The 57,671-nt window shown below is 42.9% G+C and carries 46 protein-coding genes and 4 tRNA genes (2 of these 50 running past the window's edge); 31 read left to right on the forward strand and 19 right to left on the reverse strand.

The genetic code is table 11. The features are described from left to right. A protein-coding gene (locus ALKIM_RS0105205) for a sigma-54-dependent transcriptional regulator (RefSeq protein WP_026473713.1) crosses the window boundary here: on the reverse strand, positions 1–156 show its beginning. The gene continues 1,221 nt to the left of window position 1, outside the view; 156 of the gene's 1,377 nt are visible here — the first part of the coding sequence; it begins with the start codon at positions 154–156; the stop codon falls past the left edge of the window. 424 nt (positions 157–580) lie between these two features. Between ALKIM_RS0105205 and ALKIM_RS0105210 the strand changes: the two genes are divergently transcribed. The 8 genes from ALKIM_RS0105210 (at position 581) to ALKIM_RS0105250 (ending at position 10,828) form a co-directional block, all read left to right on the forward strand. Next, positions 581–1,264 (forward strand): ABC transporter ATP-binding protein, encoded by a 684-nt coding sequence (locus tag ALKIM_RS0105210; protein ID WP_044117763.1) that lies wholly within the window; start codon positions 581–583, stop codon positions 1,262–1,264. A gap of 42 nt (positions 1,265–1,306) precedes the next feature. Further along, positions 1,307–3,727 (forward strand): ABC transporter permease, encoded by a 2,421-nt coding sequence (locus ALKIM_RS0105215; RefSeq protein ID WP_026473715.1) that lies wholly within the window; start codon positions 1,307–1,309, stop codon positions 3,725–3,727. 241 nt (positions 3,728–3,968) lie between these two features. After that, positions 3,969–6,977: a protein translocase subunit SecDF gene (gene secDF, locus ALKIM_RS0105220; protein WP_026473716.1), complete on the forward strand. Its 3,009-nt coding sequence runs from the start codon at positions 3,969–3,971 to the stop codon at positions 6,975–6,977. A 267-nt stretch (positions 6,978–7,244) separates the two neighbouring features. Further along, entirely contained in the window at positions 7,245–7,673 is a 429-nt protein-coding gene (gene tatA / locus ALKIM_RS19555) for a twin-arginine translocase TatA/TatE family subunit (protein ID WP_044117764.1), read from the forward strand. Between the two features lie 41 nt (positions 7,674–7,714). Next, on the forward strand, positions 7,715–8,650 hold the full coding sequence (locus ALKIM_RS0105235; protein ID WP_026473717.1) for a calcium/sodium antiporter: 936 nt from the start codon (positions 7,715–7,717) through the stop codon (positions 8,648–8,650). Positions 8,651–8,661: 11 nt separating this feature from the next. After that, positions 8,662–9,312, forward strand: coding sequence for an ABC transporter ATP-binding protein (locus ALKIM_RS0105240; protein ID WP_026473718.1), 651 nt, complete (start codon positions 8,662–8,664; stop codon positions 9,310–9,312). A 13-nt stretch (positions 9,313–9,325) separates the two neighbouring features. Further along, entirely contained in the window at positions 9,326–10,096 is a 771-nt protein-coding gene (locus ALKIM_RS0105245; RefSeq protein WP_026473719.1) for a TIGR02757 family protein, read from the forward strand. Positions 10,097–10,102: 6 nt separating this feature from the next. Next, positions 10,103–10,828 (forward strand): tRNA1(Val) (adenine(37)-N6)-methyltransferase, encoded by a 726-nt coding sequence (locus ALKIM_RS0105250; RefSeq protein ID WP_026473720.1) that lies wholly within the window; start codon positions 10,103–10,105, stop codon positions 10,826–10,828. Between the two features lie 96 nt (positions 10,829–10,924). Here ALKIM_RS0105250 and ALKIM_RS19820 read toward each other — a convergent pair whose 3' ends face one another. After that, complete coding sequence (locus ALKIM_RS19820; protein ID WP_157363793.1) at positions 10,925–11,095, reverse strand: hypothetical protein; 171 nt, start codon at positions 11,093–11,095, stop codon at positions 10,925–10,927. 258 nt (positions 11,096–11,353) lie between these two features. Between ALKIM_RS19820 and mutS the strand changes: the two genes are divergently transcribed. Continuing rightward, positions 11,354–13,933: a DNA mismatch repair protein MutS gene (mutS, locus tag ALKIM_RS0105260; RefSeq protein WP_044117765.1), complete on the forward strand. Its 2,580-nt coding sequence runs from the start codon at positions 11,354–11,356 to the stop codon at positions 13,931–13,933. Positions 13,934–13,942: 9 nt separating this feature from the next. Here the strand turns inward: mutS and ALKIM_RS0105265 are convergent, their stop codons facing one another. The 3 genes from ALKIM_RS0105265 to ALKIM_RS0105275 form a co-directional block, all read right to left on the reverse strand. Further along, a complete protein-coding gene (locus ALKIM_RS0105265; protein ID WP_026473722.1) occupies positions 13,943–14,692 on the reverse strand; it encodes a LytR/AlgR family response regulator transcription factor in 750 nt (249 codons plus the stop codon). A 25-nt stretch (positions 14,693–14,717) separates the two neighbouring features. Then, positions 14,718–15,752, reverse strand: coding sequence for a sensor histidine kinase (locus ALKIM_RS19170; RefSeq protein WP_052345419.1), 1,035 nt, complete (start codon positions 15,750–15,752; stop codon positions 14,718–14,720). Between the two features lie 368 nt (positions 15,753–16,120). Continuing rightward, entirely contained in the window at positions 16,121–16,954 is an 834-nt protein-coding gene (locus ALKIM_RS0105275; protein WP_026473723.1) for a hypothetical protein, read from the reverse strand. Positions 16,955–17,269: 315 nt separating this feature from the next. Between ALKIM_RS0105275 and ALKIM_RS0105285 the strand changes: the two genes are divergently transcribed. After that, positions 17,270–17,342: transfer RNA gene (locus ALKIM_RS0105285), tRNA-Gly, on the forward strand. A 52-nt stretch (positions 17,343–17,394) separates the two neighbouring features. Then, a tRNA-Leu gene (locus ALKIM_RS0105290) sits at positions 17,395–17,482 on the forward strand. Between the two features lie 102 nt (positions 17,483–17,584). Here ALKIM_RS0105290 and ALKIM_RS0105295 read toward each other — a convergent pair. Continuing rightward, entirely contained in the window at positions 17,585–18,781 is a 1,197-nt protein-coding gene (locus ALKIM_RS0105295) for an IPT/TIG domain-containing protein (RefSeq protein ID WP_026473724.1), read from the reverse strand. 5 nt (positions 18,782–18,786) lie between these two features. Beyond that, positions 18,787–20,055, reverse strand: a complete 1,269-nt coding sequence (locus tag ALKIM_RS0105300; RefSeq protein WP_157363795.1) for a hypothetical protein — start codon at positions 20,053–20,055, stop codon at positions 18,787–18,789. A 268-nt stretch (positions 20,056–20,323) separates the two neighbouring features. Between ALKIM_RS0105300 and ALKIM_RS0105305 the strand changes: the two genes are divergently transcribed. Beyond that, entirely contained in the window at positions 20,324–20,596 is a 273-nt protein-coding gene (locus tag ALKIM_RS0105305) for a hypothetical protein (protein ID WP_026473726.1), read from the forward strand. Position 20,597: 1 nt separating this feature from the next. Here the strand turns inward: ALKIM_RS0105305 and ALKIM_RS0105310 are convergent, their stop codons facing one another. The 3 genes from ALKIM_RS0105310 to ALKIM_RS0105320 all read right to left on the reverse strand — a co-directional run bounded on the left by ALKIM_RS0105310 (position 20,598) and on the right by ALKIM_RS0105320 (position 23,077). Continuing rightward, positions 20,598–21,098 carry a flavodoxin gene (locus tag ALKIM_RS0105310; protein ID WP_026473727.1) on the reverse strand — a complete coding sequence of 167 codons (501 nt, stop codon included), beginning with the start codon at positions 21,096–21,098 and terminating at the stop codon, positions 20,598–20,600. Positions 21,099–21,162: 64 nt separating this feature from the next. Then, positions 21,163–21,795, reverse strand: coding sequence for an O-methyltransferase (locus ALKIM_RS0105315; protein WP_026473728.1), 633 nt, complete (start codon positions 21,793–21,795; stop codon positions 21,163–21,165). Between the two features lie 55 nt (positions 21,796–21,850). Next, the gene (locus ALKIM_RS0105320) at positions 21,851–23,077 is read right to left on the reverse strand and encodes a M16 family metallopeptidase (RefSeq protein ID WP_026473729.1); all 1,227 of its coding nucleotides are present in this window, start codon (positions 23,075–23,077) and stop codon (positions 21,851–21,853) included. A 311-nt stretch (positions 23,078–23,388) separates the two neighbouring features. Here ALKIM_RS0105320 and ALKIM_RS0105330 point away from each other — a divergent pair. The 7 genes from ALKIM_RS0105330 (at position 23,389) to ALKIM_RS0105360 (ending at position 29,115) form a co-directional block, all read left to right on the forward strand. Beyond that, positions 23,389–23,461, forward strand: a tRNA-Phe gene (locus tag ALKIM_RS0105330). Between the two features lie 136 nt (positions 23,462–23,597). Continuing rightward, positions 23,598–23,670, forward strand: a tRNA-Phe gene (locus tag ALKIM_RS0105335). Between the two features lie 235 nt (positions 23,671–23,905). Then, the gene (gpmI, locus tag ALKIM_RS0105340; RefSeq protein ID WP_026473730.1) at positions 23,906–25,432 is read left to right on the forward strand and encodes a 2,3-bisphosphoglycerate-independent phosphoglycerate mutase; all 1,527 of its coding nucleotides are present in this window, start codon (positions 23,906–23,908) and stop codon (positions 25,430–25,432) included. 69 nt (positions 25,433–25,501) lie between these two features. After that, positions 25,502–26,089: a DUF3109 family protein gene (locus ALKIM_RS0105345; RefSeq protein WP_026473731.1), complete on the forward strand. Its 588-nt coding sequence runs from the start codon at positions 25,502–25,504 to the stop codon at positions 26,087–26,089. Between the two features lie 92 nt (positions 26,090–26,181). Next, complete coding sequence (locus ALKIM_RS0105350) at positions 26,182–26,892, forward strand: YebC/PmpR family DNA-binding transcriptional regulator (protein ID WP_026473732.1); 711 nt, start codon at positions 26,182–26,184, stop codon at positions 26,890–26,892. Positions 26,893–27,006: 114 nt separating this feature from the next. Next, positions 27,007–27,378 (forward strand): hypothetical protein, encoded by a 372-nt coding sequence (locus ALKIM_RS0105355; protein WP_026473733.1) that lies wholly within the window; start codon positions 27,007–27,009, stop codon positions 27,376–27,378. Between the two features lie 375 nt (positions 27,379–27,753). Continuing rightward, positions 27,754–29,115, forward strand: a complete 1,362-nt coding sequence (locus ALKIM_RS0105360; protein WP_026473734.1) for a dipeptidase — start codon at positions 27,754–27,756, stop codon at positions 29,113–29,115. Between the two features lie 164 nt (positions 29,116–29,279). Here ALKIM_RS0105360 and asnB read toward each other — a convergent pair whose 3' ends face one another. Then, the gene (asnB, locus tag ALKIM_RS0105365; RefSeq protein ID WP_026473735.1) at positions 29,280–30,866 is read right to left on the reverse strand and encodes an asparagine synthase B; all 1,587 of its coding nucleotides are present in this window, start codon (positions 30,864–30,866) and stop codon (positions 29,280–29,282) included. A gap of 483 nt (positions 30,867–31,349) precedes the next feature. Here asnB and gltB point away from each other — a divergent pair, with 483 nt between their 5' ends. The 3 genes from gltB (at position 31,350) to ALKIM_RS0105380 (ending at position 39,820) form a co-directional block, all read left to right on the forward strand. Then, a complete protein-coding gene (gene gltB / locus ALKIM_RS0105370) occupies positions 31,350–35,867 on the forward strand; it encodes a glutamate synthase large subunit (RefSeq protein WP_026473736.1) in 4,518 nt (1,505 codons plus the stop codon). Positions 35,868–35,954: 87 nt separating this feature from the next. Further along, positions 35,955–37,373: a glutamate synthase subunit beta gene (locus tag ALKIM_RS0105375; protein ID WP_026473737.1), complete on the forward strand. Its 1,419-nt coding sequence runs from the start codon at positions 35,955–35,957 to the stop codon at positions 37,371–37,373. A gap of 254 nt (positions 37,374–37,627) precedes the next feature. After that, complete coding sequence (locus tag ALKIM_RS0105380) at positions 37,628–39,820, forward strand: glutamine synthetase III family protein (protein ID WP_026473738.1); 2,193 nt, start codon at positions 37,628–37,630, stop codon at positions 39,818–39,820. 118 nt (positions 39,821–39,938) lie between these two features. Here the strand turns inward: ALKIM_RS0105380 and ALKIM_RS0105385 are convergent, their stop codons facing one another. From ALKIM_RS0105385 to ALKIM_RS0105395, 3 genes are all read right to left on the reverse strand, one after another. After that, positions 39,939–40,814 (reverse strand): pirin family protein, encoded by an 876-nt coding sequence (locus tag ALKIM_RS0105385; RefSeq protein WP_026473739.1) that lies wholly within the window; start codon positions 40,812–40,814, stop codon positions 39,939–39,941. Positions 40,815–40,895: 81 nt separating this feature from the next. Beyond that, the gene (locus ALKIM_RS0105390) at positions 40,896–41,702 is read right to left on the reverse strand and encodes a helix-turn-helix domain-containing protein (protein ID WP_026473740.1); all 807 of its coding nucleotides are present in this window, start codon (positions 41,700–41,702) and stop codon (positions 40,896–40,898) included. 118 nt (positions 41,703–41,820) lie between these two features. Next, positions 41,821–42,180, reverse strand: coding sequence for a VOC family protein (locus tag ALKIM_RS0105395; protein WP_026473741.1), 360 nt, complete (start codon positions 42,178–42,180; stop codon positions 41,821–41,823). Positions 42,181–42,320: 140 nt separating this feature from the next. On the opposite strand from ALKIM_RS0105395, the gene ALKIM_RS0105400 reads away from it, so the two are divergent. Further along, positions 42,321–43,709, forward strand: a complete 1,389-nt coding sequence (locus ALKIM_RS0105400) for an APC family permease (RefSeq protein WP_026473742.1) — start codon at positions 42,321–42,323, stop codon at positions 43,707–43,709. Between the two features lie 71 nt (positions 43,710–43,780). On the opposite strand, the gene ALKIM_RS0105405 is transcribed toward ALKIM_RS0105400, so the two are convergent. Then, positions 43,781–45,232: a sodium:solute symporter gene (locus ALKIM_RS0105405; protein WP_026473743.1), complete on the reverse strand. Its 1,452-nt coding sequence runs from the start codon at positions 45,230–45,232 to the stop codon at positions 43,781–43,783. A 103-nt stretch (positions 45,233–45,335) separates the two neighbouring features. Here ALKIM_RS0105405 and recR point away from each other — a divergent pair, with 103 nt between their 5' ends. The 6 genes from recR (at position 45,336) to ALKIM_RS0105435 (ending at position 49,155) form a co-directional block, all read left to right on the forward strand. Further along, on the forward strand, positions 45,336–45,956 hold the full coding sequence (gene recR, locus ALKIM_RS0105410) for a recombination mediator RecR (RefSeq protein ID WP_026473744.1): 621 nt from the start codon (positions 45,336–45,338) through the stop codon (positions 45,954–45,956). A 151-nt stretch (positions 45,957–46,107) separates the two neighbouring features. Next, positions 46,108–46,554, forward strand: a complete 447-nt coding sequence (locus tag ALKIM_RS0105415) for a hypothetical protein (protein WP_026473745.1) — start codon at positions 46,108–46,110, stop codon at positions 46,552–46,554. 42 nt (positions 46,555–46,596) lie between these two features. Continuing rightward, entirely contained in the window at positions 46,597–47,031 is a 435-nt protein-coding gene (locus ALKIM_RS0105420) for a BT0820 family HAD-type phosphatase (RefSeq protein ID WP_026473746.1), read from the forward strand. A gap of 72 nt (positions 47,032–47,103) precedes the next feature. Next, positions 47,104–47,682 (forward strand): LemA family protein, encoded by a 579-nt coding sequence (locus ALKIM_RS0105425; protein ID WP_026473747.1) that lies wholly within the window; start codon positions 47,104–47,106, stop codon positions 47,680–47,682. Positions 47,683–47,694: 12 nt separating this feature from the next. Further along, positions 47,695–48,132, forward strand: a complete 438-nt coding sequence (locus ALKIM_RS0105430) for a TPM domain-containing protein (protein WP_026473748.1) — start codon at positions 47,695–47,697, stop codon at positions 48,130–48,132. A 213-nt stretch (positions 48,133–48,345) separates the two neighbouring features. Next, entirely contained in the window at positions 48,346–49,155 is an 810-nt protein-coding gene (locus ALKIM_RS0105435; RefSeq protein ID WP_026473749.1) for a TPM domain-containing protein, read from the forward strand. A 118-nt stretch (positions 49,156–49,273) separates the two neighbouring features. Here ALKIM_RS0105435 and ALKIM_RS0105440 read toward each other — a convergent pair whose 3' ends face one another. The 4 genes from ALKIM_RS0105440 to ALKIM_RS0105455 all read right to left on the reverse strand — a co-directional run bounded on the left by ALKIM_RS0105440 (position 49,274) and on the right by ALKIM_RS0105455 (position 52,799). Continuing rightward, positions 49,274–50,026 carry a zinc ribbon domain-containing protein gene (locus ALKIM_RS0105440; protein ID WP_026473750.1) on the reverse strand — a complete coding sequence of 251 codons (753 nt, stop codon included), beginning with the start codon at positions 50,024–50,026 and terminating at the stop codon, positions 49,274–49,276. A 1-nt stretch (position 50,027) separates the two neighbouring features. After that, positions 50,028–51,134, reverse strand: coding sequence for a Nif3-like dinuclear metal center hexameric protein (locus ALKIM_RS0105445; protein ID WP_044117766.1), 1,107 nt, complete (start codon positions 51,132–51,134; stop codon positions 50,028–50,030). Positions 51,135–51,224: 90 nt separating this feature from the next. Further along, complete coding sequence (locus ALKIM_RS0105450; protein WP_026473752.1) at positions 51,225–51,560, reverse strand: MerR family transcriptional regulator; 336 nt, start codon at positions 51,558–51,560, stop codon at positions 51,225–51,227. Positions 51,561–51,827: 267 nt separating this feature from the next. Further along, positions 51,828–52,799: a M23 family metallopeptidase gene (locus tag ALKIM_RS0105455; RefSeq protein ID WP_026473753.1), complete on the reverse strand. Its 972-nt coding sequence runs from the start codon at positions 52,797–52,799 to the stop codon at positions 51,828–51,830. 307 nt (positions 52,800–53,106) lie between these two features. Here ALKIM_RS0105455 and alaS point away from each other — a divergent pair, with 307 nt between their 5' ends. Together alaS and ALKIM_RS0105465 are read left to right on the forward strand one after the other, a co-directional pair. After that, the gene (gene alaS / locus ALKIM_RS0105460; protein ID WP_026473754.1) at positions 53,107–55,734 is read left to right on the forward strand and encodes an alanine--tRNA ligase; all 2,628 of its coding nucleotides are present in this window, start codon (positions 53,107–53,109) and stop codon (positions 55,732–55,734) included. A gap of 204 nt (positions 55,735–55,938) precedes the next feature. Then, a protein-coding gene (locus tag ALKIM_RS0105465) for an AMP-dependent synthetase/ligase (RefSeq protein ID WP_026473755.1) crosses the window boundary here: on the forward strand, positions 55,939–57,671 show its 5' portion. 85 nt of this gene lie beyond the right edge of the window; the window shows 1,733 of its 1,818 coding nt (coding positions 1–1,733); its start codon is at positions 55,939–55,941; the stop codon falls past the right edge of the window.

Genomic DNA, 57,671 nt, shown 5'->3' on the forward strand with positions numbered 1-57,671 from the left:
CACATCATAATCGTCCTCCTCCATCAACTGAGGAATATGTGAAGGGTTTGTTTCAGTCTTAATTATCTCAACATGCGGTTTTAGCAACATCTTAAGCGCAAAGAGAATGTCGGCATTGTCATCCACCGCCAATATTTTACCAATCTTATCAGCCATAATAAAATAATATTAATCTGTTTATCAGATTTCGCAGGCATACTGCAGAAACCATGCAAAAAACTTCAAAAAACAGGCAGAAGCCAATCAAATCTACAAATAAATGTTCATCTTTGGAAAAATAGCGTTCAAAAACGTACAGTTAGTTTAATTTCTAGCCACGTTTAACCGGGATATTCTTAAGTTAAAAAACTTAATGCCAACAAAATAGTTTCGATGGCATGGTTTGTGCCTTATAAAAAGCAGATGATTAGAAACGATTCAACATCTGAGAGCGAAAATGGGTGTGTCGGGTTCATATTTTATTGAAAATCAATAGTAGAATTTGACATATTATATATGTAACGAGTGTATTTATTCCGAACAGCAGAACATAAAAACGTACGGAATCGGACATATTGCGCACGAAATCGAACATAAGCAGATGATTCATACCAGAAATCTGATAAAAGTTTACCGGTCACACAATGTGGAAAACGTGGCCCTTATCAATGTCAATATCGACATTGGGGACAACGAGTTTGTATCGGTAACAGGCCCTTCCGGATGTGGCAAATCATCCCTGTTTAATATATTGGGATTAATGGAGACACCCGATAGCGGCGAAGTATTCTTCATGAACAGAGAGGTAAGCCAATTGCCCGACAGACAAAGACTCTTGCTTCGAAGAGGGCTTATCGGATTTGTATTCAAAGATTTTCAGCTTGTGGATGAACTCACTGTATTCGAAAACATAGAACTTCCGCTTATATATCTGGATTATTCGAAGAAAGAACGGCGCAAAATGGTACAGGACGTGCTTAACCGCTACAAAATATCACACAAATACAATGTTTATCCCTCGCACTTAACCGGATTGCAAAAGCAAATAACGGCGCTGGCAAGGGCTACGGTTTTTAAGCCAAAACTACTTCTGGCCGACGAGCCTACCGGAAGTCTGGATTCAACTGCAGGAGGTGAAATAATGGAGCTGCTTTCCGGCATCAATGAAGATGGTATCACGATAGTACTCTTCACCAACTCGATGAACATCGCACAGCGGGCTCAACGGGTGATTCAATTGTTCGATGGCCACGTGGTAAGTGAAGCCGGGCATTCCGGCTTATGATAACAAGCAAAATATTCTGTAAGTAGCAGCAGTAACCGAATCATGCGATTAACCAACTTCATAAAAACGCTCATCCGCAACATAATTCTTCACCGCGGATTCTCATTGATAAGCCTCCTGGGGTTGTCAGTGGGTATTGCCATGGGGTTACTGGTTCTGATATACGTTTACTACGAATCAAACTACGACCGCTATCTGCCAGGCTACGAACAAATACATCGCATATATAGCTACGGAAAAATTGGTGAAGACTCCATCAGTAGCGCACTCACACCACGCCCAATTATTGGGGAGCTAAAAGATTTGACTGGGGTTGAGGCATCCACCCGATTCATTATGGCCAGCAGGAAAATTGCCGAAAGCGCATATAACAAAACCATGGAAACATCGGTATACTATGCCGACCCACAGTTTTTCAAGGTTTTTCCATTTCGCTTTTTATTGGGAGATCCGCTCACTGCCATGAACGACGAAGATGCGCTGGTATTAACCCTTTCGGCATCGCAGAGGCTTTTTGGTTCACGAAACCCATTGGATGAAAAATTAACTTTCGACAATGGCTTAAACTATAGGGTTTCCGGGGTTATTGCTGATGTGCCGCCCAACAGCCATTTTTCTTTCGACATAATTGCGGCGTGGCAGGCAGCTGCCCGCATGATGGATGAGAGAGAGGCACGCGGAAGCATGGAGAAACGCTGGCTCTATCTGAATTCCATCACCTATTGCCGTTTGAGTCCGGAGGTTGATCCGCTTGAAATCGCCAAACAGATAACAGAAAGCTCAAGAGAGAAAATCAGGGAGGAACTTCTCCAATCCTTCGATGAGGAGTACGTATATCAGGACTATGTGCATCTGCAGTTCGGCATTTCGCCAATACATGAGATATACTTGCACTCCCAACTGAGCCACGAGCAGAAGAAAGGTGCCAATCCCACATATATATTTATACTGATGGGCATTGCATTCTTTATTCTTTTAGTTACAGCCATTAACTTCATGAACCTCACAACTGCAAAGCCCTCCAGAAGGTTCAAGGAAGTTGCCGCCAGAAGGTATTTCGGCGCCTCTCGGCTCGATTTGGTATATCAGTTTTTTACCGAATCCATCGCCTACTCCTTTATTGCACTCACAATGGCCTTGGTTTTGGTTGAGCTGTTGTTGCCACTGTTTATCCGGCTTTTTAACATCGAGATGGCGCTTCAGGGATTCGTAAAACGACCAGATTTACTCTGGATTCTGATTATCACCCTCATTACCGGAGTCATTGCCGGAAGCTATCCTGCTCTGTTTTTCAGCGGACAAAACGCGGTTGCCATAACAAAAGGCCCGGTACGGGTTAAAAAAGCAGGCCTTATTATTCGTGGGATACTGGTTGTGCTGCAAACCGGTATGGCCATGACATTAATTACGCTCACCATTGCCATGTATGGGCAAATACATCACCTGAAAAAACTGCCTCATGGCTGCGATCATTCAGGTGTTATTGTGCTCGAGCGAGGCACATTACAACCCGAGGAGCTGGATAAGATGAAGTTAAAACTCCGGGAACTGCCAAACATCATTCATACGGGTGAAGCTTATACGCTTCCGGGAGAAGAGCCCAATGCCTTCTCATTCCGCAGTCCACAAGACAGTTCAATTGTGATAATACTGGATGTAAATTATGTAGATGCCGGCTTCTTTCATACATTAGGTGTCAATCTCATCTCGGGCAGACTATTTACCGATGCCGACACAACCGACCGCTCACAAATCATCGTGAACGAAACCGCTGCGCGTCTGCTTGGTTATTTTGATGAAGACATAAGCCATTTGGAGTTGGTAAGAGGTCGTGCTTCGGGTGAAATTTACCGTTTTTCAAACATCGGTATCATCAACGACATACATTTCGAGAGTCGTAAATACCAGGCACGCCCTATGGTATTCATGCAAAAATCGCCTGCCGTCAGAACAGACTTCCTTTTGGTGAAAATCGACAAAAATCATCAACACGAAGCATTAAATGAGATAAAAACAGCGTGGAAAAGTGAATTCAATGAAAACCCCGTGAATCATTTCCCCCTGAGCGATCGCTTTAACGATTACTATTCCGAAGAGATTCGATTTGCACGCATTGCAACTATGTTTGCCATACTTGCCTGCATTCTTGCCCTCATTGGCACCATAGGAATGGTAACATTTGTTCTTCATTATCATCAAAAAAACATCGAAATAAAAAAAGCAATGGCTGCACCAATCGAAAAAATACTATTAGATAGTTTTGGAGGAGCCATCGGATTCATATTCATAGGTATGCTTTTAGCCATTCCATTATCCCATTTCGGCATCAGCATGTGGCTTTCAGGTTTTGAATCGGCATTTAAACCCTCCTTCCTAATCTATTTATTTGCCATGATGCTACTCACCATTGTTTCGATACTTGTAATGTACCTCACAGGCATCCGTGAAATGAAAGAAAAATAAAAAACTACCGTCGTGCAATCCTTTTTTCTTAGCCGCTGTCAGTTAGGTTTATTAAAAAAAATCAATATATTTGCGCGATTATGAAACAAACTTGTTTACCAACTCACAACACATCAGTGAAAATGGCAGGCAATTAGTTTCCCCGATAAACAGGGGCAGGTTATCCGACCTTAAAAATTAAAATGTTTACGGATAAAAACATATGTAAAAACGTTTTTAGAATAGATAAAAGAATAATCAGATGCAAAACAAAGGAGCGATCAGACTATTTGCCATTCTCTTGGCTTTAGTGAGTTTATACCAGTTAACTTTTACCTATCATTCGCGAAAGGTTGAAAAAGATGCCCTTCAATATGCCACCATGCGTGCAGGCGAAGAAGCATCACCTGAGATTATCCGCCGCTATGAGGTAAACTATCTGGATTCCATGGCCCATGAGACCGTTTACAACTTCCTGTTTGGGTTAAGAAAATACACCTACATGGAGTGTAAATCCAGAGAGATAAATTTTGGTTTGGACCTCAAGGGAGGTATGAACCTCATATTAGAGGTAAAAGTAGCTGATATTATTCAGGCGCTTTCAAACTACAACCAGGACGAGAATTTCCTAAGAGCCATTGCTCTGGCTGAAGAGCGTGAAAAAACCTCTGTTCGTGATTTCGTTTCTTTGTTTGGCGATGCCTTTCAGGATGTAGCACCCAATGGAAGTTTGGCCGCAATTTTCAACACCGTAGAGCTGCGTGACAAAGTTAAATACGACTCCTCAAATGAGGAAGTTTTGAGAGTACTTCGCGAAGAGTCTCGTGCAGCTATCGACAATGCATTCAACATCATACGTACGCGTATCGACCGTTTTGGCGTGGTACAGCCCAACGTACAGCGCTTGCAGAAAGATGGCCAGGTGCTAATTGAGTTACCGGGTGTAACAGAACCGGAGCGCGTAAGAAACCTGCTAAAAGGTTCTGCCAGTCTTGAGTTCTGGGAAACCTATGACAATCAGGAAATATTTGAATATCTGGCACAGGCTAACAATGTGATAGCCCGCATGGAGCAAAGAACTGCGCCAGCCGAGGTTGTTACTGACACTGTGGCAGTTGCCGCAGAAACTACTGAGAGTGATCTTGGACTGCTGAGAGAAATTGAATCTGACACCGTTACCACTTCCGAAGAAGGACGTTCATTGTTTACCTTGCTGCAACCCAGCGGCCGCGCCACTGGCCCGGTAGTAGGTGTAGCATCAGGCAGGAATATGGCGCAGATTGACCAATGGCTGCAAAGCGATCAGGTTAGAGCAGTTTTGCCACGCGACCTTCGTTTGATGTGGACTGTGAAACCTATTCCAGCATCTGACCTTCAATTCTGGGTTCCAGGCGTAGGCCAAACCCGTGAAAGTTTTTTCCAGTTGGTGGCCATTCGCTCAACAAGTTTTGATGGTCGTCCGCCACTCGAAGGCGATGCCATCACCAATGCCAGAGACAGAGTAAGCCCCACCGGTTCATTTGAAATTGAGATGTCGATGAACAGTGAAGGTGCCAAAACATGGGCACGCCTCACAAAAGCCAACATCGGTAAATCCATTGCCATTGTTTTAGATGGTTACGTTTACAGTTTCCCAACCGTACAAAACGAAATACGTGGCGGACAATCATCCATCACCGGAAACTTTAGCCCCGAAGAGGCCAAAGACTTGGCAAACATCCTGCGTTCAGGTAAACTGCCTGCTCCTGCCCGTATTGTTGAGGACACCGTAGTGGGTCCATCGTTGGGTAAAGAAGCTGTGGATGCCGGTTTAAAATCGTTCATCTGGGCATTCTTTGTGGTTCTGCTATACATGATTATTTACTACGGTATCAAAGCTGGTATTGTAGCCGATATCGCTCTTATTGCGAACATGTTCTTTGTAATGGGTGTGCTGGCTGCTTTTAACGCCATTCTTACACTTCCCGGTATCGCTGGTATTGTATTAACGATAGGTATGTCGGTAGATGCCAACGTACTCATCTATGAACGTATCCGTGAGGAGTTGCGGGCTGGTAAAGGATTGCGACTTGCCATCTCCGATGGTTATAAAAACGCTTTCTCTGCCATCATCGATGCCAACGTAACCACCTTCTTAACTGGTCTTATCCTCTTCCTGTTTGGTACCGGACCAATTAAAGGTTTTGCCACCACATTGATGATAGGTATCGCCACCTCATTCTTCTCAGCAATATTTATAACCAGACTTGTTTACGAATGGTTACTAAACTCTAAGGTTGATGTGAGCTTTGGTTCAAAATGGACCGAGAATCTTTTCAAAAACCTGCATATTAAATTCATGGAGAAGCGCACCACTTTCTTTATTCTTTCAGGTGCATTCATCATCATCGCAATTGGTTCTTTATCCATCCGCGGTTTAAAACAAGGCATTGACTTTACAGGTGGTCGTACCTACGTAGTTCGATTTGCTGATAACGTAAACTCTTCTGATATTTTCTCATCAGTTGCAGCTGCATTTGAAGGAGCAAATACCGAAGTAAAAACCTTTGGTACAGCTAACCAGATTCGGATTGCAACCAACTATCTGGTTTTTGACACCGATGAGAGTGCCGATGTTATGGTTGAAAACAGCCTTTTCCAAGGTATTAAACCTTTTCTGCCGGCAGGTACAACTCAGGAGGAATTTAACGCAGACTTTGTAATGAGTTCTCAGAAAGTAGGACCTACCATTGCAACTGACATAAGAAACAAAGCAGGATTGGCCATCTTCTTCTCGCTGGTGGTTATATTCCTCTACATTCTTATACGTTTCCGCACGTGGCAGTTGGGTCTTGGCGCTATTGCAGCAGTTATTCACGATGCAATGTTTGTACTGGGTATCTTCTCACTGTTCTACACAATTGTACCTTTTGCCATGGAGATTGACCAGGCGTTTATTGCCGCAATACTCACAGTTATCGGTTACTCTATCAACGATACAGTGGTTGTATTCGACCGTATCCGTGAATATCGGATATTGTATCCCAAGCGCAGTACAATGGAGGTATTCGACCTGGCCATCAACTCAACCATCAGTCGTACAATCAACACCTCTATGACTACTTTGGTAGTGCTTCTTGTGATTTTTGTGTTCGGAAGTGAGGTTATCCGCGGATTTGTTTTCGCACTTATCATTGGTGTATTTGTGGGTACCTATTCGTCCATCTTCATTGCATCACCTATTGCCTACAATTTCATCAAAAGAAATGAAAAGGCTAAGCTTGACAAGTAAGCAATTCAGACAATAACATTAAGAAGGCCTCCCGTTATAAATGGGGGGCTTTCTTTGTTTTTAGGGGTAAACGCACCAAATACTGTTGCAGAAAAAAAAATAAACAGCCCAATTACATCCATAATTTCTATAATTATTCCGATTTAACATGACCCACAACAATAAAACAGCTACCATGCCAGATATGTGCTCAATATCTCCGTTTATATTAAAACAGATACTGAATTAAGCAGGGGATTTTATACCTTTGCATAAAAACAGACCATTATGACTCTTTTTCTTTTTGGAATATCCATGGGAGAGATAGTACTTATCTTTCTGGTGGTACTCATGCTTTTTGGCTCAAAGAAGATACCTGACCTTGCAAGGTCATTTGGTAAAGGGATGAATGAGTTCAGAAAAGCAGCCGAAGATATCAAAAGGGAATTTGAAGAAAGCACCGACGAAATACGTGAAGAGATATCGGCACTTGAGGAGAACATACGCCAAAATGGGCATGAAATCCGAAATGCAGCTGAGGATGTCACACGTGAGGATTATGGAACGCATCAGCTGCCTGCGGATGACGTTTATGGTCTGGATAAGCCGGAAGTATCATCGGACGAGTTGGCCGATGAAAGTGCGAGTCCGCAAATAAGCGATGAATCCACTGCTACTGATGAGAGCACACCGGATTCTGACAAAGAATCCAAATAACGGCTATAGCTCTCAAATACTGAATTAAACCTCCGAAATATATGGCATTAATATGGCTCTTAATTGGGTTTGTTACCCTCTTTATTAGTGGCAACTGGCTGGTTAAGGGCAGTGTTGAGTTATCACGCCATTTCAAAATAAGCACGCTTGTAATTGGATTAACTGTGGTCGCTTTTGGCACTTCGGCACCAGAACTCTTTGTGAGCATAAAGGCTGCATATAACGGCGTTCCCGATTTAGCGGTGGGAAACATTGTAGGCTCCAACATTGCCAACATTGGGCTGATTTTGGGTTTAGTAGCAATGATGATGCCCATTCCAATCAGAAACAGAAATATCCGATTTGATTGGGGCGTGATGATGCTATCTACCATTCTGCTCATTCTATTTATTCAAAATGGTGTTTTAGGCCTCTGGGAAGGGCTAACCTTTCTTGTAGCACTCGGTTTATATCTCTTTTGGTCTCTATATCAGTCGAGGCGCAAACATAGCCAGTCGGGCGAAACCATCCTCAAACCCTCCTATCCCCTATATCTGGCAATTTTAGTTGTTGTGATTTCGGTAACCGGCTTATATTTTGGTGCCGAGTGGCTTGTAAAAGGAGCTGTTGAACTGGCTGAACGATGGGGTGTGAGCGACAGGGTTATTGGAATATCCATCGTGGCTTTTGGAACCAGCATTCCCGAATTGGCTACTTCTGTTATTGCCATCTTTAAAAAAGAGAATGATATTTCGGTTGGCAACATTGTTGGCTCCAATATTTTCAATATTTGGGCGGTGTTGGGAGCCACTGCTGTTATAAGGCCATTGCCTGTTACCAACGCCCATGTGTTGACAGCTGACATTCTCTGGAGTGCTGCGTTTGCAATACTGTTACTGCTGTTCATGCTCCCTTTGTCCAACGGCAATATCACCAGGACCAAAGGGGCTTTCATGTTCTTTTTGTATATTGCATACATCTATTTACTTTTCAGGTAATTTTCTAATCGATGGTAGAGGGCAAAGGCATAAAAAAATCATTTGGCGATCTGGAAGTACTTAAAGGCATCGACCTTACAATTGGTGCTGCAGAAATCGTCTCCATTCTGGGCGCCAGCGGTGCCGGCAAAACCACCCTTCTTCAAATACTGGGATCGCTCGATAGGCCTTCGGCCGGCGAAGTATATATAAATGGAACAGCCATTCATAAATTAAACGAAAGCCAACTGGCGCGTTTCCGCAACAAACACATCGGCTTTGTTTTCCAATTTCACCAGCTTTTACCCGAATTCACAGCGCTCGAGAATTGTATGTTACCCGCATTAATTGGCGGAAGTCAGCATAAAGAAGCCACCAATAAAGCTTCTGAACTACTAGCTTTTCTGGGGCTGTCACATCGCCTCGAACATAAACCCTCGGAATTGAGTGGTGGTGAAAAACAGCGTGTAGCCGTTGCCAGAGCCCTTATTAACGACCCACTGGTTATTTTTGCCGACGAGCCATCCGGTAACCTCGATTCAAAAAACCAGGAAGAGCTGATGGGGCTCTTTGTCTCTCTGCGCGACCGATTTAAGCAAACCTTTGTAATAGTAACCCACGACGAACATCTTGCCATTAAATCTGACCGAACCATCCACATGAGGGACGGGCTAATTGTTTAACATTGGTATGTGGATGACAAATGAAGAGTTAAAATCCTTTCTTGACGACAAAGCAGCATTCTACAATGAAAAATGGTTTGTTCTTGAAGACCCTGTCTCCATCCCACACCGTTTTACCAAAAAAGAAGACATCGAGATTATTGCATTTCTTACTGCGACACTCGCCTGGGGACAGCGAAAAATGATTCTTAAAAAATGTGCTGAGCTTGTCAGTCTGATGGACAATTCGCCTCATGAGTTTCTGATGCAGATTGATGACTCTCAATTGATGCGATTCAACAAATTTGTTTACCGAACTTTTAACGCGTCAGATACACTCTATTTTCTTTCTGCGTTGAAGGAGATTTATACCCATTCAGGCGGTCTTGAATCAATCTTTACTGATGGATATAAAAAACATGGCCATATTAAAGGAGCTCTGGAATATTTCAGAGATGTTTTTCTAAGTTTCCATCCCTTGCCCAGAACTGGCAAACATGTGGCCAATACAACTAAAGACGCATCGGCAAAACGACTAAACATGTTTCTGCGCTGGATGGTACGTGACGATGGAATTGTAGATTTTGGATTGTGGAAAGGCATACCCAAATCGGCACTTATGATTCCATTGGATGTGCATGTTGGCAATGTGGCAAGAGATTTAGGCATGTTGCATCGTAAGCAAAACGATTGGCAATCTGTTGAAGAACTCACGGAACAACTTCGGCAGTTTCGTCCACAGGACCCTGCATATTATGATTTTGCCCTGTTTGGGCTAGGCGTTTACGAATCACAAAAAAAATAACACCTAATGCCCAACAACTATTTCCAGTTCAAGCAATTCACTATAAGGCAGGATTTGGCAGCAATGAAAGTAGGCACCGATGGGGTGTTGCTTGGCGCATGGGCGCCTGTTGCGGATGCGAACACAATACTGGATGTGGGAACGGGTACCGGATTAATAGCCTTGATGCTGGCACAAAGAAACCCTCATGCGAAAATTACCGGAATAGAGATTGATGAAGCAGCCTTCAATCAAGCTTCTCAAAATGTGGCTGACTCACCCTGGTCCGAGAGGATAAAGATTGTTTTCGGAGCTTTTCAGACAATGATTCAATCAGCCCCACATCAATTTGATTTGATAGTCTCAAATCCGCCATTTTTTGTCAACTCCCAAAAAGCACTTTGCCCTTCGCGCACGTTGGCAAGGCATACCAGCGAACTATCACACGATGACTTACTTACGGGTGCTAAAAAACTGCTCTCCCCCTCAGGCAAACTGGCACTCATCCTACCCTACCCGGGCTATAGGATTTTTTCAGAACTGGCAGTGCGTAATGAACTATATGAAATAAAACGCCTCACAGTGTTTCCAACACCTGAGAAAGCACCATCACGCGTACTCGCGGTTTGGGGAGTTAAAAATGACCGGGAACCTGTTTTGGATGAAATGATTCTGGAGATAAATGGACGTCACAACTATTCCGATGCATACATCGAACTTACCAAAGCATTTTATCTAAAAATGAAGGACTAACAGTATAAGAAAAGAAAAAAGCAGGTGCCACCAGACAATCGAAGGGAATATACTTAAATAAACCTGATGGTCACCTGCAGGGAGGGATCTTAAATGCTATTCAAAAATGCGGTTTAGGATAACATGCATCGCTACGCCACCTATCAATAATAGTGCTGAAACAACCAATAGCGTATTGCTAACCATGTTTTGAAAGGCATAAACGCCCAACAAAACCACACCCAGAAGGACTAAAACCACACCTGCGTATTTTAAAAATTCATTCATAACCTTACGTTTTTAAGGGTTCGCATAAATTTACAAACTGAATGGCACTTTTCAAACTTTTCGTGCTCAAAAAAAACAATTGTTGCGGTTTCCTGTTAAGTGCAAATGGTTAATTCACTCCTTCAAATAGCCACTCTGATTTTTGTAATAGGTGATTTGAAGTTATCTTTGTGAATCACGAAAGTGTAACAACTGAGTACAAACCTCCAAAAACAAATTATATTGAAATCCCAGGACAACGTGGTACAAACCCCGCTCATGAAGCAATATTTCGGCATTAAGAATAAATATCCCGATGCCATTCTGCTATTCCGTGTGGGCGACTTTTATGAGACATTCTCTGAAGATGCCATTAAAGTCTCCGAAATTCTGGGCATCACCCTTACCCGAAGAGCCAATGGCTCGGCGCAACATGTGGAGCTGGCCGGCTTTCCCCATCATGCGCTTGATACTTATCTGCCAAAACTGGTGCGCGCCGGGCAACGAGTAGCCGTATGCGACCAGCTTGAAGATCCAAAAACCACAAAAAATATTGTGAAACGCGGCGTAACCGAATTGGTTACCCCCGGTGTGGCCATCAGCGACAACATACTGGAGCATCGTGAAAACAACTTTCTGGCCGCCGTTCATCTCGACACAAAATATGGAGGCATCTCGTTCCTCGACCTATCTACCGGCGAATTTCTCACAGCAGAAGGTACTTTCGAGCACATCGAGAAACTGTTGTCAGGGTTTAAACCAAAAGAAGTACTCTTTGAAAAAGCGAAACGTCAGCAATTCATTGAACTCTTTGGCAGCAAACACTACATCTATCCCCTCGAAGACTGGATTTTCACAGAAGATTCGGCACGCGACCGGTTGCTTAAACATTTCGAAACCAAATCGCTTAAGGGTTTTGGCGTTAACAACCTCAAGCTGGGCACAGTAGCCTCTGGCGCCATTCTGCATTATCTGGATCTGACGCAACACAGTCAAATAGCCCATATCACCACGCTGACAAGAATCGAAGAGGAAAAATATGTTTGGCTGGATAAATTCACCATTCGTAACCTCGAACTTTTTTATCCCGTTAACGAAGGGGGTAAATCACTGGTTGATGTGGTGGATCGCACCATTACACCAATGGGCAGCCGCTTGCTTAAACGCTGGATAGCACTCCCACTTAAAGACGTACAACCCATCCGCGACCGTCAGTCGGTGGTGGAGTATTTCTTTCGTGATCCCGAACTAAAAGAGCAGCTTCAATCCTATCTGCGCCCAATAGGTGACCTTGAACGCCTCGTTTCAAAAGTGGCATCAGGAAGAATGACACCAAGAGAGATGGTGCAACTTAAACTCGCCCTCATCAACATTGGTCCAATGCGGCAACTATGTATGGAGGCCGACAACAGCGTACTCAAACACATTGGAGAGCAACTAAATGCCTGCCCTTCGCTTCAGGATCGCATCCATCGGGAAATCGAAACAGACCCCCCGGCACAAATAAACAAAGGAGGTGTAATACGCGATGGCATTTCTTCGGAACTTGATGACTTAAGAAACATTGCTTTCAGCGGCAAAGATTATCTGGCCAATTTGCAACAACGCGAGAGTGAACGCACCGGAATCTCGAGCCTGAAAATCAGCTTTAACAATGTTTTTGGTTATTATATTGAAGTGCGAAACACCCACAAAGACAAAGTGCCTGCCGACTGGATAAGAAAACAGACACTTGTAAATGCAGAGCGCTATATAACCGAAGAACTTAAAGAATACGAATCTAAGATACTGGGAGCCGAAGAACGAATCCTATCCATCGAAACAGAGCTTTACAACCAAATACTGGCTGCGGTTGCAGAATTTATTCCTGCCATTCAGGTGAATGCGACCCTCCTTGCCAAGCTCGATTGTCTCATTGGATTTTCTCTTCTTGCCAAAGAGAATAAATACGTAAGGCCATTGGTTGATGAGAGCGACATCATCGACATAAAAGCGGGACGCCACCCCGTTATTGAAAAACAATTGCCTCCCGGGGAGCCATATATCCCAAATGACGTGTATCTTGACAACGAGAAGCAACAAATCATCATCATAACGGGGCCAAACATGGCCGGTAAATCGGCACTCTTGCGCCAAACCGCCCTCATCGTACTCTTGTCTCAAATTGGCAGTTTCGTCCCTGCCGAATCGGCTAAAATTGGTGTGGTTGATAAGATATTTACGCGTGTGGGTGCATCCGACAACATCTCGCAAGGTGAGTCAACCTTTATGGTAGAGATGAATGAAGCTGCAAGCATCCTCAACAACTTGTCTGATCGCAGCCTGATACTTTTTGACGAATTGGGTCGCGGCACCAGTACCTACGATGGCATTTCAATTGCATGGAGCATTGTGGAGTACATCCATGAAAACAAACGTGGCGCAGCAAAAACACTTTTTGCCACGCACTACCATGAACTAAACGAAATGGCCAACACCTATAAGCGTTGCAAAAACTTCAACGTATCGGTAAAAGAGGTGGATAACAAAGTCATTTTCATCCGCAAACTTGTACCGGGAGGGAGTAATCATAGTTTTGGTATTCATGTGGCACGTATGGCAGGCATGCCCAAAAGCGTTGTGAAGCGTGCCGATGACATACTCAAAGAACTGGAAGACACGCATCGCAAAGGGCAGCTAGCAAAACCTGTGGGCGACCTGGCCAAGCACCGTGAAGGTTTTCAGCTCAGTTTCTTCCAGTTGGACGATCCGGTTCTGAAACAAATTCGTGACCAGATTGCCAACCTCGACATCAACAACCTCACGCCCATGGAAGCGTTGAATAAACTCAACGACATAAAGAAGATTGCAGGGTTATGATTTAAGTGCTCACTGATCGAGCCAATGTTTAAATTCACATACTTTATCGCGACTGACAATTAGACCTTCGTCGTGGCAATTTTCGATTTTTAATTTAAGACGGTTGGTTGAGTAGCTGATTATATCCGTTATGAAGCGAATGTTAACGATATAACTCCGGTTAATACGGAAAAAGGTTTTCGGATCAATTCTTTTTTGAAGTTGGTCGAGGGAGTAATCGAGCGCATAGTTTTTATTCCCGATTGTTTTCAAAAATGTACACTTTTCTTCAACATAAAAACAGTTGATTTCTGTAACAGGAATGGATTGAAAACGGGATCCTACTTTTACAAAGAAACGTGTTTTCCAGGGTTTTGAAATCTGTTCAACTACCCTTGACAATTTCTCTTCCATGTCAATGGTTCTGAAAACCTTCCTGAATTTTTCCAAGGCTCTGTCTAAAGCTACTTTATCAACGGGCTTTAGCAGATAATCCACACTGTTTACATTAAAAGCTTTTATTGCATATTCGTTGTAAGCGGTTGTAAAAATTACCGGCACTTCAATTTTAAGTGTCTCAAGAATTTCGAATGAGATGCCATCGTCGAGCTGAATATCCATAAAAATAAGGTCGGGTAACGGATTGGCCGACAGCCAATTGATGGATTGCTCAACCGATTCAAGGCTGGTAATAATCTCTATGTCAGGTGCAGTTTGGTTTAATAACCCTACAAGTCTTTCTGCGGCCAAACGTTCATCTTCAATAATTACCGCTGTCATGTTAATTGGTTTTGTGAAATAGAAACTATAAAACAATTGGTATGGTTACCACAAATTCACTATTGGTTTGCACAATGCGAATCTCCCGGTTTAAGATTAATTTGCAACGTTCATTTAAATTCTTCAGGCCAATGCCCGAGGAATGGGTGAGATGCATTTTCTTCTGTAAATTATTAATGACGGTAAGGCCATTTTGGTTTTCTTTATTAATGGTTATGATTAACGGGTTTGAGCGAGTGGCCTGGTTGTGTTTCAGTGCATTTTCAACCAAAAGCTGTACTGAAACCGGCAGAATAAAGGCATCTTCCACACCTTCAATATCGATGTGAAGTTCAATCTTCTCTTCATCTCTGATTTTTCTCAGAAAGAAATATTCCTGAACAAAGCACATCTCTTTGGCAACTGTAACCAGCTTTTTTTCCTGATTATCGAGAATATATCTATACACAGAAGCCAATTTTTGAATAAACGCTTCAGATAAATCAGGGTTGCTTTTAACCAAAGATGATAAGGTGTTAAGATTATTGAATAAAAAATGGGGATCCAATTGATTTTTAAGTGTTTCATATTGAAAAATCAGCTTCTCTTTTTCCAATAGCTCCTGTTTTTTAAGAGCCTCAGACCATTGAACATAAAAGAAGAAAACAGATCCGATGGCAAAGCCAATCAACAACATTTTAAAGAAATTCTTCATTTCCACCGAAGTTAAAGAGGGTAGCAAATCAACCGGATTGATTCCTTGAATAAAATGTTGGAAGAGATACACTGCTACCAAAAAAATAAGCGCAATACATAATACTGTTGCATAAAAAAGAAGCAGCCGAACTATAATCGTTGCTTTAATTTTGGTCGATTTGATCTCAATAGATTTAAAGAATTGTTGACCAAGCCAAAAAAACAGTTCCAATTGAACATAGGTGATTAGTGAGATGTACCATACTTCGGTCATCAATACCAGACTAAAAAACAGTCCAAAAAGCAAGGCTCCTGCCATTACTTTAACGCGCTGTATGAGAAACCTTTTAATAGATTTTTGTTGAGATTTTATTATGTTATGCATCAGAATATGTTGGTTAATTCGATTTCAAACAATTGCAAAGAATCTATCAATTGCGTGTCAGTTTATGAATAATTGACCTGAATCCTGAAAAAAAACAGAATGCAAATGAATCAAACTATTTATCCAGCGATTAAAAGCACCATTCTGAATTCTAAATTTAGATAAAATCAACTTGACGCGCTAATTAGGTTAAAGGTATAACAATTGCTATCTGTATGTGAATGCAACTAAAACTGAATTAGCTTTTCCAAAACATGAACCATTGCACGCGTTTAATCACAAAGCCTGAGGGATACAGCTTATAGCAAATCAACCTGGCTAAAATATTCGTTGAAGTTGGTCTGACCAGGTTGATTTGCCTGACATAACTACCTGATGGTTTGAAGCTTGATAACCTCAATCTCCCTGATTGTATTTACCAATTGCTTATTGGTCTGGCCCGGCAACAGCAGTTCCATTGTTACGTTTTCAAACAGGGTGGCATACTCAATTTGTTTATCTTCAAGCGACACCCAAATATTCCCCCAGTAATTGCTAAGACCCTTAATTTCAAGCCCGTCAGCCACAACTTCGAGGGGATTGTTTAAAGTTCGGTAATCAATTACGGCGCAAAGCTCATTGTTCTGTTTAGAAATTCCTGTCCAGGTAAGCTCCATATTTTTGTTTTCAAAGAACCCTTGACCAGCCAGATCCATTTTTTGATTAAACTCAACGGCTTTATAAGGTTTGTTTAGTTCAAGTTTATCAAAGCAAAGCCAAGCCAAACCTTCTATCCCCATCATATCCCAAATCAAATTTTTGGTAAATGCACTATGGTCGGTAAATGTTTGAAATTTCTCAGGGTTGAGCATATCCCTCGAAATCACATAGGTAAAATTTTCCATGTAATCGATTGTTTGTTCATCAGTATACGCTTCATCGGGATGCATTGAGAATGCCACAGTAACATTGTTCCATTTCACAGCGCCACCTGCCAGGCCTCTTGTATACTCACCTTTGAGCCTCATTTTACTATGGAAGTTGCCAAAAATATCACCGTTGTGATGGTCGGTAATCATCAAGTAAGTTTGAACTTCGTCGTTTAATTCAAGATTATCAGGCAATCTTGAAAACAGGGAGTCATCAATCTTAAGTTGAGATTGTGCACAACTCATGACAATAATTGCCAGAATAAGCATTTGGAAAAGTTTTAGTGTTTTCATCTGAATGAGTTTTAAAAGTTAAATGACTGAATACCCACTGGGAATTGTCTTTTTGTCGTTTTTGAATGAATAACAGCTCAAAATTAAGGCGTTGAAGACTGCGACAAAAATTTAAGGTGATGAACGGGCATTATACATGGTTGTGCCGGAAACTGAGCTGACGAATGGGAGGCGAAGAAGAGTTTTAACTTTTTTGAAAAAAAATGATTTCACCATTTGTATAAAACAAAAAACTGTTATCTTTGCACTGCTTTTGCGCGAAAACGCTTCTGGAAGTTAGAATGTACGTACCAAGCAAAGGTGAATTTTAAAAATGCGAAAATAGCTCAGTTGGTAGAGCACGACCTTGCCAAGGTCGGGGTCGCGGGTTCGAGTCCCGTTTTTCGCTCTCTGAACAATCCCCTTCCTCGGGGATTTTTTTCACTTAATGATTTTGGTCTGCCCGGATGGTGGAATTGGTAGACACGCAGGACTTAAAATCCTGTGGCCATTGCGGCCGTGCCGGTTCGACCCCGGCTCCGGGTACCATTTCACAACAAAGCCTCCTGAATTTTCGGGAGGCTTTGTTGTTTTATATATGAAATGTGTAAGTTGAGGTACACAAATCAACGAAAGTATTGTTGTAACCCGTCATTTCACCACATGCCTAATCTCCAATAAATCATCAAAATGCCTGGTACTACCTGCTATCTTGACACTTATACGCCAACTTTTAGAATAGTTATACAACAAATCCGAATTAGCTGGAAAAATCCAGTTGGGCAATAAAATACGTATTTCTTCAGTAGTTGCAGACAAAACTTTGATTTCCACTCCACTTATATAAACTTTATTATTTTTAAGTACCGGGTTAAAATATTGCCCTATGAGGGTAATCTCAATAGGCATACTAAAGTCCTCGATTATTTTGGGATTGAAATCAGTAAGTATAAACTCCTTTAGATAAAAAGGAAGATCGGCCAAACCCATCAAAAAACCAGATCTTATAGATATCACAGGCGTTTCACTTGTAAGAACAACAGGCACTTTTACCTTTAACTCTCTATCAGAAATTTCAATCACTTGCGCAATGACGTCATCGAAATACACTGACGCTATTTTTCCAACATATCCAAGATTTCCGCCTTTGATTGTTATCACGTCACCATAAGTTCCCGTTTGCGGAGAAACTTGATGAATTACTGGAATTAAATAACTAAAAAACTCAGCAGAGGTAGTCGGGTTATCTCCCGTTTGCACTGTAATAGGCACATGAAGTTCATTTGGCAAAATGGGAACAACAACTTTAATTAATGAATCACTATTAGTAACAATATTCTGTGCCTCTACTGTTCCAAACATAACCCGATTTCTAATACCACTAAAGCGCATACCCCTGATAGTAATAGTATCACCAAACAAGGCAGTGTGAGGATAAAATGAGTTTATAACCGGCGGCAAACTTCCTTCGCTTACAAACGAAAGCAAATTTCCCATCGACACATAATCCTTGGTGCGTGCAAATGCCCTTAAATTATAAGTTACCCCTTTTTCGAGAGCCGCATCTATTGTTGCTGAGAAAGCACCTGATTGTGTGACGCTGTTGGTAAGTGCCTTTTCTGAACGATTGAAATTAAACTCCATACCTTCTCGTACAACCAGAAATCCCGACTCAATTACCGGCGATGATCCCTGAGCAATTATTTCTCCATGCAGCACAGCTCCTGTTAAGGAAGCATCTGTTACAAAAAGAGTTTGTACCCTTGGATAATCAAATGATTCAAGAACCTCATAACTGCATGAGAAAAAAAGGAATACAGAAGAGATTATAATTAGTCGTATTTTCATGACGATTACAGTTTTAATCCAATAGAAAGGCCAAAAGTTGTCATTTCAACCTTTGTAAAGATTTTATCAACAGAAAAGTTTCTGCCATACTGACCATAGACATTAGCAAATGCATCGATATTGTAAAACAACTTACCTGTTACCCCTGCTCCTATGTAAAATCCTCCATGGTTAATACCAAAATATTCCACCTCCACAGAATTGGATGTAACTACACCCTGATACACAAAATCCTTGGATCCTTCAGTGTCTCTGTTCAATAAATAATAATGGTAAAAACCGGCAATCACCTCAGGTCTGACTCTGCCTGTTGGATAGGTGTACTTTAGCCCCAATTTACTGTAGATGTTCTGAGTGTATAAATGCACAAAGTTCTTCTCGGTGTGATATGGTGAAATAATTTCCCGGGTTCCATACAAATAATCTTCTTTATATTGTCCGCTAAGGCATACGGAAAGCTTTTCATTGAGACGCGGCATGGCAATCTCTAAACCCAATCCAATACCTGGTCTAATGCTCGGATCAAAATCAAATCCATCAAGACTATGATACTTGGAAATTTTAAGATATGTCATCGACATGTCAACAAAAGGGGCAAACCGTACTTTAAAAGTGGGAATTTTAGCTTCAAATACGATGCAATCATCATCGGGGCAAACTATTTCATGATATTTGCGGGTAACATTTACCAATGAGCGGTGAGACAACGTTGTTTTACGAATATCGTTTTGAAGCTCCGGACTTTCCTGAAATGTATAATTTAAGAGTCCAATATAGCGTCTGTTTCGATGTCTAAATCTACGCGAGCCCTGCTTAACCTCTCTGTTTTCCTCATTAAGCTCGATCAACTCGCCGTCATCCTTCTCAATAAAATACGCACTTTGCAAAAGATTTCTATAGAAATAAAGATTGGCAATGCCTTTAAATAGAAACTCAACAAATACAGTCCCATTGACCCAGTCGGTATGCACCTCTTTCGAAATAAAAAATTTACCATCATCCACAAAACGATATCCGGTAATTTCTTCAGGGAAGTACTCCTTTACAACGCCATCAAGTGAAGCTTTAAAAGCACAAACCCGCATATTACGCACTTCGCCTCGGAAATCTATATAACCATATATTGTATCAGATTCAAGTGTGATGACATACGCACTTCGAAAATCACTTTGAGAAAATAGTGTGGAAGCAAGCAGGAGAAAGGAGAAGACGCATAGCGACCGAATGTAAACAGTCAATCGCTCCAGGCCAGAACAATTCAGGGGCAAAGACATAAAAATTGGTATTAGGGTAGAACTTTTTCAATGAGAAGTTTTTAAATCAAAACCACACAACAATATTAATTAATATTCAACAATAATTAACAATATCAAAGCAAAATAAATCAAGAATTCTAATGTTCTACAAGAAGACTTTTACGCCACTTTTGCGTGATATCTGTATTTTCAAAAAAAGTTTAGAATTGATAGAGATACGCACCAACTAATCAATTGTCCGATATAACTATTTTGTTTATTTTTGGTGCTTTAAAACAACGTTTTGATGGCAAAAAAGGCGAAAACCAAAGAGACTCTCCCGCCAAGCTTACGCACAGAAGCATACAAGAGAAGACACAAAGCAGTGATACTCCTTAACGATAAGGAGCTGGAAGCCATTGAAATGTATTGTAAAAAATACAAAGTAAAGAGCAAAACCGGCTTCATGCGCGAAGCTGTATTACGTACCGTTATGGCTCAGTTTCTGGAAGATTACCCCACACTGTTTGAGAAGAAGGAACTTGACAACCTGGTTGTTCGACATGTAGCAGAACCCTGATTTATAAAGAAACTTCGATTGATTCCACCCATTTTCGCAACCTGAAATCGGTCAGATCCGGCTCATTGTCCTCATCAAGTGCCAGTCCAACAAACATCTCATCACGTACAGCACGAGATGTTGCAAAATCATAGTCATCGGCCGGCCAATGGCCAACAAATTGTGCACCCTTATCTTGCAGCAGATCAAACAATTTTCCCATGCCGTCACAAAAAGTATCGGGGTAGTTGTGTTGATCACCCAAACCAAACAGGGCAATGGTTTTTCCGTTTAAATCCTGCTTAACCAGCATCTCCACAAAAGTCTCAAACTCATCCTGCAACATCCCGACACCCCAGGTTGATGTGCCCAATATGAGATTTGAAAACTGACCAATGCGCTCGGGAGTTGCTTCGTGAACCGGCAGCAATACTGAACCGGTCAGAAGTTTATGTAATTTTTCGGCCACAAAACGTGTGTTACCTAGAGAAGAGCCAAATATAATTGCAGTAGTTCGTGTCATCCTTCTGTTTTCAGAGTTAAACAAAAAGGTAGTCGTTGGGTTCAAACCAATGGCACAGTAACCACTACTTCTTACGAATAAGCGTTAAACCATCGCGTATTGGCAAAATTACTTTCTCCACACGCGCATCGGCTTTCACCATATCGTTAAAATCCATTATTCCTTTCGTATATTCATCATCGGGCATGTTTGGCTGTGATACTTTACCTCCCCACAAAATATTGTCGGCCAAAATGTATCCACCCTGATTCAAACGAGGAAAAACAGCATTGTAATAAGCAGGATACTGCCTCTTGTCACCATCCATAAAAACCAAATCGAAATTCATGGTTAGCTTATCAATCACATCAAGTGCATCACCAATATGCAGTGTAATTTGATTGCTGACACCCGCTTTGTGAAAGAATCTGCGGATTACGGATTCAAGCTCATCATTTACCTCGATGGTATGAATATGTGCCTGAGAGCTTAAACCCCTGACCATGCTAATAGCCGAATAGCCGGTAAAAGTACCAATCTCAAGAACTGCCTGAGGATTTATCATCCGGCATAACATTTTAAGAAGGGTGCCTTGCAAATGACCGGAGAGCATACGCGCCCGCAACACGTTTAAGTGGGTAAAACGATCGAGCTCACGCAGCACATCCTCCTCCGCATCGATGTGTTCAAGTATGTATTTCTCAAGATCCAAATCCATATACGCTTATAATCAATGACACACAGAAAATCTGATACTGTTAAAATAGAAATCTTCAACTCTGACGATAAATGAGATAGGAAAGCATTACAGGATCAAAAATCTCATTTGCTATTTGAAGAAGATCTCCCGAAGTAATGGCATCGATTTTCGTGTATATCTCCTCCAGAGTATCGACCCTATTATACAGCATATAGCTTTTCCCAATCGACAGCATCAGGTTTTCGCGATTCTCATTCGCTATTGTAATTTGGCCTTTAAGTTGCCGCATGGCATTGTGCAATTGCAATTTGCCCAACTCCTTGTCGCGCAACTGTTTTAGTTCACGATGTACAATTTTCAGACTTCTATCCAAATTTTCCTCATCGGTACCAAAATAGATGCTGAACACGCCGGAGCCTGAATAGGGCGTATAAATTGATTCAATATTATATGCAATACCATTCTTTTCGCGCAATGCCATGTTGAGGCGGCTGTTCATTCCCGGACCTCCCAGGATATTGTTTAGAAGCAGCAAACCCAATCTTTGCGGGCTGTCCAAATCATAAGCCACGTTACCTACCACAATGTGACTTTGAAAAGTATCCATCATCTTCTCTTCCCTACGTGCCTGATAGGGTACTATGGCAGGCCTTACGCCGGCGCGACGGTTTTCCAAAACCCCTCCAAAATATTTCTCAACAATACCCTTTATACGATAAGGCTCAATTTGCCCAACAGAACAAATAACCATCTGATCGGTATGATAGTTATTTGCCATAAAAGTCTCAATATCTGCACGCCCAAAGCGCTCAAGCATTTCAGGAGTTCCCAGTATGTTTCGTCCCATAGGGTCATCTTTGAAAACCAGCTCCTCAAAGTCGTCGAGGATTAAATCAGATGGATTATCCTTATAGGAGTTTATCTCATCTATTATCACCTCCTTCTCCTTCTCTAACTCTCTGGCGGGGAAAGTAGAGTTAAAGGTTATGTCGTGTAACAATTCCAAGGCTCTGTTAAAGTCCTGTTTTAAAAATGAGGCATAAATACAAGTCTCCTCTTTGGTGGTGTAGGCATTAAGCTCCCCTCCCACATCGTCGATGCGGCTTAAAATGTGAAATGTCTTCCGTTTTTTAGTGCCCTTAAATATGACATGCTCAATAAAATGAGCCATCCCATGTTCATGAGCAGCTTCATCGCGCGAACCCGTATTAATAAGCAACCCACAATGCCCTACCGGAGAGTTTACCGCAAAATGAATTAACCTGATGCCGTTTGGAAAAGTATGTGTAAACAAAACCATTCAAAAAAATTTCCGGCAAAATTACAAATATAATTCGGTAAAAGTATCGCAGGTTAAAACCAATGCGATGGCAGCAACCTGTTTTAACCAACAAGCACTCTATCTATTCCAAAACTCAATTTACAGATGCCTTGCCCTTAAAACATCAGCCTTCCTGAAAAAATATTGATTTATTGCAAGCTGTTATCAACCTGAAATCCTGACAAATGAACTCACCAACAAAAAACAGCACAAAAAAAACAAGAATAATTATCCGCATTGGGTTTTGAAGAAACAAATCTTTCAGTATATTTGCACCGCAATTCGCAGAAGGTACCATAGCTCAGTTGGTAGAGCAACGGACTGAAAATCCGTGTGTCCCTGGTTCGACTCCAGGTGGTACCACAATCAGTTGTTTTTTTGAAAGGTTACAACTGACATTTAAAGGTAGTATTTAAGATTATTGCCAGGAAAATTTTAAGGGTTAATTGAAATGGTTTTTTTCGTTATTTTTACACCATAAATAGTAAAAATAACAATCGGTACCATAGCTCAGTTGGTAGAGCAACGGACTGAAAATCCGTGTGTCCCTGGTTCGACTCCAGGTGGTACCACACTCCAAAGCCGGTTATACCGGCTTTTTTTATTTCACTACAACAATATTCGCCTCACTGCATCTATTTAGATTGAATTAACAATTTCAACCTTTGATTTTCTGCATTTTTCGGTATTTTTGCACGGCACATATTTATCAGGTGATTAGCTGTTTGCAACAACAAAAATCAACGGCCGAAACAATCCCTTCTAAGCGATGTTTATTCAATAAAAATCAAATAATAACTATAACTCATGAGCCAAAAAACATTACTCGTCATCCTCGACGGATGGGGCTACGGCGACAAATCAAAATCGGATGTGATTTTCCATGGTGAAACACCCTATTTCGACAGCCTCGTGGCAAAATATCCAAATTCGTGCCTACAGGCTTCTGGCGAAAACGTTGGTTTGCCCGATGGGCAAATGGGCAACTCTGAGGTAGGACACCTAAACATTGGTGCCGGACGTGTGGTTTATCAGGATTTGGTGAAAATAAACCTTGCCATACGTGACAACTCCATCGCAAAAAATCCAGAACTGGTTAAAGCATTAACTTACGCCAAAGAAAATAACAAACAGGTACATTTCCTTGGTCTGGTATCAAAAGGCGGTGTGCACAGCAGTCAGGAGCACCTTTACAAACTTACCGATGTAGCTACCGAAGCTGGCATTGAAAAGGTTTTTGTGCATGCTTTTATGGATGGTCGCGACACGGATCCCAAAAGCGGCAAAGGTTACCTTACCGAGCTGCTCAACCACATGAAAAACAACAACGGAAAAGTAGCTTCGGTGATTGGACGTTACTATGCCATGGACCGCGACAAGCGCTGGGAGCGCGTTAAAGAAGCCTACGACTTGATGGTTAATGGAAAAGGCACAGCGACCTCTGACCTGATATCAGCCATTCAGGAGTCGTATGACAACAACGTTACAGATGAATTCATCAAACCCATTGTAAATGTAGATGCTGACGGCAAACCGGTTGGAAACATTCAGGAAGGTGATGTTATTGTATTCTTCAATTTCCGTAACGACCGCGCTCGCGAAATCACAGAAGTGCTTACCCAGCGCGACATGCCTGAACATGGTATGAAAACCATGCCCCTATACTATTGCACCATGACACCATACGATGCAACCTACCAAGGCATGCACGTATTATTTGACAAAGACAACGTAACCAATACCCTTGGTGAGTACATCGCGTCAAAAAATCTGAGCCAGCTGCGCATGGCTGAGACTGAAAAGTACGCTCACGTTACTTTTTTCTTCTCAGGCGGTCGCGAAGCAGTTTTTGCCAACGAAGAGCGCATTCTTATCAACTCACCCAAAGTGGCAACTTATGATCTGAAACCAGAGATGAGTGCATTTGAGGTAAAAGACGCGTTGGTGGCAGAACTGAAAAAGCAGAAATTTGACTTTATTGCCGTAAACTATGCCAATGGCGATATGGTTGGCCATACCGGTGATTATAACGCCATACTCAATGCAGTGAAGGCCGTTGACACATGCCTGAAAGAGACCATTGAAACGGCAAAAGCCAATGGTTACGAGGCAATCATCATTGCCGACCATGGCAATGCCGACAATGCCATGAACCCCGACGGATCGCCAAACACAGCCCACTCGCTCAACCCTGTGCCATTCATCTGGGTAACAGAGCGCAAAGGTAAGGTTGCTGACGGTATTCTGGCCGATGTGGCACCATCTGTGCTCACCATTATGGGACTCGGAAAACCGGAAGAAATGACTGGCAAAAGTCTCATTACGTTGGAGTAATCCACAAAAATATGTTTCTTTGTGCAGCAATTCCTCACGGGGTTGCTGCATTTTTTTTTTGATACATCGATGATACAAATAGACAATAAACTTATAAGCCTCGACCTGTTTGAGCGGCATTTTATATGCGACCTGCCAAAGTGTTTGGGTGCATGTTGCGTAGAAGGCGAATCGGGAGCTCCACTCGAAGCTGAAGAGACACAAATTCTGGAAGAGATATTGCCCATCCTAAAACCAATGTTATCCAAACCAGCTCTTGAGGTTATTGAGGAAAAGGGGTCTTGGGAAATAGATGTGGATGGCGATAAGGTAACACCAATCATCAATGGCAGGGAGTGCGTTTACACCTATTTTGATGAAAAGGGTGTTTGCAAATGCACCATCGAAAAAGCCTACAACGAAGGGTTGATCTCCTTCCCAAAACCGGTTTCGTGCCATCTGTACCCCATCCGAATAACCAAATACACAGACTTTGATGCACTAAATTATCACCACTGGCCAATATGTGAAGCCGCCAGAGTGCTTGGTAAACAAGAAGCGGTTCCAATGTTCCGCTTTCTCAAAAAGGCCATCATCCGTAAGTATGGCGAAGATTTTTATACTGAGATGGAAGAAGCCGACAAACTGCTTCGCGAAAACCCACAGAGTGAAGACTGAAGAACTTATCTGGTAAAATTTTTAGACAGGCAATAGTCTGACTCACGACTAATAACTAAATTAGTAGCCCGAAAATTTAACTGAACAATACAATGGGACGCGCATTTGAATATAGAAAAGCCCGAAAACTAAAACGTTGGGGCAACATGGCCAAAGTATTTACAAAAATTGGCCGAGAAATAGCAATCGCAGTAAAGAGCAGTGGCCCCGATCCGATTGCCAACCCTCGCCTAAGGGTATTGATGCAAAACGCGAAAGCGGCCAATATGCCTAAGGAGAATGTTGAAAGAGCAATAAAAAAAGCAACATCAAAGGATCAGGAAGACTACAAGGAGGTAGTATATGAAGGTTATGGCCCTTTTGGTATTGCTGTTATTGTTGAAACAGCAACCGACAACACCACCCGCACCGTAGCAAACGTTCGCAGCTATTTTAACAAATATGGAGGCTCGCTTGGCACATCTGGCAGTGTGGATTACATGTTCGATCACAAATGTAGTTTCAAAGTAAAAATGAAAGATGGCATTGATGCCGAAGAGCTCGAACTTGAACTGATTGATTTTGGTGTACAGGAAGTCTTCATAGAGGAGGAAACCATGATGGTTTATGGAGAATTTGAAGCTTTTGGCCCTGTTCAGAAATATCTGGAAGAAAATGGCTTTGAGATTTTGAACGCCGAGTTTGAGCGCATTCCTCACGACACAAAAACACTCAACGAGGAGCAGATGGCTGAAATCGAAAAACTACTGGCCAAATTTGAAGATGACGAAGATGTAACCAACGTTTTTCATAACATGGCCTGATGTTATCGCAATAATAATGCAATGCCTCTTGAAAAAGAGGCATTTTTTTTAGTCTGGGTTTGATACGCAGCACGTTTTTGACTAAATTGCACATATCTAATCATAATTTTAAAGATGCTTAATATCAAACCATATTTTTCTCTTTTTATCATACTCATACTCTTTGCCTCTTCTACAGGATGCCAACCGGCAAAACCTCCTGTTGAAGATCAAGTAAGAGAAGCTTATCAGCGCTTTGAAGTAATACTTAACATGGGGGTTACAAGTATTCTGACCCTTACTCTCCAGGATGGCGAAGTGCAGGCAACCATCACACGTCCCACCAACGAACAATTGGAGGAGTTTTTCATACTTTTTACAGAAAACCCTCTTTGCCAGGACACATCTGAAAATGATGATATAATATCCTGTCTGGCCGAAGAACTCAAAAAGAACAACTGCGTACGCATTGCTACTTGTAGAACCTGCATCTACAGCTGCGAATAACATGGAAATATCCAAGCAATAAAATTGTTTAAATCAGACAACTAGCTACTATTAACATGTCACTATCATCAAATTAAGGATGTTTTTTCATTCCTGATAAAATCTTTCTCAACAAACCCATCACTCTAATTGCCAACCACCTTACCAGAACCTTTGGCTAGCCTTGAATGCTTGAATCAATAAGCCACGCTTCAGTCCCAAACATCTCTCAGAATGCAATCGCATTATATCACATGGTTTAAATCATTTCACATTATAAGGGATTGCTTTATATTTAAAGGTTTGATTTCACAAATTACAAAGAGATTCTGCGTGAAGCATTGAATTACTGTGTAATGCATAAAATACATACAAATAATCATAAAACAGATAGTTATGCAAAATCTGAAACAATACATTGCCGATAACAGGCAACGTTTTCTAGATGAACTTTTTGAGCTAATCCGCATTCCTTCGGTTAGCTCTCAAAGCAAACATAAGGATGATATGCGGCAAGCTGCTGAGCAATGGAAAAAGATACTACTTGCAGCCGGTGCTGATCGCGCTGAAGTAATGGAAACAGCCGGCCATCCACTTACCTATGGCGAAAAAATCATCGACCCGTCGCTGCCAACCGTTCTGGTTTACGGACACATGGACGTGATGCCTGTTGACCCTTTAAATCTTTGGCATACCGACCCTTTTGAGCCAGTTATTAAAGATGATAAAATTTATGCGCGTGGCGCAGATGACAACAAGGGACAGGCATTTATGCACGCAAAAGCGTTTGAATATCTGGTTAAACACAACCTGCTTAAATGCAACGTTAAGTTTCTGATGGAAGGTGAAGAAGAGATTGGCTCTCCAAGTCTTCCGGCCTTTTGCGAAGCCAATAAAGATCTGTTAAAAGCAGATGTGATATTGGTGTCAGATACCGGCATGATTGCACCTGATATCCCATCGATTACCACCGGACTTAGAGGATTGGCATATTGGGAAGTGGAAATTACCGGACCAAATCGTGATTTGCACTCCGGTTTATTTGGAGGTGCGGTAGCCAATCCAATTAATGTTTTGGCAAAACTGATAGCACAAATGACGGATGAAAACGGACAAATAACCATTCCTGGGTTCTACAGTGATGTGATTGAAGTGAGCGCAGAAGAACGTGCCATGATGGCCAAAGCGCCATTTAACGAAACAGACTATAAGAAAGCCATTGACGTAGCTGAACTAAGCGGAGAAAAAGGCTACTCAACCAATGAGCGTACTGGCATTCGTCCTTCATTTGATGTATGTGGCATTTGGGGCGGATACACTGGCGAAGGCGCAAAAACGGTGCTGCCATCAAAAGCCTACGCAAAAATATCTACCCGATTGGTTCCCAATCAGGATCATGAAAAAATAGCCATTCTATTTAAAGAACATTTCGAGCGCATTGCACCCAACTCTGTCAAAGTAAAAGTTACTACTTTGCATGGTGGACAGGGATATGTGTGTCCTATTGATATACCTGCATACCAGGCGGCAGAGAGAGCTTATGAAAAGGTGTATGGAAAAGTGCCCGTTCCGGTGCGCAGTGGCGGAAGTATTCCAATCATCTCGGCTTTTGAAGAGATACTTGGACTTAAATCCATATTAATGGGATTTGGGTTGGAGTCAGATGCCATACACAGTCCCAACGAGAATTATCCGTTGCAACAATTTTTTAATGGCATCGAGACCATTACCTGGTTCTATAACTATTACACAGAATAAGAAACTTCATCAGGAGAAATAGAAAAATCCGGAAAAGAGCACCAGGTAGGCTCTTTGTCCGGATTTCTCAGGTTTAGGAAAAACCAGGTTTAGAAAAGCAATGGGTTTAGAGTCAGGCAGGTTGGTTTAGAAAACGATTATACTTGAACAAGAATATTAACACTTTATTCACCACTCTTTCCATAGTTGGGCAGCACACGCGCACTTGGGTCATTCACATTACAATGTTCCCACTCTTTGTTTGGCATCCAGAAGTCCTTAATCAATGAGGCTCTTCCCGGAAAATGGCGCTCAAAAATATCGCGATACATGAGTGACTCCTTAGAAATGGGCGTAGCAAAAGGATACTTCTCTGCGGCTTTGGCAAAATCGGCATCAGAGTAAAGATCTTCGGCATAAGCCTTCAAATAATCCACCACACTGTGTCCAACAGCATCAGAAAAAGCAGCCTTCTCTCGGTACAAAATATCATGCGGCAGATAATCTCCCTCATAAGCCTTACGCAACAGATATTTGCCGATGCCAGTAAAGTTCATTTTTTTCTCGGGTGAGATGGCCATTACATACTTTACAAAGTCGATGTCGCCAAAGGGCACCCTTGCTTCCAGTCCGTTTGATGAAATGCACCGGTCTGCCCTAAGCACATCGTACATATAAAGCTCACGTAACCTTTTTTGTGCCTCACTCTGAAAAGCATCCGGAGTAGGCGCAAAATCAGTGTATTTGTATCCAAATATCTCGTCACTGATTTCACCAGTTAGCAGCACCTTCACATCGGTGTTTTCAGTAATATATTTACACAGCAGATACATACCCACAGATGCCCGGATAGTGGTGATGTCCCAGGTTTCAATATTGTAAATCAGCGTACTTAACGAGTCAAAAATTTGCTGACGTGTAAACAAGACCTCTGTATGATCGCTTTTTAAGTAATCGGCCACTATCCGGGCATATTTTGTGTCAATGGGACCATCTTCAATGCCCACAGCAAAGGTCTTTATGGGCTTATCAGTTAGCCGTGCGGCAATGGCGCAGACAAGACTTGAATCGAGACCGCCACTGCATAAAAAGCCTACCGGCGCATCGGCATCCATCCGTTTCTCAACCGCCTTGGTAAACAGATCGTTAATCCGGGCAAAAATCTCCTCCTGCTCATCATTATGATACGTCTTCACATCCGATAAATCGGAATAACAGACAAATGTCTCACCATCGTACACATGTCCTGGAGGAAAAGGATACACATCCGTACAAACAGCATGCAGACTTTTCATTTCGCTTGCAAAGCAAATTTTTCCATAAGCATCATAACCATAAAACAACGGACGAATACCGATTGGATCGCGGGCCGCGTAATATTTCTTTTCAATCTGATCGTAAATTACACACACATACTCGGCATCCACTGCCTCTGCCATGCCCTTAATGCCTTTTTCGAGAAAAAGAGGTAACAGAACTTCACAATCGCTTTCAGACTGAAAAGGGAAAGATGATTCATACTCCTTACGCAATTGACGGAAGTTATAAATCTCTCCATTACATACCAGGTGGATATTATTATAAGTAAGCGGCTGATTGCCGGCATCAGACAAATCCATAATTTTTAGCCGATGGAAACCCATCCAACCTTCAGACCCAAAATCCTTAATTACGGTATTATCAGGTCCCCTGTACTGGATTTTCCCAAATTCGTGGGCCACCTCAAGCTTCAGCTTCTTGTCATCGCCTGTATAAACTGCAAATCCACACATGGTATCTATTTTTAAATATTTATGATGATTTGAAATAAAAACTGATACAAATGTATGGATTCGTAATTAAATTGCAAACTTTTGCGACAAAATATTGCAATATTTTTATTTAATGTGTCATTTTAATACTTTTGCATTAGAAAAACTATCAATTAACATTGCTTATATTTACAATAAAACCAGAGGATTCAAAAACGTTTGCCTCCTTGCTGACAACCGAATAACAAAACATCACAAAAACGCCCGATAAAAATCCGTTTCGTTATAAAAAATGTAAAATAGTTTACCTTTTGTGATTTTTATCATCATTAATATTTCACTTTATAAATTTAATGCGTATTTTTGTAACGTTCTCTAACATGAAACAACAACAAGCAACCTTCTGACGGAAGCCCAACAGCTCCGTTTGCGCTCTTCGGGCTCCGAGCCCAGTCACATCATCAGACAGAACAATTTGAGATATAATTAAAACCAGGAATTAACATGCGACAACGTCTTCCAAAAGCGCAGGGCTTATACGACCCGGCCAATGAGCACGAGAATTGCGGGATAGGATTTGTGGCCAATATAAAAGGCGTAAAATCCAATGAAATTGTACGCCGGGGCCTCGAAGTCCTGGTTAACATGACGCACAGGGGAGCAGAAAGCTCCGACAACAAATCGGGTGACGGTGCCGGCATTCTAATGCAGGTGCCCCATGATCTCTTTTCCTCCTTCGGCTTTAACCTTCCTGCTCCCGGAAAATATGCATCGGGATTGGTTTTTTTGCCACGAAATGAGAAGGAAAGTATTGCCTGTGTGACCGAACTCAATAACCAACTCGCTTCGGAAGGTCTTGACCTGATTGGATATCGTGATGTACCTGTTAACAATAAAGTACTGGGGGAAATTGCAAAGAGCAATGAGCCGGTCATCAGACAGGTATTTGTGCAGGGAAACTATGAGCAGGATGTACTGGAGCGCAAACTATTTATAGCGCGCAAAGTCACTGAGAATGCCATTAGAACATCTGCATTAAAACAAAAGGAACATTTCTATATTGTAAGTCTCTCGAGCAAAGTATTTATTTATAAAGGCATGCTCACGCCGGAACAACTGGGCGAGTACTTTCTTGACCTGAAACATCCGGCTATATCAAGTGCCATTGCGCTTGTTCACTCAAGATTCAGCACAAACACATTTCCCACCTGGGATTTGGCTCAGCCGTTCAGGCTAATGGCACACAACGGCGAAATCAACACAATCAAAGGAAACCGCCTGTGGATGGAAGCGCGCGAAGGGCTTCTGGAATCTGATTTGTTTGGCGATGACCTGAAAAAACTGTTCCCCGTAATTGAGCCAAACAAAAGCGACTCTGCTTCGCTCGACAATGTGCTGGAATTTCTATTCCTGACCGGACGCACCCTTCCGCATGCACTAACCATGCTTATCCCGGAATCATGGAACGATAAAAACCCTATACCCCAAAGCCTTAAGGCCTACTACGAATATCATAGTACCATAATGGAACCATGGGACGGCCCTGCTTCAATTGTTTTTTCTGATGGTCGCTACATTGGAGGAACGCTTGACCGTAATGGTCTGCGTCCATCCAGATTTGTCATCACCAAAAATGACATGATTGTAATGGGATCCGAGGTTGGGGTGCAGACTTTCCCTGCCGAAGAAATCGTGATGAAAGGCCGTTTGCGCCCCGGCAAACTGCTGCTTGTTGACACACAACTTGGTATCATCATTCCCGATGAAGAGATAAAATCTCAGTTGTCGCGCCTCCATCCATACGAAAACTGGCTGAAGGAGAACCGAATCAGCATGGACGACATCGAAGTAAAAAAACGTGTGCCATCATCAATTGGCGAAAAGCTCAACTCATACCTAAAAGCTTTTGGTTACAACAAAGAGGATCTGGAACAAATCATTTTCCCTATGGCCACCAGTGCCAACGAGCCTGTTGGCTCAATGGGTAACGATACGCCTATGGCTGCACTCTCTGAGAAACCACAGCGCCTCTTCTCTTACTTCCGCCAATTGTTTGCCCAGGTAACCAATCCTCCCATCGACCCAATAAGGGAAGGTTTGGTTATGGCCTTAACCAGCTACATCGGCTCAGTTTCAAAAAATCTGTTGATAGAAACGCCTGCCCAATGCAGATCAATCAAATTCACTTCACCAGTAGTCAACAATACCGATTTGGGCAAAATAAAGGATTATCGTCGTGAAGAGTTTACCCATGTAACCATCCCAATTACCTTTAAAACCAAAGAGGGTGGCAAAGGGCTGAGAACAGCTCTGGAAAAGATTTGCAAAGCCGCAGAAAAAGCTGTTGACGACAACATCAACTATGTGATTTTAAGCGATCGGAACATATCGCCCGACGAAGCTCCGGTGCCATCACTGCTTGCCACTTCGGCTGTACACCACCATTTGGTGAAAACTAAAAAACGGATGCAGATTGGCCTCATCATTGAAACCGGTGAAGCACGAGAAGTGATGCATTTTGCACTTTTGTTGGGCTATGGTGCAAGTGTGATAAACCCATACCTTTGCTTTGCCACCATCGACGAAATGGTGCAACAAGGAAAAATCAAGCTCTCATACGATGAGGCACGGGAGAACTATATCAAATCGGTTAACAAAGGGCTTCTGAAAATAATGTCCAAAATGGGCATATCCACCCTGCGCAGCTATCATGGTGCCCAAATGTTCGAAGCGGTAGGTATTTCACGTGAAGTGATCGACCTCTACTTTACCGGTACATCATCGCGCATTGGCGGGGTTGGCTTTGACGAAATTGCCCGTGAAGCGGCCATATTTCATGAGGCAGCCTTCGATGAGATGCAGGAAGAGGGACCATTTGAAAACTTTGGTGCCTATGCTTTCCGCAAAAATGGAGAAAAACACGGATGGAATCCCGAAACCATTGGCTTGCTACAATGGGCAACTGCCGAAAACGACTACTCAAAATATAAAGAGTATGCCCAACGGGTTGACAATGACAATAAAACGCCACTCTTTCTGCGCGGCTTTTTGAAAGTAAGATTTGGAAAAGCCATTGATGTGAACGAAGTAGAGCCTGTTGAAGCCATCATGAAAAGATTCGTTACAGGAGCCATGTCATACGGATCGATTTCGAAAGAGGCACACGAAGCGTTGGCTCTGGCGATGAACAGCATCGGCGGACGCAGCAACACAGGCGAAGGTGGCGAAGATGCAAGCCGGTTTAAGTCAAACGCCCGCAGCGCCATCAAACAAGTTGCCAGCGGACGCTTTGGCGTCACCAACAACTATCTGGTAAATGCCGACGAGTTGCAGATTAAAATAGCACAAGGCGCAAAACCAGGTGAAGGAGGTCAGCTGCCAGGGTACAAAGTGGACAAAGTAATTGCACATTTGAGAAACTCCACACCAGGTATCACGCTAATCTCTCCCCCGCCCCACCACGACATTTACTCCATTGAGGATTTGGCTCAACTCATCTTCGACCTTAAATGTACAAATCCCACCGCTAAAATCAGTGTCAAACTGGTATCGGAGAGCGGCGTGGGCACAGTAGCTGCCGGAGTGGCAAAGGCACATGCCGACCTCATCGTTATTAGCGGAACTGAAGGAGGCACAGGCGCCAGCCCCATTAGCTCAATTAAACATGCCGGGCTTCCAGTGGAACTTGGACTAGCCGAAGTGCAACAAACCCTCGTGCTTAACAACCTCCGCGGAAGAGTTAAACTTCAAACCGACGGTCAGCTAAAAACAGGGCTGGATGTAATTAAAATGGCACTCATGGGTGCCGAAGAGTTTGGTTTTGCTACCTCAAGCCTGGTGGTTTTGGGATGTATAATGATGCGTAAGTGCCACCTTAACACCTGTCCGGCCGGGATAGCCACACAGGATGAAGAGTTACGCAAGCGCTTCATTGGCAAATATAAAAACCTGATTAACTTCTTCACCTTCATAGCAACAGAAGTACGTGAGCATCTGGCCTCATTGGGTGTTAAATCACTGGACGAAATCATTGGACGTGCCGACCTGCTGGAGACAAACACCGAAGTAGGCCATTGGAAAACCAAAGGACTAGACCTCTCATCACTTACCTATTTTCCAAAAGAGGGTAGAAAGTTTCCGATACGCCACACCACTGTTCAGAAGCACAAGGTTGATCAGGTTTTGGATCACGAACTCATTCGTCAGGCCCGACCGGCAATTCAAAACAAAACAAAAGTTTGGATGGCCCATCCAATAGCAAACACCGACCGTACCGTGGGTGCAATGCTTTCAGGAGAAGTTTCCAAAGTATATGGGGAAGAAGGTCTGCCAAAAGATACCATCAACTGCACCTTTACAGGGTCGGCAGGACAAAGTTTTGGGGCGTTTCTGGTGAAAGGGGTGACATTGAGGCTCGAAGGTGACTCCAACGACTACCTTGGCAAAGGATTGTCGGGTGGAAAAATTGTAGTTGTCCCTCCCAAAGGCTCCACTTTTAAACCAGAAAGCAATATCATCATAGGCAATACAGTGCTTTATGGCGCCACCAGTGGATATCTTTATGTTCATGGTGTTGCAGGCGAACGTTTTGCCGTGCGAAACTCTGGTGCCTACGCGGTTGTTGAAGGCGTTGGCGACCACTGCTGCGAATACATGACAGGTGGACGCGTTGTAGTAATAGGCTCAACCGGAAGAAACTTTGCCGCAGGTATGAGCGGAGGTATCGCCTATGTGCTCGACGAATCAGGCAGATTTGACTACTTCTGTAACAAAGGATTGGTTGATTTAAATCCCGTTCACGATTACGATGATATACAGGAGCTACAGCACATGTTAAGCAAACATCTGCTTCACACCAACAGTGCCAAAGCCAGAGAAATACTTGTAAACTGGGACTTCTATCTACCCAAATTCATTAAGGTTATTCCTTTTGAGTACAAAAAAGTTCTGCAACAACAAAAACTGATGGAGTTGGAACAAAAGCTTGCTGAAACAGAAGATGCACCTTACATCAGAGAGTAAAAATCAATTTTAATGACATCCGGATCAGAGCCGGTCAGGTGAATCCTTCAAAACACCACCGGCACTGTCCTTAAAAAGATATCAAACATGGGAAATCCTAAAGGCTTTATGGAGGTTGCGCGCAAAGAAGCAGGCAACCGACCAGTAAACGAGAGAGTTGACGATTACGGCGAAGTAGAGCAAGTTTTGAACGATGACGATCGCCGGCTACAGGCATCCAGATGTATGGATTGTGGCATCCCTTTTTGTCATTGGGCATGCCCGGTGAGCAGCAAAATACCCGAATGGCAGGATGCGCTTTACAAAGGAGACTATGCCCTAGCCAGTAAAATACTACACTCTACCAATAGTTTTCCGGAATTTACCGGACGCGTATGCCCGGCTCCTTGCGAAAAATCGTGTGTGCTGGCAATTCACGAAGAGTCGGTCACCATTCGTGAGAACGAAGCATCTACGGTTGAAAAAGCTTTTGAACTGGGGCTTATAAAGCCCAGAATACCAAAAAAACGTACCGGCAAAAAAGTGGCCATCATTGGTTCAGGTCCTGCGGGCTTATCAGCTGCTGACTTGTTAAACCAGGCCGGACATTCAGTTACTGTATTTGAGCGCGATGATGCAGTGGGTGGATTGTTACGATATGGCATACCGGACTTTAAACTCAACAAAAAAGTGATCGACCGCCGCGTCCAGATTTTCGAAACCGAAGGCATTGAATTTAAAACCAATGTAATGGTTGGCGAAAACATTTCCGGCAAAGATATTCTGAAACAATTTGACGCAGTGATTCTGGCCATCGGCGCAATGAAACCAAGAGACTTAGCCTCCGAAGGCCGCGAGATGAGTGGTATCTATTTTGCGATGGAATACCTTACGCAGCAGAATAAAATCAATCGTGGCGTTAGTTACAACGGACAGCGTATCGATGCCAAAGGACAAAAAGTTCTTGTTATTGGTGGAGGTGATACCGGTAGTGATTGCGTTGGTACCGCCAATCGTCAAAAAGCAGCATCCGTAACCCAGATTGAAATACTTCCTAAGCCACCGGCCAAACGTGCCAAAGGTAATCCATGGCCATACTGGCCAAACGTTTTAAAAACCTCATCATCACACGATGAAGGGTGCGAAAGAATGTGGAGTATGTCTACGCGCCGTTTCATTGGAGAGAATGGTGTTTTGAAGGGAGTTGAAGTAGCGGAAGTTGAATGGACAAACGAAAACGGAAAATGGAACATGAAAGAAATTGAAGGAACCACCAGAGTGTTAGAAGCAGATTTGGTATTCCTATCAATGGGCTTTGTGCATCCTGTTCACGAAGGCGTTATTCAGGAGCTGGGTTTGGAACTGGATAGTCGTGGCAACATTAAAGTTGACGATTCATTTGCAACAAGTAAAAAAGGGGTGTTTGCAGCTGGTGATGCAGCTAATGGTGCCAGCCTTGTGGTTACAGCCATTTCAAAAGGACGGGGGGCTGCAGAAAAAGTTCACAATTTCTTGATGGGTAAATAAAAAAAACAGCCCAACTTTTAAAAATGGTCGCAAACAAACCATCCGAAATTAAAAAAACACAACATCTCAAATAACACCCCTGAAAACATGAAGCAAAACACGAAAAACAATCAATAAAACATCGGACTATAGTAAATTTTAGGGGATAATACCTGTTTTTTACTCGATTTTAAGTTTTTTAACAAGACAAATAGAGGGTGTTTGATAAAATTATTACATATTTGTAGGGTCTAACTCACAAACCAAATAACTATATGGCAACTTTAAGATTTTTTGCACTAAAAGAGCTTCTCAAGCGGAAGCCGATGTACATTGACGAACTGGGAAAGCTCACGTCAAACTATTTTGGGAAAAACGTTTTCGACAAAGCCAAGATGAAAAAATTCCTGTCGAAAGAGGCCTACGAACATGTTATGGAGGCTATCGAGAAAGGAAGTCGCATCGACCGCAAAATGGCTGACCAGATTGCACTCGGCATGAGAGCCTGGGCCATCGACAATGGTGCTACCCACTACACACACTGGTTTCATCCACTAACCGATGCCACAGCAGAGAAGCACGATGCTTTCATCGATTTGGATTCTGCAGGCGGAGTTGTTGAAGCCTTCAGCGGCAAACTTCTTGTACAGCAAGAACCCGACGCATCCAGTTTCCCTTCAGGTGGTATTCGCAACACTTTTGAGGCTCGTGGTTACACAGCCTGGGACGTATCTTCACCGGCATTTATTGTAGGAACAACATTGTGTCTTCCCACTATCTTTGTATCGTACACCGGAGAAGCGCTTGACTACAAAATGCCATTGTTAAAAGCACTTGCTGCAGTTGACAAAGCAGCTGTGGATGTGTGTCAGTATTTTGACAAAAACGTATCTAAGGTAACCAGCAACCTTGGCTGGGAACAAGAATATTTTTTGGTTGATGAGGCGCTGTTTATGGCACGTCCCGACCTGATGCTTACCGAGCGTACGCTGATGGGACACTCATCTTCGAAAGACCAGCAGCTTGAAGATCACTATTTCAGCAGCATACCTGAAAGGGTTATCGCATATATGGAAGATTTTGAGCGTGAGGCATACCTGCTTGGCATTCCGTTGAAAACACGTCACAATGAGGTTGCACCAAACCAGTTTGAGGTTGCGCCAATATTTGAGGAGGTTAACCTTGCCAACGACCATAACCAATTGGTTATGGACGTGATGAAAAAAATTGCACGTAAGCACAACTTTAGAGTTCTGTTTCACGAAAAGCCTTTCAAAGGCATCAATGGTTCAGGCAAGCACAACAACTGGTCGCTAAGCACGGATACTGGCGTGAACTTGCTGTCACCGGGTAAAAACCCGCGTACCAACATGCAGTTCCTCACCTTCCTGCTCAACGTAATGAAAGCGGTACATGAGCATCAGGATCTGCTTCTTGCAAGTATCCTTACAGCCAGCAACACACACCGTTTGGGTGCCAATGAAGCACCACCATCTATCATCTCCATATTCTTAGGACATGAATTAAATCGTGTGCTGGACGAATTGGAAGAGACCGTGCCTGATAAAAAGATGACACCGGATGAAAAAACATCTATCAAACTGAATATTGGCAAAATACCTGAGATTCTTCTGGATAACACCGACCGTAACAGAACCTCTCCTTTTGCATTCACCGGTAACCGTTTCGAATACCGTGCGGTAGGCTCATCGGCCAACTGTGCCTCTGCAATGATTGTGCTTAACACTGTAGTAGCCGCTCAGCTTAAGAAATTTAAAGCCGAGGTTGATGGTTTGGTTGAAAAAGGTATCAAAAAAGATGAAGCCATCCTCCAGACTCTGAAGAAATATATCAAAGAGACCAAAAACATCCGCTTTGATGGTAACGGTTATAGTCAGGAGTGGGTTGAAGAAGCTGCCCGCAGAGGTCTTTTCAACATCAACAATGTGCCTGAAGCACTGGAGGCTTACCTAAAAGACAAATCGATAAAAGTATTTGGCGACAACGATGTGTTCTCTAAAATAGAACTTGAAGCACGCGTTGAAGTTGAACTCGAGAAGTTCACCAAGAAAATACAGATTGAGTCGAGGGTACTTGGCGACATAGCCATAAACCATATTGTTCCTACAGGCGTGGCATATATGAACACACTCATTCAAAACGTGCAGGGTCTGAAAGATATCTTTGGTAATGAATCAGATTTTCAGGAGTTGGCCGGCGACCGTCTGGACCTCATCAGAAAAACATCATACCACATCCAGAATATCAAAAACAAAGTGCATGATATGGTTGAGGCACGCAAAGTAGCCAACAAAGAAGAGGATGCCCACCAGAAGGCTCATCTTTACGACATAAGCGTGCGTCCTTGTCTTGACGACATCCGTTACCATGTTGATAAGTTGGAACTGATTGTTGACAACGAAATGTGGCCATTGCCAAAATACAGAGAACTCTTGTTTGCTCGATAGTTTGATTTTAAGGTTTACTAAGGGGGTAAGCGGGGCAGCTTCAAATGTGGAGCAGCCCCGCTTCGTTTTTATCAAATATGGTGCACCATGATGCCCCAATGCTCAATCATCTTATAAATCAATCTTCGAGATACCCAAACTTACCCTCATTATAATCTGAATAACACTTCATAATCTCCTCACGTGTATTCATCACAAATGGGCCATAGGGCACAACAGTTTCGCGAATCGGCTCGCCGCTCAACACCAGAATTACAGCATCTTCCAAGGCCTCTAGTCTTATATCTTCCCCATCGTTGTTAAAAAGCACCAGATGATCCTGGGCTACTTCTTCTGCCCCATTAAATCGTGCTTTACCTGCAATGGTCACAAATGCCGTGTTATGATCCCGTTCAAACGAAAAATCGAGCGATGCGCCTTGCTTTAGGTAACAATTATATAAATTTATGGGCGAGAAGCTGGATGCTGGACCTTTAATACCATTATACTCACCGGCACAAATATCCACCACTCCAAAATCATCCGGCAAATTGAATTTCCCCATATCCTTTTTTTCGATGCCTTGATATTTAGCAGGGGTCATTTTGTATTTAGCCGGAAGATTAACCCATAGCTGAACCATCTGAAACCAGCCTCCCTGGCGGTTAAACTCAGCTTCGTGATACTCCTTATGCAGCACTCCTCCGCCTGCCGTCATCCACTGCACATCTCCGGGTGAGATTACGCCACTATTGCCTGCACTGTCGTGATGCGCCACTTTGCCATGATAGGCAAAGGTAACCGTTTCGATACCCCGGTGTGGGTGAACGCCTACGCCACGAGGCTCAACACCAGGCTCAAAATAGTGCTTGGAGTTGTAATCCATCAGAAAAAAAGGACTCATGCGATACATCCCCAACTCAGTACCCGATGGGAAAAAATTATGCACTCTGAATCCGTTACCTACCCAATGAATAGGTGGTGGCGGTACAATTTGTTCAATGGTTCGTTTCATAAACACAATATTGTGGTGGATAAAAATATTAAACAGAACAGCTAAATAAAAAACCATCTTCTCAACCTCATGGCCAATTCATTAAACACTAAAAAAGTCTGAGTATGGCTCGCAGATATTTAGCAGCTCTCCGGGGGTATATCCGGTAAATTTCTTATACTCATCAATCATGTGCGATTGGTCGTAATACCCGCTATCAATAGCTACTTCGGTAATGCTCAGCCTCGGACTCTCCTGGAACTGATGTAACGATCGCTGTAACCTTATGATACGCAAGTAGCGTTTCGGCAGCAGACCAACCACATCGGCAAAAACCCGCTCCATCTGCTTCCGGCTCAGGCAACTCACCGATGCCATTTCGTCCACAGTGGCCAAACCATCCGTCTTACTCAGCTTATGCATGGCTGCTGAAAGGCGCCGGATGTTATGTCTTGGCTTATCATCAAGTCGCCTCAAAAGCCAGGACTCAATTATCCCAATCTGTTCAACTCTCGATTTGCTGGAGGATAATCTATCTTCGATTTCTGCAGACTCGTCCTTAAGGATAAGTTCTAACGGTACACTCTGATTCCATAACTCAACTGCGGGGAAATCAAAAAACGAACGAATGCCCCAGGGCTGAAATACCACACTTACCATCTCGTTAGTCCCATTAACCTCCACATCATAAAAATCAGTTTGCTGCCCGCACAGATAAGCATTTGCAGACTCCGTTTTGCCATTTCGATGGTAAACAGGCTCGTTGCGCAAATAAAACAACAACTCCGGACAACCAGTGGGAATAATACGCTGAACATGCGATAAACCAGAGGGACTACAAACATCCAGCGTCCAATAATACCTGATAAAAGGAGCCAACTCGGAAGATGGGTAAAAAATACGCTGCATACCACTTGATTTGAGTTAAAGTTAACCTATTTTTTATCATTATCACAGACAAGCAGACAGGTGTTTGCCATCCAACTGCTGCAAACACCTGCCAATTACATTAATCACACACTTCTGGTTAAACGTAACCATAAAGTCCCACGCGGTTTCCCTCGCAGTCGAGAAAAGTCGCAAACCAACCCATACCTTCGGCTTCAATTTTGGTTTTTGGAATCAGGATGGTGCCGCCATTCTCAGTAATTCGACCAAGCACCGCATCCAATTGGTGTGATGTATTAAAACTCACCAAGACCCCATCAGCAGAAGGTTTGAAATCCCGGGCAAATGAAATAGCACCTGCGTTCTGAGGCAGACAGGCCATTTTTTCGGAGCCGTAGTCAATTGGCTCTAGTTTCCATCCAAACACACTACGATAGAACTTTACCGCCCGCTCAAAATCCACAGCGGGTATTTCAACCCACGAAACAACTTTTTCCATAATCTTTAATTTTAAAGGTTTTCGTGACAAAGATATTCTGGCCAATCTGCCCAAAATTGGAAAAATGAGACATTCTGCACATCATTAAATTGCCCTTATGATTGAAATTGCCTATTTTATAACAACAACTCCAATCAAACTTGAACAGACAAAAAGAGATAACACTCCGCCGCACCATAGGCCCTTTGGCAGGTTTTACGGTTGTGGCCGGCTCCATGTTGGGAGTGGGCATTTTTCTGTTTCCACCTGCCATAGCCGCTGAGGTGAACTCACTTGGTCTCTTTTTTCTTGTATGGATAATGGGCGGGGTATTTGCTTTTTCGGGCTCAACAGCTTGTGGTGAGCTTGGAGCCATGCTCCCCCATGCCGGTGGAGACTATGTATTCCAACGTGAGGCTTTTGGGCACTCAACTGCTTTTGCAGCCGGATGGGTACTTTTTGGTGCAATATTCTGTGGTTCCATCGCAGGCTTGTCTGTAGCACTATTCCAGTACCAGATTTCAGCCTTGGTCAACTACGACCTAATGGCACCGGTCAGCCATTCCATCCCCATCCCAATGGCCAATCTGTTGGCTACCGCATTAATTGTACTTCTTACCATTGTTAACGATGCAGGTACCCGAATAGCTGCAAGACTGCAAATTGTATTCACGCTGTTACCCGTTATGCTACTATTGCTACTTGGACTCTTTGCGCTGGCTTTCAATCCGTCGACTGAGTTGGTTACGCCGCGATTGAGACCCCAGAGCTTCTCATTTCAAGGTTTAATAACCGCCTTCCTATATGTTAACTTCGCCTATTCCGGATGGCTAAACATCATATACGTTGCAGGCGAAGTGAAAAATCCCGGGCGCAATATCCCCAAAGCCATGTTCAGGGCAACCTTTGCCATCACTCTTTTATACTGCCTCTTGTGTGCAGCATTTGTATTCACCATGGGATATGACAATCTCGCATCGTTACACCATACCGACGCGGGAACAGGGATGGCCAGATATCTAAACAGTTCATTGCTTGCTATTCTGGTACCAGTAACCATCGCCATTGCGGTTGTCACTTCGCTCAACGCATCCATCCTCACCGGGTCACGTGTAGCCTTTGCCATGGCGCAAGACAAGGCCTTCTGGTCTGGTGCTGCAAAACTTAGCCATCGAAATAACGTGCCGCGGCGGGCACTCTGGACTCAGGCAGGAATTAGTATCATTTTGGTACTTACCGGCAGTTTTCACGCCATTATTGAGATGGCCAGCATCGCCATGTTTGTCACGGGTTCACTGACTGTACTATCCCTCTTTGTGCTAAGGCACAAAAAGCCCGATGCGGTCCGGCCATACCTTGCCACTGGCTACCCCTGGGTTCCAGGCATATACTTGTTGCTTTCTACTATCGCACTAATGGGCACCATAAATCAGGCCTTTGGTGCCGATGGAATGAATGGATTCTATCCGTTTCTGGGAGTTGGAATATTGGTGGTTGCTTTTTGGGGTCACAGGATATATCACAAAGGCAAACGCTTAACATCTAACTGACAATTACAATCAAACGATATACGGGTAAAGTGCAATCAAACATCATTGGCATACACTAACCCCAATATAGATTACAATGTGCGTTTATCTGTTCGGATAAACCACAATATGGCAAAAGTAATTAATCCGTTAAGCATCAACTTTTCATAACCCAAACTAAATCCAAACCAGGACATTGCATTAAAATCGATGATGCCCGTAATTACCGGAGGCAGAATAGCTGCAATCGGTGCCAGCCTGTCTTTAATTTGCCAGGAGGTGAAAAGGCCGAACACAAACAGTCCCAACAATGGTCCATAGGTATATCCGGCAAGAATGTAAATTGTATTGATGATACTATCCTGATTCAGCGCTCTAAAGATAAGAATCACAAGAGCCATCACGATTGTGAATCCAATATGAACCTTTATTCGGGTACGTCGCGCTCTGTCCTTATCCATTTTCTCAATCTGAAGAATATCCAGTGAAAACGCAGTGGTTAGTGATGCCAGAGCTGAATCAGCGCTAGAATAGGCAGCAGCCACCAGTCCAAGAATAAACAACACCCCAACCGCAGCGGGCAAATAACCTCCCATTGCCAAAGCAGGGTACAAATCGTCGGCGCGGGCAGGTACCTCAAAACCAACCTGAGCAGCAAACATAAACAGCAACGCACCCAAACTTAAAAACAGTAGATTCACCGGCAAAAAAGCAAGACCATACCAATACATATTCTTTCTGGCATCTGGCAAACTTTTACAAGTCAAATTCTTTTGCATCATATCCTGGTCCAAACCAGTCATCACGATGGTTATAAAAGCTCCGGAAAAAAATTGCTTCACAAAATGGCGTGACGATTTCCAGTCATCCCAAATAAAAATACGTGAATATTGACTCTCCTCAATTGCTGATACCATGCCGGAAAAACTAAAATTCATCTCATGACAAATGTATATAATGGTAATTATCACCGCTGATAACATAAGCACAGTCTGCAAAGCATCAGTCCAGATAATCGTTTTAATGCCGCCTCTGAAAGTATAAAGCCATATAAGACCGATGGTCACCACCACCGTGACAACAAAACTTACACCCAGAGCATCAAAAACAGCCAATTGCAAAACACTCGCCATTAGATAGAGACGGGCTGCGGCTCCGGTGGTTTTTGAAATAATAAATAACAGAGAACCCGCTTTATAGGAAAATATGCCAAAACGGGTATTTAGATACGCGTAAATAGAAGTCAGGTTGAGCTTATAGTAGAGTGGCAACAAAACATTGGCAACCACTACATACCCCAAAACAAAACCGGCAACCATTTGCAGATAGGTAAACTGCTGCGCCTCTACCCATCCCGGGACAGATACAAAAGTGACTCCCGATAACGAAGACCCTAACATGCCAATTGATACAATATACCAAGGCGACCGTCGGTTACCAAGAAAGAAGGTGGCATTGTCGGCATGGCGTCCTGTTATCCACGAAATAACTATCAGCACAAGAAAGTAAGCAGCAATGAGAAGGCCGGTCGTGATAGGATTCATTTTTTCCTGCCAAAATAACAGTTTTTCGTTTATCATGCAAAACAGCACGCCATTTAGAAAGCTACCAAATTTTCGTAAATTTGTATGCTTTTAAATTATTTCTATGAATTCATCCCGCTTTCCATCACGTTTGCTTGAAAATGCCGTCAATGAGTTTTCACGTCTGCCTGGCATTGGCCGCAAGACAGCCCTGCGTCTGGCGCTTTTCATTTTAAAACAGGAGAAAGATGATGTTCAGCGGTTTTCTGAAGCTGTTAAGGCATTGCGTGAAGAGATTCAATACTGCAAAGTATGCCACAACCTCTCCGATGACGAAATTTGTGAGATCTGTGCAAACCCAAAGCGCGATCATGCGCAAGTTTGTGTGGTAGAAAGCATCCGCGATGTGATGGCCATCGAAAATACTCAGCAGTACAAAGGAATATATCATGTTTTGGGAGGTGTAATCTCGCCTATGGATGGCATCGGGCCTGACGATTTAAGCATTAATCCGCTGGTAGAAAAAGCAAGTACAGGTGCCGTTAGCGAAGTGATTTTTGCACTCAGCGCCACGATGGAAGGCGACACTACAAACTTTTATATCTATAAAAAACTGGCCGCTTTCCCCATCTCGGTTACTACCATTGCCAGAGGCGTTTCAGTGGGCGACGAATTGGAATATGCTGACGAGGTAACCTTGGGCCGCTCCCTGGTAAACCGGCTGCCTTTTGAAAAAACACTGTGAGATCACATCAATTAGTAGTATTTTACGCACCTGAAGCCAAAACAAAGAGAAGGATGAAAGTTAACTGAGTAGAAAAAACGCTCACATACGCCGAAGTGTGCATCTTCATTGGTAATAAATCAAAACAAAAATTTCACTTAACTATATAAAGATGAAAAAACCTCATGTTTTTCAACAAATACAATTGATTTTCTGGTTTATTTTTGCTGCACTCCTCATATTTGCGGTTACTGCAATCATGCTTGCCCCAAAGGTAAATGCGACAATCAACTGGTCACCACAGGACTTGGAGACACTTAAGTCGGTTATTGTTATTCTTGCACTGGGAGGCATTCCGGCTGGGTTTATCTTTCATACGCATCAGGTGAAGAAAATACCGGCTGACATACCCTTGCATAACAAACTGCTGCAATATAGAAACAGCTATTTTATTAAAATAGTTACACTCGAAGCCCTTGCAATCATCGCATTAATTGGACATCTGATTTCTGCTGACAAATCATTTGCCATCATATTTGGTCTGCTTTTCGTTGCATACACATTAAATATGCCAAGATGGCAGAACATCATTAAAGAAATAAACGTTGTAGAAGAGTAACTTAAAACATTGCAGTCACCAAACAATTAGCCAATTAAACCTATGATAATAGCCGTTGATTTTGATGGAACCATAGTTGAGCACCGTTACCCTGCCATCGGCAAAGAAAAGCTCTTTGCGTTTGCAACTCTCAAGGCTTTGCAAAAAGATGGACATCAGCTGATTTTATGGACCTACAGGGGCGGAAAACTTCTGGATGAAGCAGTGGAATACTGCCGCAGCAATGGCATAGAGTTCTTTGCTATAAATTGCAGCCATCCAGGCGAAACGCTTGATCCATCCCAAAGCAGAAAAATTCATGCCGACCTTTTTATTGATGATCGCAACGTGGGAGGCTTCCCTGGGTGGGGCGAAATATATCAAATGATTAACCCAGACCAGTCAACAGATGAACATACAGCATTTAAACAGCAATACCAAAAAGCTCAACGCCGAACCATAACAGGTTTCATCAGATATTTACTGGGCCGCGAATAAGATAATTGGCCTGTATTTTGAGCGAAGAAGTAATATATCAATACATCTAATCCACTTATTCACAAAAACACCATGAAAAATTTCAGACTCATCATTATTGCAGTGCTTGCAATCCCATTTTTTAGCAGTTGCGGATACAACAAAATGGTTGAATTACGCGAAGGCGTGGATGCACAGTGGGCTCAGGTAGAAAACGTGTACCAGCGTCGTGCTGACCTGATTCCAAATCTCGTGAACACAGTTAAAGGTTATGCTGCCCACGAACGTGAAACCCTCGAAGGCGTTATAGAAGCAAGAAGTAAAGCCACCTCAGTCAACATCTCAGCCGAGAACATGACCGAAGCCTCACTCAAGCAATTTCAACAGGCTCAGGAAGGCTTATCCTCTGCACTATCAAGGCTGATGGTAGTAGTTGAACGGTATCCGGACTTAAAAGCCAATGAAAACTTCCGTGACCTGCAAGCTCAGTTAGAAGGAACCGAAAACCGAATTACTGTTGAACGGATGAAATTCAATGAATCCACACGCAACTACAACACATACATAGCAAAAATCCCTCAAAAATTCATTGCTTCCATTTTTTCATTTGAACGAAAGCCCTATTTTGAAGCAGAACAGGGAGCCAGACAAGCCCCACAAGTACAATTTTAACTACATACATTTATGGCCGCAAAAATTTTTACGGATGATGAAAAAGCACGTATTGTCAGCTCCGTTAAGCAGGCAGAACTTAACACATCAGGCGAAATCCGTGTTCATGTAGAACGGCACTGCCCGGAAGAGCTAATGGATCGCGCGGCTTATATCTTTGAAGCGCTCAAAATGCATAAAACTGAGCTCCGTAACGGAGTACTGTTTTATCTTGCTGTTGACGACCACAAGTTTGCCATACTCGGAGATGCTGGCATAAACTCAGTTGTTCCTGATGATTTTTGGGAGAGCATTAAAGCCGAAATGACTAATATTTTCCGAACCGGCGAGATGGCTCTGGCCCTCGAAAAAGGAATAGTAATGGCCGGAGAGCAACTCAAATCACATTTCCCCTATCAGGCAGATGACGTTAATGAGCTCCCCGACGAGATCTCGTTTGGAAAAGTATAACCATAAATACGCCTGATGAACTCGTGACATGAAACCATTCTGATTGTTTATACTGAACGAATAGATTGGTAGCCTGATAAGATTTATAGTAGTAAGTGATTGTACTGATAATATTTAAGAACGGTAAAAAACAACCATTCTTTTTATTAACAAATCACATCACATGTCAGGATTTATCTTACGAGAAACATGAAAAATAAAAACAAGATGCTAATGAAAATCAAACATATTACTGCCCTGCTTCTGTTGATACTTCACCCGATGGGTATTTTCGCTGTGGATATGCCGGCACGCCCCACCCCACCCCGGTTGGTGAATGACATGGCCGGATTGCTGGATGCCAGAAGCGCCAACGAGCTAGATGAGCAGTTGGTTCAGTTTGCCAGAGAAACAAGCACACAAATAGCCATTGTAACCCTAAATGACCTCATGGGTTATGATGCAGGTGATTATGCTTTCCGACTGGCCGAGAGTTGGGGCGTTGGTCAGCAAGGGCGCGACAATGGCATTCTTATCCTCATCAAACCAAGAATCAACAACGAACGCGGTCAGGCATATATCGCCACCGGTTATGGACTCGAAGCAGTGGTGCCGGATGCAGTGGCACGCAGAATTGTGGACAATGAAATGATTCCCCACTTCCGGAACAATGATTATTATGCCGGTATATTGTCGGGTGTGAGCATCGTAATGGATTTAACACGTGGCGAATACACAGCCGACACTTATGTGAACCGCACCGGAAGCCGCGAAGAAGCCGCAGGTGCAATTTTTGCGCTTATTCTGTTCATTGTCATCTTTGTTTTTGCAACCAAAGCGCAAAAATCCAAACAAGCATCCATTGGTCATGACATTCCTTTCTGGATATTGTTGTCGATGATGGGCTCCGGCTCCAGACGTCACTCCGGACAATGGGGTAACTTCTCATCAGGAAGAGGTTCCTTTGGAGGCGGCAGCAGTGGTGGATTTGGAGGATTTGGAGGTGGACGTTTTGGCGGAGGTGGTGCCGGTGGAAGCTGGTAAAAACCGTCACATTCATTACACATACAATAAGCCCCGGACTGAAAAGAGATTCAGTCCGGGGCTTAATTTTATCTTTAAAGCAGTGCGTTAAGCAGATGCAATCAGGAAAAGTCTAATCCTACATTTGTCCATCCACAAGAATACGTCCACAATATTCGCAAACAATAATCTTCTTACGCAGCTGAATATCCAATTGTCTCTGGGGTGGAATTTTATTAAAGCAACCACCACAAGCATCGCGGGCAACAGTCACCACAGCCAGGCCATTACGGGCATTCTTACGAATACGTTTAAAAGCTGTAAGCAAACGATCATCGATGCGGGTCTCAATCTCTTTGGATTTGCTCTTTAAACGCTCCTCTTCAACCTGAGTTTCTGAGACTATCTCATTGAGTTCAGCCTTTTTTGCTGCAAGGTCACCTTTACGCTCATCCAACTGTTTTCTGGAGGCTTCACCAATTTCAGACTTGGTTTTCATTTCAGCCGTGAACTCACGAATACGCTTTTCGCATAGCTCAATTTCGAGGGTCTGAAACTCAATCTCCTTAGTCAGAGAATCGTACTCCCTGTTGTTGCGCACATTAGATTGTTGAGCTTCATACTTCTTAATAAGCAACCCAGCATCTTTAATCTCATTCTTTTTGGCAAGAATGTTATCATTTAACTTCTTAATCTCACTCTCGAGGTTGGTAAGCCGGGTCTCCAATCCTTCAATTTCATCTTCCAAATCCTGAACCTCCAATGGAAGCTCGCCCCTGAGGGTCCTGATTTTATCAATCTCAGAAACCACTTTCTGCAAATCAAAAAGCGCCTGAAGTCTCTCTTCTACAGACACTTCGCCAGCACTTGCCTTTGAATCCAATGTTGCCATTCTAATATAGGTATTTAATGGGATTGCTATTTAATTTCGATAAACGGATTGCAAAATTAGGAAATTTATTTGTAAGTATCTCAAAAAAAAGTTCTTTAGTGAACTGCTCACTTTCATAATGTCCTATATCTGCAATCAAAATATTTCCTTCGCCTTCAAAAAACTGATGATACTTAAAATCACCTGAAACAAAAGCATCTGCTCCGGCACCCATCGCGTTTTTTAACAGGGAACTACCACTGCCACCGCAAACAGCTACACGCTTTATTTCGCCTCGGTTAAAATCAGTATGACGGATGCAACCGGTGTTGGTGGTCTGCTTTAGATGCAACAGAAAATCAACTGCTGACATAGATTGTTCTAAATCCCCAACAACACCAAATCCGGCTTCGTGCCAATCATTTGCCAGCGGAACAATGTCAAAGGCGGGCTCCTCATAGGGATGTGCGGCATACAAGGCTTTCACCACGGCATCTCTGAAGTAAAAGGGCAAAATGGTCTCCACACGTACTTCCGGTTCGGTATGAAAAACCTCTTTTTGTCCGGCATAAGGATTGGTGTCTTCTCCCCCTCTGAATGTCCCCTCTCCTGCCACATTAAAACTGCATGAATCGTAATTCCCAATATGACCCGCACCTGCATCAAAAAGAGCCATACGCACTTGTGAAACATTGGCAACCGGCACAAATGTAATAAGCTTGAGCAGACTTTTCTCTCGTGGGGCGAGAATGGTCTGATGCTTCAATCCCAGGCGATTGGCAAGTACACCGCTCACCCCATTCTTAACACTATCGATATTGGTATGCGCTGAAAAAACAGACAAATCGTGTTTAATGGCCATCATAAATATGCGTTCCGAGGCGGTACGTCCGGTCAAACGCTTTATGCCTGAAAGCGTCAAAGGGTGATGGCTAACAATCAAATTACAATTGGAGGCAATGGCCTCTTCCAAAACAGCAATAGTCACATCAAGGGTAATTAAAACTCCGGTTACCTCAGAACTATCATTACCAACCTGCAAACCGCAATTATCGTATGACTCCTGAAGTGCAGGCGGAGCAAACCTTTCGATGCACCTTATAACATCTTTTACCAGTAGTTTTCCCATGTAGTTCACAAACAGCTTAAAACAAAAACGGCCTTATTATAAAATCAATAAAACCACAAACAAGCAACCTTCAGCGACTAAAAAATGACACTACATGCCATCTTTTATCTCCACAAGCATTTCCCGAATCTCCTTTAGTCGCTTTACCACTTCAAAGTTCTCAATGGTATCTTCCCGGTTCTCCTTCAATTTTTTCTCAGCTCCTTTTAGTGTCAGCCCCTTCTCCTTTACCAGATGATAGATAATGTGAAAATTCTCCACATCCTGAGGTGTAAATAGTCTGTTGCCTTTTTTGTTTTTATGCGGCTTAATAATATCAAACTCCTTTTCCCAGAAACGGATAAGCGATGTATTTACATCGAACATTCTGGCTACTTCTCCAATGGTATAGTACAGCTTTTCTATTTTTGGCTCCTTGTAAGGCATAAGGCATTAATTATTTGATTGATGTAACATACAATTTTAACCTTTTTTTTTGATGCATACAAATGGATAACATCGAAACACAATTATGAAAATTGCTCATGCAATATTTAACAACAGCGGTTGCCTTACCCATAAGTCAAAATCTGAATTAGGGCCGGTGCATCTAACACGCCAATCATCCTCTATTCAGTTTCAAAGCATAAAAAAACCAAAACCGGAAGTCGTCTATCTGGCTCCCGGTTTTGATTTTCTTACTACGGCTTAATATCAATCAAATGTTCTGTTACTGTTTGAGGCTATCTGAATCATCTCTTCATATTGCTCAGGCGTCAAATCCTGGAAGAAGTAGTGAGCGGGGTCCACGGCCCGGCCACGGATGCGTACTTCATAATGTAAATGCGGCGCTGTTGATTTCCCGGTGTTACCTACCCATCCTATCACGTCGCCACGGTTGACGCGTTGTCCGGGTCTAACGTTGAAACCATCCATGTGCGCATAAAGGGTGGAATATCCAAAACCGTGATCTATCTCAACATATTTTCCATAACCAATATTGGATGTTGTTACATTCACCACAACACCATCACCAGTGGCATAAATATCGGTGCCTGTTGGAGCAGAAAAATCGATACCTTCATGAAAACGGCGTGTTTTGTAGATGGGATCGATGCGCCATCCCCAACCCGACGCTGTACGTCGCAAATCCTTATTGGAGACGGGCTGTATGGCAGGAATGCAACGAAGCATCTCCTCCTTGCGCATGGTCAAATCAATAATCTCATCAAATGATTTCGACTGAACATAGAGCTGCTTCATGATGCCATCCAGCTTTGCTGAAGTGTTGATTACCAACTTGGCATTATCCAAATCTTCGAGGTAACGATAACGGTTTACACCGCCAAATCCGGCTCGCCTTACTGAGTTTGGTATTGAATCAGCCTGAAAAATTACCCGGTACACATTTTCGTCGCGCTGCTGAATGTCGTCAAGAACAACAAGCACCTGATCAAGTTTTTTGGTCATTATTTCATACTGCGACAACAATCGGGCATTCTCCCTCTCTAATTTAATCTCTCGCGGACTGTCAAGCAAATATACGTATCCAAAAAAATAGACAAAACCCATTACTGCACTGAACAGCGTGAGGGTAAAAACACGTGACACATAATACCTAAAACCCGTTTCAATCTTATCGTAACTTAAAGTTTCCGGGTTATATCTATACTTGACTTTTGACATATGGTAATAAATTTGACGCTAAAATAGAAAAAATCTCCATTAATGAACAAAAATCAGACGATTAATCTATTTTTGCGGCTTAATTATAAATTTAAGTGTGTTCTTTTTTAGAAATTTGCAATTTGTTTTTGCACTTTTGTCTGCTTTGACGAATTCGCTAAAAACAAGGATTTTCTGATATAACAGGAGGCCATTGCAACCACACTCACCGCTCTTACACTGAGACCTATACGTGTGAGACAAAAAAAGGTTCGCGTTATTTTATTTTGTAATTTTTATTAGAGGATATTTTTTTGACAGGTAAAATATGACAGCTTCGGAAATAAGACAAAGTTTTCTGGATTTTTTTGAATCCAAACAGCATCAGATTGTTTCATCGGCGCCTATGGTCGTAAAAGACGATCCAACCCTGATGTTTACAAATGCCGGGATGAACCAGTTTAAAGACATTTTCCTGGGAAACTCTCCGGTTAAATGGCCAAGGGTTGCCAATTCCCAAAAATGCCTGCGCGTATCGGGTAAACATAACGATCTGGAAGAAGTTGGACACGACACTTATCACCATACCATGTTTGAAATGCTTGGTAATTGGTCCTTTGGCGATTATTTCAAAAAAGAGGCCATTGATTGGGCATGGGAATTCCTTACCGAAGTACTTAAAATTGACAAAGAGTGTCTTTACGCCTCTATTTTTGAGGGTAGTGAAGAAGATAAAATCGATAGAGATACAGATGCCTATAACTTCTGGCGTAAACATCTGCCTGAAAACAGAATCGTAAACGGCAATAAAAAAGATAATTTTTGGGAGATGGGCGATTCAGGTCCTTGTGGCCCCTGCTCAGAAATTCATGTGGATTTGCGCGACGCTCATGAAAAAGCAAAATTGCCAGGTGAACAACTGATTAACAAAGACCATCCGGAAGTCATTGAAATTTGGAACCTGGTTTTTATTCAGTACAACCGCAAAGCTGATGGCACGCTCGTACCACTGCCACAACAACACATCGACACCGGAATGGGATTTGAAAGGCTTTGCCGTGTAATACAGCAAAAAAAATCCAACTACGATACAGATGTATTTCAACCCATCATACAGGCTATATCAAAAACATCCGGTATCACATATGGCGCCTCCAATGAGTCGGATATAGCCATGCGGGTGATGGCCGATCACATTCGTACCATCTCGTTTGCAATCACCGATGGCCAGTTGCCATCAAACAACAAAGCAGGTTACGTCATTCGTCGAATTCTGCGAAGAGCCGTACGCTATGCTTACACCTTCCTCAACATGAGGGAACCATTTATGGGCAAGCTTCTGCCTGCGCTTATCAGCACCATGGGCGATGCCTATCCGGAACTTAAAGCCAGACAAGAACTAATTGGTAAAGTAATTCACGAAGAAGAAGAATCTTTCCTGCGCACGCTTTCAACGGGAATAACCCTTCTGGAAAGAATCATTCAGGAGACGAAAAGCAAGGATTATAAAGTTGTAGACGGGAAAGTGGCGTTTGAGCTTTACGACACGTTTGGATTCCCATTGGATCTTACCGAACTCATCCTGAAAGAGAATGAGCTGGTCGTAAACCGAAAAGAGTTTGAATCGGAGATGGAAGCCCAAAAAACAAGAGCCCGCAATGCTGCAGCTGTTGAAACAGAGGACTGGATTCAGCTTATCGAAGATGACAAAGAGGAGTTCATCGGATACGACTACCTTGAAACGGATATAAAAATAGTACGCTACCGAAAGGTAAAATCGAAAAACAAAGAGCTCTACCAGCTGGTATTTAACATCACCCCGTTTTACGCCGAAAGTGGCGGTCAGGTGGGCGACAGCGGATACATTGAAGCTCAGGGTGAACGCATTCCGGTTATCGACACCAAACGAGAAAACAACCTGATTGTGCATATCACCCCAAAACTGCCAACCGCACTCAATGCCACGTTCCATGCGGTGGTGGACAGTCAAAAACGGCAGATGACTGCCAACAACCATACAGCAACACACTTACTGCATAAGGCTTTACGTCTGGTTTTAGGCGATCATGTGGAGCAGAAGGGTTCATTGGTTCACCCTGACTACCTGAGATTTGATTTCTCGCACTTTCAGAAGGTGACCGAAGAAGAGATAAGGAAAATTGAACTTATTGTAAATCAGGAGATACGCAAAAACCTGCCTCTGGAAGAGCATCGCGAGTTACCCATGGCAAATGCACGCGAAATGGGAGCTATGGCACTGTTTGGAGAGAAATATGGCGATGTGGTTCGTGCCATTGCTTTTGGTGACTCAATAGAGTTGTGCGGAGGCACGCACGTTAAAGCTACCGGACAAATTGGAATCTTCCGAATCATCAGCGAGTCGTCGATTGCTGCCGGGGTGAGACGTATCGAAGCTGTTGTTGGCGATAAGGCAGAAGAGCTGATTAACTTGCAAAGTGATGTGCTGAAAGAACTTGGCCAGATGTTTAAAAACCAGGCCAATGTAAAAAAGAATGTGGAGATGTTGATTGCCGAGAACGCTTCACTTGCCAAACAAGTTGATAGCATGATGCAAAGCATGATGCAAATCGAAAAACGAAGCATTCGCGAAAGTGCTGAAACCATGAATGGTGTGCAGGTAATAAAGTCATTGGTGAAACCCATGTTTGTTGCACATCTCAAAGATATAGCCTTTCAACTTCGTGCTGAAAGTGATAAAGATATGGTTGCCATTTTGGGTGGTGAAGCCGATGGCAAGCCGCAGATTGCTGTTATTCTTTCAGAATCGCTTACTCAAAAAATCAACGCAGTAGAATTGATTCGTGCGGTATCGTCTGAAATTAATGGTGGTGGAGGTGGACAACCGTTCTTTGCCACGGCCGGAGGTAAAAATCCCCAAGGAATAGATAGCGCACTTTCAAAAGCCCTGAGCATCGTAAAAGAAAAATTGGCATAACTCTGCTCTAAACAAATAGTTGCTGCCGGATGTTTAATTTCACATCCGGCAGTTTATGTCTTAATGCGCCTCATATCCAGCCCTTAACATCCATTTCGCGGGTTTTTAACTAAATTGACGCGGGTGATTTTGCAAATTTTATTGTACTTTTCTTGACTCATAAAATTTGTTAACATATAAAAGAACAGACTAAATTTGTTGTATATGACCATTGAACGCACATTTGACTTACTGGAAAACCTTAGAAATAACCATAACCGAGAAGATATTCTTGCGGCCAAACGCGAGGGGCAATGGGTTAAATTCAGTGCCGAAGATTACAGCCGCACCTCCAAACGATTCAGCTACGGACTTTTGGCGAGTGGCTTTAAAAAAGGAGACAAAATAGCAACTGTTTCGAACAACAGACCCGAATGGAACATGGCCGACATGGGCATGGCCATGATAGGTGCTATTCATGTGCCAATCTATCCAACCATTGGCGACGACGAATACAAACATATACTTGAGCACTCCGATACGCGAATGCTCATTGTTTCTGACAAAGCCCTCTACAGTCGGCTTAAACCCATCGCAGACACCATTCCCGGCATCGAGAAAGTTTATACATTCAACTATTATGAAGATGCCCCACACTGGAGCGAAATAACAAATTTGGGCGAACAAAACAGGGTTACCTATAAAGACGTTCTGCTTAAGTTGCGCAACGAGATCACACCCGACGATATTGCATCCATAATATACACATCCGGAACAACTGGTTTACCAAAAGGGGTAATGTTAACCCACCGGAATTTTATCAGCAATGTGAAAGCCTGCGCCGGATTATTCGGCATAAAACCAGGAGACCGTATACTTAGCTTTCTACCCATTTGCCATGTATTTGAGCGTATGGTAAACTACCTGTTCCAATTTAACGGATGCAGCATCTACTATGCCGAAAATCTTGGCACCATTGCCCAAAACATGGTTGAGATACAAGCCAACGCATTTGCAACTGTGCCACGCGTAATCGAACGTATATACGACCGTATTGTATCCAAAGGCGGTGATTTAAAAGGGGTAAAACGACTCATCTTTTTCCAATCGCTTAAACTGGGTGAAAAATTCAGAGTAGATGGGAAACACCACTTTTGGTATGGACTTAGGTTGTGGTTGGCACGTAAACTGGTATTCTCGAAGTGGCAAAAGGCTTTTGGCGGAGAACTCAGACTGGTGGTATCAGGCGGCGCAGCGCTACAGCCACGGCTTAGCAGGCTATTCTTTGCCGCTGGCATTCCTCTTTTGGAAGGATATGGGCTTACCGAAACTTCTCCCGTGATTGCTGTAAACCATTTAAGCCGTCCAAACTCTCTCATGATTGGCACTGTAGGCCCCATTATCGACGGGGTAGAAGTAAAAATTGATGAGGATGGCGAAATTCTTGTGAAGGGCGATAACATCATGAAAGGTTACTACAAAGATCCGGAAACCACCGCCAGTGTGGTCGATAATCAGGGTTGGTTTCATACTGGTGATATCGGGACTTTGCTTAACAATCGTTTCCTAAAAATTACGGATCGCAAAAAAGAGATGTTCAAAACATCGAGCGGTAAATACATTGCCCCTCAAGCCATCGAGAACATGCTAAAGGAGTCAAACTTTATTGAGCAGGTAATGGTGGTGGGCGAAAATGAAAAGTTTGCAAGTGCTCTGGTTTTGCCAAATTTTGAATATCTACACGTTTGGGCCAACAACCATAGAATACACTTCCGCGACAACATGGAGCTGATCTCGATACCTAAAGTGCAACAACGCTTCCAGAAAGAGATGGATCACTATAACAAACAGTTGGGCAAATATGAGCAAATTAAGCGCTTCAGACTGGTTTATGAAGCCTGGACAGCACAAACCGGAGAGCTCTCTCCCACCCTCAAGCTGAAACGAAGAGTGTTGTA

The organism is Alkaliflexus imshenetskii DSM 15055 (assembly GCF_000517065.1).
Taxonomy (GTDB): Bacteria; Bacteroidota; Bacteroidia; order Bacteroidales; family Marinilabiliaceae; genus Alkaliflexus; species Alkaliflexus imshenetskii.

Coding starts and splice junctions, on each gene's coding strand:
- ALKIM_RS0105210 (WP_044117763.1), top strand. CDS start 581: ATGATTCATACCAGAAATCTGATAAAAGTTTACCGGTCACACAATGTG.
- ALKIM_RS0105215 (WP_026473715.1), top strand. CDS start 1,307: ATGCGATTAACCAACTTCATAAAAACGCTCATCCGCAACATAATTCTT.
- secDF (WP_026473716.1), top strand. CDS start 3,969: ATGCAAAACAAAGGAGCGATCAGACTATTTGCCATTCTCTTGGCTTTA.
- tatA (WP_044117764.1), top strand. CDS start 7,245: ATGACTCTTTTTCTTTTTGGAATATCCATGGGAGAGATAGTACTTATC.
- ALKIM_RS0105235 (WP_026473717.1), top strand. CDS start 7,715: ATGGCATTAATATGGCTCTTAATTGGGTTTGTTACCCTCTTTATTAGT.
- ALKIM_RS0105240 (WP_026473718.1), top strand. CDS start 8,662: ATGGTAGAGGGCAAAGGCATAAAAAAATCATTTGGCGATCTGGAAGTA.
- ALKIM_RS0105245 (WP_026473719.1), top strand. CDS start 9,326: ATGACAAATGAAGAGTTAAAATCCTTTCTTGACGACAAAGCAGCATTC.
- ALKIM_RS0105250 (WP_026473720.1), top strand. CDS start 10,103: ATGCCCAACAACTATTTCCAGTTCAAGCAATTCACTATAAGGCAGGAT.
- ALKIM_RS19820 (WP_157363793.1), bottom strand. CDS start 11,095: ATGAATGAATTTTTAAAATACGCAGGTGTGGTTTTAGTCCTTCTGGGT.
- mutS (WP_044117765.1), top strand. CDS start 11,354: ATGAAGCAATATTTCGGCATTAAGAATAAATATCCCGATGCCATTCTG.
- ALKIM_RS0105265 (WP_026473722.1), bottom strand. CDS start 14,692: ATGACAGCGGTAATTATTGAAGATGAACGTTTGGCCGCAGAAAGACTT.
- ALKIM_RS19170 (WP_052345419.1), bottom strand. CDS start 15,752: ATGCATAACATAATAAAATCTCAACAAAAATCTATTAAAAGGTTTCTC.
- ALKIM_RS0105275 (WP_026473723.1), bottom strand. CDS start 16,954: ATGAAAACACTAAAACTTTTCCAAATGCTTATTCTGGCAATTATTGTC.
- ALKIM_RS0105295 (WP_026473724.1), bottom strand. CDS start 18,781: ATGAAAATACGACTAATTATAATCTCTTCTGTATTCCTTTTTTTCTCA.
- ALKIM_RS0105300 (WP_157363795.1), bottom strand. CDS start 20,055: ATGTCTTTGCCCCTGAATTGTTCTGGCCTGGAGCGATTGACTGTTTAC.
- ALKIM_RS0105305 (WP_026473726.1), top strand. CDS start 20,324: ATGGCAAAAAAGGCGAAAACCAAAGAGACTCTCCCGCCAAGCTTACGC.
- ALKIM_RS0105310 (WP_026473727.1), bottom strand. CDS start 21,098: ATGACACGAACTACTGCAATTATATTTGGCTCTTCTCTAGGTAACACA.
- ALKIM_RS0105315 (WP_026473728.1), bottom strand. CDS start 21,795: ATGGATTTGGATCTTGAGAAATACATACTTGAACACATCGATGCGGAG.
- ALKIM_RS0105320 (WP_026473729.1), bottom strand. CDS start 23,077: ATGGTTTTGTTTACACATACTTTTCCAAACGGCATCAGGTTAATTCAT.
- gpmI (WP_026473730.1), top strand. CDS start 23,906: ATGAGCCAAAAAACATTACTCGTCATCCTCGACGGATGGGGCTACGGC.
- ALKIM_RS0105345 (WP_026473731.1), top strand. CDS start 25,502: ATGATACAAATAGACAATAAACTTATAAGCCTCGACCTGTTTGAGCGG.
- ALKIM_RS0105350 (WP_026473732.1), top strand. CDS start 26,182: ATGGGACGCGCATTTGAATATAGAAAAGCCCGAAAACTAAAACGTTGG.
- ALKIM_RS0105355 (WP_026473733.1), top strand. CDS start 27,007: ATGCTTAATATCAAACCATATTTTTCTCTTTTTATCATACTCATACTC.
- ALKIM_RS0105360 (WP_026473734.1), top strand. CDS start 27,754: ATGCAAAATCTGAAACAATACATTGCCGATAACAGGCAACGTTTTCTA.
- asnB (WP_026473735.1), bottom strand. CDS start 30,866: ATGTGTGGATTTGCAGTTTATACAGGCGATGACAAGAAGCTGAAGCTT.
- gltB (WP_026473736.1), top strand. CDS start 31,350: ATGCGACAACGTCTTCCAAAAGCGCAGGGCTTATACGACCCGGCCAAT.
- ALKIM_RS0105375 (WP_026473737.1), top strand. CDS start 35,955: ATGGGAAATCCTAAAGGCTTTATGGAGGTTGCGCGCAAAGAAGCAGGC.
- ALKIM_RS0105380 (WP_026473738.1), top strand. CDS start 37,628: ATGGCAACTTTAAGATTTTTTGCACTAAAAGAGCTTCTCAAGCGGAAG.
- ALKIM_RS0105385 (WP_026473739.1), bottom strand. CDS start 40,814: ATGAAACGAACCATTGAACAAATTGTACCGCCACCACCTATTCATTGG.
- ALKIM_RS0105390 (WP_026473740.1), bottom strand. CDS start 41,702: ATGCAGCGTATTTTTTACCCATCTTCCGAGTTGGCTCCTTTTATCAGG.
- ALKIM_RS0105395 (WP_026473741.1), bottom strand. CDS start 42,180: ATGGAAAAAGTTGTTTCGTGGGTTGAAATACCCGCTGTGGATTTTGAG.
- ALKIM_RS0105405 (WP_026473743.1), bottom strand. CDS start 45,232: ATGAATCCTATCACGACCGGCCTTCTCATTGCTGCTTACTTTCTTGTG.
- recR (WP_026473744.1), top strand. CDS start 45,336: ATGAATTCATCCCGCTTTCCATCACGTTTGCTTGAAAATGCCGTCAAT.
- ALKIM_RS0105415 (WP_026473745.1), top strand. CDS start 46,108: ATGAAAAAACCTCATGTTTTTCAACAAATACAATTGATTTTCTGGTTT.
- ALKIM_RS0105420 (WP_026473746.1), top strand. CDS start 46,597: ATGATAATAGCCGTTGATTTTGATGGAACCATAGTTGAGCACCGTTAC.
- ALKIM_RS0105425 (WP_026473747.1), top strand. CDS start 47,104: ATGAAAAATTTCAGACTCATCATTATTGCAGTGCTTGCAATCCCATTT.
- ALKIM_RS0105430 (WP_026473748.1), top strand. CDS start 47,695: ATGGCCGCAAAAATTTTTACGGATGATGAAAAAGCACGTATTGTCAGC.
- ALKIM_RS0105435 (WP_026473749.1), top strand. CDS start 48,346: ATGAAAATCAAACATATTACTGCCCTGCTTCTGTTGATACTTCACCCG.
- ALKIM_RS0105440 (WP_026473750.1), bottom strand. CDS start 50,026: ATGGCAACATTGGATTCAAAGGCAAGTGCTGGCGAAGTGTCTGTAGAA.
- ALKIM_RS0105445 (WP_044117766.1), bottom strand. CDS start 51,134: ATGGGAAAACTACTGGTAAAAGATGTTATAAGGTGCATCGAAAGGTTT.
- ALKIM_RS0105450 (WP_026473752.1), bottom strand. CDS start 51,560: ATGCCTTACAAGGAGCCAAAAATAGAAAAGCTGTACTATACCATTGGA.
- ALKIM_RS0105455 (WP_026473753.1), bottom strand. CDS start 52,799: ATGTCAAAAGTCAAGTATAGATATAACCCGGAAACTTTAAGTTACGAT.
- alaS (WP_026473754.1), top strand. CDS start 53,107: ATGACAGCTTCGGAAATAAGACAAAGTTTTCTGGATTTTTTTGAATCC.